Here is a 48,004-nt window from a genome sequence, read left to right as displayed (position 1 = left end):
ACTCCGCGCTCGCCTACTACTCGCCCATCGAATTCGAGAACCTCTACACCGCCGCCGAAACCGCGGCATGATCAACACAAAGAGAGCGTCCGGGAAACCCGGGACAGGTCAGAGGGCATTGGCGACGGCGAGTGTATACGCGCACCAGACCGCGGGTAGTGCGTCCGCTGCTATATCGGCGGTGGAGGCCGAGCCAGCGGCGCGAACCTCGTCGAGCGTGAGCCGCGGAGTCGGAGTTTCCTCGTTGACGACGAGGAGGTGGTCGAGGTCCTGAAGAGTCATCGGGCACTCCACCGGGCGCGGGCCGCCTTCGTCGCCTGACGAGAGGTTGCGGGACGAACCGTTGGGGTCCCGGCGTCGTCTTCGTCGAGGCGGAGATCGAGGAGGCCGAGGAGGCGCACGAGGGTCGCGCGCTGCTGGCGAGGCTCGGGCAGGAGCGGCGACGGACGCCCATTTATTGCAACGGGTCCTGACGCCGCGAGGGCGGCTTCGAGTTGCGCAATCGTATCGAGTACACGGGCGGCCTGGGCGAGCGCGACGTCCTCGGTCGGGCTCAACTCCCATGCAGCGGCGGCGCGTTTCAGGGAGTCGCCGTCGGGGACGGCAATCGGGGTAGCTGAGGTCATGTAGGTCCTTCGAGGCAATTGATCGTGGAATCACCGCACGGACGCTCACCGTCAGGTGCTCTGCCGTTTCGGTAGGGGGACGACGGGCCGGGGAGGGGTCACCCCCCACCCCCTTCTCGTACGTTGAGGAGCGTCCCGCGCGGGCGGGTGCGGTTAGGAGTCGCTGTGCGGATTGATGACGGCCGAACAGGGCTCGGAGGGGCAGTCGGTCTCGGCGGCCGTGCTCGCGCGGGAGACCAACGCACAGAGCCGAAGCGGGGCGGGGGTGGCGGCGTAGGTGCTGCCGCCCCCGCCGGTTCGCTATGCGAAGGCGCCGAGGCTGCCTGCTGTGCCGCGGAGCCTGGCAAGGAGCGACGGGCTCGCGCTCGCGACGACGCGTGCCGTCCATTCTTTGCGGCGGTGCATCGGTGAGCCGTCCCAGGTGCGCGGCTGATACGGCTCGAAGATTGCGCGGGGGCGTGCGCCCTGCTCGACCGCGGCGAGGAGCGTGCGCGCCAGGGTGAGCCGGTCGAGGTCCATGCCGAGGAGGTACTCGGCGGTCAGCGGCGCGGGCACTGCCGGGCGGTCGTCGACCCCGCCCCGGATCGAGTCCGGGTGCCGATAGGTGCTGGACATGCGCGTCACGGGCGCACACCCCCTCGACCGCGCAGAGCGGCGACGATGCGTGCTGCCTCCTCGGCATCATCCCGCGCCTTCCGGTCAGTGGCGAGAACCTCCCGCCAGACGTCGGCGGGGGAGACGCCGCGGCGAGCGGCCTCGCGCTCGACGTCCCGGCGGACAGCCGGGCTCAGGTCGTCGAGCGATTCAGGGGACGGCTTGGATTCGAGCGCGGCAGCGACGGCCGCGTGTACCGCGTCGCGGCTGGTCACGCCCACTCCTCCCGCCCGGTGTGCACATCCCCGCCCTTGAAAGTCGCATTGTTACCGTCTGGCCGCTCGACGTCCGCGGGGGTCGCCTCCTGGCCGTCGACGACGCGCTGCATTTCGCCGGTGTTGAACGCGCTGATTGCGTAGCCGATCGTGGTCTCCGCCAGGGTCAGACCGCCATCGATGTATTGCGGCTGGTGGCGCAACCAGGAATGGGACCGAGGCAGGCCCGCGCGACGCGCAGCGCTGTCGCGGTCTCTGATCGCAGCGAACAGGGCCGCAGCGTGCGCGGTTGCCTCTGAGTGCTTGTCGAGGGCGACGGCTGCCGCACGCGCGCGGAGGGCCTTGTCAGACCCGGCCGTCATGAGCCCGTCGAACCGGCGGAGTGCGGTGAGCGCGCGGCGTTCGTGGGCGGTGAGCGCGGCGTGGGCGTCGCGGCAGGCCTGCTCCGCGGCCTCGTAGTCGGCGGTCGCGACGTCGGCGCGCTTCTTGCCACTCGCGCGCATCGTAAGGAGGGCCTTGTCGGCCTCCCGTGCGGACCGCCTAAGCGGCTCGCCGTCAATCTCGTTGAGCTTCTGCCAGATGTCGTAGGCGTCCTGTGCGCCGGGCACGAGGGCGATATCGGCGGGAGAAGGCTGGTCTGAGCGGAAGAGGTAAACGGCTCGTCCGTTGCCGGAGTTGAACTTGGACACGGAGGTAGACCTTCGGGTCGAGCCCCGTCAGGGGCAGCGGCATCCCACGGTGGGTTGAACCGTCACCGGTGGCCTCGGGATGCCGAAGCTCGACCGCCGGGGCGGTGGACTGAGAGGGCGGGGACCGGGCAACTCTCCCGAAGGGAGCCGATCCCCGCCGTGCGGCTGCCGCCTGACCTACTGGGCGACTGCCGCAAGTGCGCTGTCACCGTTGACGGCGCATCGCTCGCGCACGTGCCGGGTGCGGAGGGAGAGGCACGACCAAGCGTGCTGGCGCGTGGCGAGGTTGAGGCCGGCCGTTTGTTGCCGGCAAGAGTGGGGCCTCGTTCCTCGTCGGGGGCGCACGGAACGCCGGTCGAGGGACAGCAGGCTCTTGTACTAGTAGGTGGCCAGAGCGGCCAAAGTGCTCACGCCGAGCGGCGCGGCCGGTAGGTGTAGGGGACCCGCAGCTTCACCGTGCGCCGCTCCGGTGCGCGAGCACGGAGCCTCGACGTCGGCCGTGACGAGCGCCGGGCGGTGGCAGAGAGCGATTTGTCGTGCAGGAAGTGCAGGAAGTGCACGTCTTCCAGTTCTCTCTCTAAGGGAGGAGTCGTCTTAGAGAGAGAACTGGAGAGGGTGCACTTCCTGCACTTCCTGCACAACAAACCCGCCCACGGCGCCCCAGAACGCGTGCGGCGTGGACCGGCAATCGGAGCAGGGGGGGCTCATGGCAGCCAGATGCTCCACACACTCGCCGCGAGCCCACACAGGAGGCCGATGCCGACGAGGACGAAGTCAAGGCGGCTACCGGCGCTCAACTCGCGGATGATGCGCTCGGCAAGGTACTCACGTCCCTCGCCGATCGAGTCTCGCGTGTACGGCTCCAGCCCTGCCTCTTCGTGTGCTGACCTCCAGTGCACGCTCGCGGCCTCGCGTGCGCGTGGGGAGTTCGCTGCCGCGAGCGCATGGTGATACTCGTCACGCAAGCGATTTCGAAGGTCCCGGTCGTGTTCCATTCGCTGGACTGCGGCGGCTGCGTCGCGATGAACGAGGTAGAGCCCCAAGCTGGAGAGGATGAACGCCGCGACCGTCAGGAGCGTAATGAGTGCGTTCGCCCAAGCCTGACCGGTGTCCACGTCGAGACCGTACCAACAGAAATGACCTCGCCCTAGAGGCGGGGCGAGGTCATTCGTCTCACTCACACGGTGAGCGAGCTGAGGCTGTCGACGTAGCGACGAAGGTCGGAGCTTCGGACGCGCCGAGCCGCGCCGATCTTGACGGAGGGCAACGTACCGTCGGCCAGAAGTGCGTAGAGAGTCGAGCGACCGATCCCCAGCGCCTTGGCGGCTTCGGCGGGAGTGAGCAAGAGCGGTTCCATGAGTCTCCAGAACAGCGGGACGGCGTCGAACGCCGTCGGATTGACGTGGACGTAGGAGTAGGCGGCCAGTGACACGCCCGCTGCTCACGTTGAAGTTGCGGTGACCCCTTGACTCGTCCGATGCTTCCGCCGGTTGGAAGGAGACGCGGTGGCAAAGCGCGCGAACGGAGAAGGCTCGGTTACGCGGAGAGCAGATGGGTCGTGGGAGGCAAGGTTCACCTACACGGACCCGACGACGGGGCGGAGTCGGAGGTCCTCCTCATACGGAAAGACGCAACGAGAGGCCCGCGAGAAGATGCGCGCAAAGCGCGCGAGAGTCGAAGCTGGGCAGCCAGCGCAGGACGCGGCCGTCGTCCTGCGCGAATTCGTCGAGAGGTGGATCGCGACGACCCTCGCGGCGAGCGATCGAAAGGCGTCCACGAAGTCGACCTATGCCACACTGGCGCGCACTCATATTGCGGGTGGGCCCCTCGGAGCTTCTCGCTTGGATCGGCTGAAGCCGTCCGATGTTGACGCGCTGCTCATGCACCTTCGGGCGCAGGGACGAGCTTCATCCACCGTCCGGCAGGTCTATACCGTCCTACGCACCCTGCTGGACGACGCGGTGCGCGACGGGCTCCTTGGTCGAAATCCCGCAGCAGTTGTCAAGCGACCGAGCGTTGAGCGACAGGATGCTCGATGGCTCAACCCCGTCGAGATGAGGCGGCTCCTCGACGCTCTGGACGGCTCCCGCTATCACAGCATCGTCGAGTTCCTCAGCCGGACCGGACTCCGCCGGGGCGAAGCACTTGCTCTTCGTTGGTCTGACGTCGACTGGGCGCAGCGCCAGATCCGGGTCCGCGGAACTCTTTCCCGCGCGGGGGGTCGGCTCGTCGTCACCGAACCGAAGACGGAGCGATCGCGCCGAACGGTCCCGATCAGCGCCCCCGTCGCGCGAATCCTCGACGAGCAGCGCAGTCGGCAGGCAGCGGACCGGCTTGACGCTGAAGAGCTTTGGCAGCCTGACGGATTCGTTTTCGCGTCAGCGACAGGCGGGCCGATCGACCCGCGCAACGTGCTCCGAGCCGTGACTACTGCCGCCGAGCGCGCCGGGCTAGAGGGCGTCACAGTGCACTCCCTTCGCCACACTGCAGCTTCGACGATGCTCAATGGCGGCGTTCCTCTGACGGCGGTTTCCGAAAGCCTCGGGCACTCCTCTGTTGCAATCACCGGTGACATCTACGGTCATGTCGCGCCGGAGTTGCAGCGTGCCGCGTTCGACGTCCTCGCGACAGCCTGGTGATCTCTACGCCAACCACTACGCCAACGCGACGCAGCAACCGGGTCTGGAGGGCCCTGGATGAGCACGGACGTTGATGGAGCGAACATCCGGGCAGACCAGGGAAAACTTGCGACCAGGACGGACGCCGCCGGACGCACCCGAACACCAGAATCATGCCTGGGGGTCAAGGGGTCGCAGGTTCAAATCCTGTCAGCCCGACCGAGGGGACGTTTCAAGAACTCACCCCTTTGCACTGAACCGACGGGCGCGTGCGGGCTCGGCGTTGGCGCCAGTTGAAGCGCTGCGTGCGCAGCCTGTCCGCTTGGCTGGTGTTGCTGCCGTCCGCTCGGCCTCTGGTCTGCGCTTTCCGCGTTCGCGGCGCACTTCCAGGCCCGGTTCTCCTCGGACCTGTCCCGGGTTGCCCGACACCGGAGTTGGCGCGATGAGCGTCCCGCAGAACCGCCACTCCCGGTCAGGCGCGGGCAGCCCGGATCGCGCGCAGCCGCGTGACGAGCCAAGGACTCCGAGCGCCGAGCGCGAGGGCAACGAGTCGACGAACCGACACCCGGTCCGGGTGCTTCAGGAGACCGGTCGCCTCTGCCATGTCCGCGACGGCGTTCCACCGAAGGCGCAGCCGTTCCGCATCGATCGGCTTGGATCCGACATGGCGGATCGCCGCGATGAGGTCTTCGGGACTGGACCAGTCGACACTGCTGTCGTCGAAGCGGCGGAGAATGCGGTCGATTGCCGCGTCGCGGTGGTGGCGCACCGCTTCTGCCCACTGCCGGTGATGCGGAATCGCGTCGACGAGAAGCCATCGGGGGGCGTTCGCGTTCAGGCTGGAGAGACCGCCGAATGACGTGACAGCGCCGAATGCGACCGTGACGTCGAAGACCTGACGCGGACGTCCGACGACGAGCAGATCGGCGGTTGGGAACGACCGACGAGCCACCCGGGCTTGCTCCCGCCCCGTGATCAGAGTGATCACGATGTCATCGGGGGCGGCTTCCAGGACCGCCGTCGCGCGCGCGACGGCGGCCTCGTCGATGACGGCGGGCAACTGCAAGGCGACACGCAGCACACCGTCGTCCGGAAGGAAAGTGTCGGCGAAGACGTCGACGGCGTCCCGGACGCGGCCGAGGAAGAGTGCGACCGCGCTCGCGTAGAACGGGTACCGGCGGAGGAGGATGCGCTCGTGCTCCAAGCGGAGCGCCGGCCCGCGGTCGCCACTGAAGCTCGTCGAACCGGTGTGCAGAACGAGCGCGTGGTTCGCGAAAACGGCCTGGTATCCGGCTCTGTTGATGCGGAGGCAGAAGTCGTTCTCCTCGCCGTAGCCGGGGGAGAACACGTGGTCGAACAAGCCGAAGCGGTCGATGACCTCGCGACGGATGAGGAAGCAGAACCCCATCGCGACGGGCGCGACGGTGAACCGCGGGAGGAGCTCGCGGAGGACCCCGTGCAGCTCTGTCGTCCGCTCGGGCGTCGCTCGGGAGCGGGGATTCCGTCGCGCGTACGGCATCGTCGCGATCGTCGCGTTGTCGCTGCGAGCGCAGACGACGCCGAACGAATCGTCCGAGGCGAGCACGGTGGCCATCTCATCGAGGAATCCCGGCAGTGGAATGGTGTCGCTGTTCAACAACAGGACGTCGTTTCCGCTGCGGTCCAGTTCCAATGCGGCACGGTTGCAGTTGCCGACAAAGCCGAGGTTGCGCTCGTTGCGCACATACTCGAATCCGGGCCGGTCCCGGATCAAGTTCAGCAGGCGACCTTCGATCTCGTCGGCGTGCGGCCCAACGTCATTGCAGAGTAGTACCCGGTCGACGTTCACGTCGACGGTCTCCATCAACGCCTCGACGCAGCGGAGGAGTCCGGCCAGATCGTCGTACACCGGGACCACGATCGTCACCGGCCGGCGGGAGGGCACCTCGGCGGTCACCGTCGGACCAGCCGTCTCGCCGCTACGCCTGGGGCTGCGAGGGCGCGGCCCACCAGGCCCGAGCGGGTCCCTACCCGGGACACGAGGAGTCCGATCGCAGCTTTCGCGCTCGTGGCACCGAGAGAGGCGTAGGTCGCGGGCAGATCAAACCAGTACCGGGCAATCTCGGGCAGGCGGTAACCCTCTGTTCCAACGAGCGCGCTGAGGCGTGCTATTGCACTCGCGTTATCGTGACCGGTGCTGAGCGTGCGCGACAGCTCCTCCTGTCCTCTGCTTCCATGTCTGAGGACGTCTTCCGGGTGCATTGCGTAATGCTCCAAAGCGTCGGCGAACGCAGCTGTGTCGTCGACCGGGAACAGTCGTCCAGTCCGACCGGGCACGACCAGTTCAGCGCTTCCGCCGTTGTCCGCGGCAACGACAGCCCGACCGAGGGCCATGTACTCCGCGGTACTCCTGCCGAACGCCTCGAGCGTCGACGCGGTTACGCAGACGTCCGCTGCGTGGATGTAAGGAGCAGGGTTCCGCTGCTCGCCGGCGAAGGTGACGCGCCCCGCGATCCCGAGCGATCTCGCGCGCTCGCGCAGGAGCAAGTCGTAGCCGGGATGGGTCCAGGCGCCGACGAAGCAGACGCTTGCGGTCACCCCGCGGCGAGCGAGCTCGCCCAGAGCATCGATGACACGGAACTGTCCCTTGCTCTCTTCGACGCGACCGACCATCGTGATGCGGAGCCCGGGATCTTCCTGCGGGAAGGGAACCTGCACCGGTACCGCGGCGCGACCGGCGAGAAGCTGCTCAACCTCGACTGCGGGATACGCGACGCTGATCCGCTCCGGATCGATGAACGGTGCAAGGTGGGCTCGGAGCGATTGCGAGTTCGTGACGACCTCGAGGGCCATGAGACCGATGTCCCGCAGCGTTGCATCCCGGCCGATCTGAAATTGGAGGCCGTGGTCCAGATCGCCGTACTCCCGGATGAACCACGCCTGTGGAATGCCGAGCGCTGCGGCGGCGAAGGCCGCCCACGGAGCGACCAGGGTGTTGGTGACGACGAGATCTGGGCGCTGCTGCTCGAATTGCCGGATGATCGCCGACACTGCGGCGTAGTCGGCCGTCGCGAACGTTGCCCGCTCCGCAGCCGGTGCTGGCTGCGGACTCGGCAAGGCCCATCCCCGGAAGCGGTATGCCTGGTATTGCCACCCCCGCTGCTCCAGTGCGTCGATGAACGTCCCTCGCGGCGCTTTCGTGACGAAGGTCGGTTCGAAGTCGGAATCGATTCCCTGCCAGTCCTCCACAAGTCTGATGAGGGAACGTTCAGCTCCGCCGAGACTCTTCGGCGCGGTTGAGTGATTGGCGAAACAGACACGCACCTGAGGAGTTTACACTTTTCAGGCACGTCCCCGCTCCCGCCGCTCGCACGGATCGTCTCGCCGTCCTGACGCAGCCCTCGACACATGAAAGAATGCCACGTCCCCCACAACCAGGCGGCGGCTTCGACCCGCCGCACGACGTGAAGAGTCGAATGACCTATCTCAGTGATCTCCTGTCGTCGCGGGAGCTCCTCGCGAATCTGACGGCGCGCGAAGTCAAGGGTAAGTACCGGCGCACGGTGTTCGGACAGCTGTGGTCGCTGATCAATCCGCTCGCGACCATGCTGATCTACACGATCGTGTACTCCTTCATCTTCAAGGCGCGGGTGGAGGTCGGGGATCCCAGTGGTCTCGACGTCTACCCGCTCTGGCTCATGTGTGGGCTTCTGCCGTGGATCTTCACGCGGAACGTGATCAACAGTGGGATGACCTCGATCGTCAGCAACGGATCGCTCATCAAGAAGGTTTACTTCCCGCGCATGACGCTGCCCCTCAGCGCTGTCGGTTCATTCGGGTTCACCTGGTTGGTCGAGATGGCCGTGATACTCGTGGTGCTTGCGCTCTTCGGATCGAAGTGGTACGCATTCCTGCCGCTGATCGCCTTGAACATGGTGCTCCTGGCCATGTTCGCATGCGGCCTCGGTCTCATGCTCTCGATAGTCAACGTACATTTCCGGGACATGCAGCACCTCGTCGGCATCGCTTTGCAGATGTGGATGTACCTCTCGCCGATCGTCTACCCGCTGTCACTCGTCCAGGACTCAGCCGACGGTGCGGGCAAGCCCTGGATCGTCCACCTCTACAAACTCAACCCGATCGAACGGTTCTCCACCGTGTTCCGAGACCTGATGTACGACAATCGACTCCCGAACTGGACAGACTGGGTGGGCGTCCTCGCAGCGGGATGTTTGTCATTCCTGATCGGTTACGTCGTGTTCTCCCGGAATGAGAAGAAGCTGGCGGAACTGCTGTGAGTGATGTTGCCGTGCGCGTCGACGAGGTGTCCAAGCGCTTCCGGATGTACCACGAGCGAAATGACTCGATCAAGAGCGCAGTGATGCGCGGGCGCCGCTCGGTGCATGAGGACTTCTGGGCTCTCCGCAACGTGTCGTTCGAGGTGCCGCACGGCACGACGTTCGGTTTGATCGGCAAGAACGGATCCGGCAAGTCCACCCTCTTGAAGTGCCTCGCGAAGATCCTCTACCCGGAGCACGGATCCATCACCGCCAACGGTAAGCAGGCGTCCTTGCTCGAGGTCGGCTCCGGCTTCCACCCCGAGCTCTCGGGTCGCGAGAACGTGTTCCTGAACGGGTCCATCCTCGGCATGTCCCGGAAGGAGATCGTGCGGAAGTTCGACGAGATCGTCGCTTTCTCCGGCGTCGGTCACTTCATTGACCAGCCGGTCAAGAACTACTCCTCCGGTATGTACGTGCGGCTCGGATTCTCCGTTGCCATCTCCGTGACGCCGGACATCCTCGTCGTTGACGAGGTGCTCTCCGTCGGTGACGCGACGTTCCAGAACCGCTGCCGACGGAAATTCAAGGAGATGAAGGAGGCAGGGCAGACGATCATCCTGGTCTCACATTCCCAGGGCACCGTTCAGGACATGTGCGACCAGGTCGCGTGGCTGGACGCGGGTGAGTTGCAGCAGATCGGCGAGCCGAAGTCGGTGCTCGCGGCATACAACGAAACGGTGTGACGGGCCGACCGTTCGTCTATCGCTCAGCGTCGGAGGATGTGCACCAGACGACGCGCCAGAACGAAACTGCGGCTCGATCGAAGGGCGTTGAGTTCGTCCCGTGCTGCCGCGAGTTGGTCGCGGAGCACGGAAGCCGTTTGCCGCTGGTCCTCCACGTCGTGGTTGAGGTCCGCGTTCCGTTGCTGTTCCTGCTGGAGTTGGTCTGCGGTGCGGGCGAGATCTTCAAGCAGGGCCTGCGCTCGATCTTCCGCGGTTCTGATGGCTTGCTTCGCCTGCTTCAGCTTCTCGGCAGCCTCGACGGCTCGGGACTCGTGAGCGGAAGCGGCGTCTTCGAGCTCGAACACACGCTGCTCCAGTCGTCGATTGCGCTCCCGGAGCTTCGCGGCGGTGAGGAGTGGTGCGCGGAGCGCGTCCTCCCATCGGGAATGGTAGGCGGGCCGTCGGCGCAGCTGTTCGTCGACAGGCGGCCAACGGTGCCATTCCGACTCTCGGTTGTCGCGCCGGATCACGCGTATCGGTGAGTCAGCGTCTGCGGCTGCCATCTGCACCGAGAGTTGATCGCGGCGGGAGTACCGATCGATGTGGTGCTGCCAGACCCGACCGAAGCGACCAGTCGTGGAGGTGTTGCGTCGTGCGATCATCCCCGTCCAGAGCGGCTTGCCGTCCATGAGGTCAGGTCGTTGCTCCGCGTAGTGCAGCAGTTGCTCCCACACTCGATCGGTTGCGTCGATGCCGGCGTCAGCGACCGCTGTGAATTCGTCGATGAGCCGCTCACGGAAGGAGTGCTCCATCATCGTCAAGTCGGAGTCCTTGAGCCAGACGTCCAGGACGTCGCTGGCATCGACGGTGAGTTCGACCCGGTTGTCGATCCACAGCGTTTCATCGAAGTCCGCGAGGAGGGGGTGCCCGCCTGTCTTCAGCTCTCGGGAACTTCGGGTGGGGTCGTGGGGAAAGAGCGGAGTCACCTGCTCGACGTGCCATGTCGAACTCGTCAACTCCGGATCGTCGGTGAAACAGATGTACGGGATACCTGAACGCAAGGCGGTGGGTTGCTCCCGTAGCGCCTCGTAACCACCGAGTAGCGCGGTGTACACCGCCCGGCGTGCTGCGCTCATCGGCGCCTCGCCAGGCGCTTCGCGCTCTTGACTGCCAGGCTCCCGACGCGGTAGCTGAGGCTGTCCTGCAAGGAGGTGATCTCGGCACGCAGCCGCCGAAGCTGCGCGTCAGTCGTGGCGCCGGAGCCAGGCGCTGAGTCGACTGTTCGGTACGTTCTCCAACGATCCTCCAGCTGAGCCAGCCGGTCGGCTAACGGGGACTGCAGTAAAGACTCCAGTTGGGACGGCACCGACTCGATCGCATCACGTACCCCATGTTCGACCTCGGGCTTCAGGCGCCAAACGGAGTGTCGAGCGAGGTCCTCTCCGGCGAGCCGCGTGCCGAGGGCGCTCGTACGCGTCGCCCAGTCGGCCTCGCCCAGGTCCGCCACGCTGAGTGCCGCCCAGTACGCGTACCGACGGTTCGCCGTTGCAAGCATCCCGGTGTCAGGGCCGCCGGCCAGCAGCACGCCGACATGCAGGATTGCATCGGTGGTCACCTCGGTCGCCAGGGTGACCTGCGCTGGGTTCAGTCGAAGACCGACGAGATCTGCCGGATCGGCCAGCACCTCCACTTCGACGCCTGCTCGGAGCAGCGTCCGGACTGCGGCACGGATGTCGGTCAGCACTGCCCCGCGGCGTTCGTCGTCGGGCGCGACGCGGACCAAGCCGCGAATGTCGATGCCCATGGTCGTGACCGCGCTCCCCGGCGTCAGGGCATCCGCAAAACGCTCGGCAGCACCGATCCCGAAGCGCATGAAGGCGCGCGTCGCCCGGCCGTAGAAGGGGTACCGCTCCTCGAGGAGTCGCTGGTGAGCGTCCCGAAGGGCGTCCCGGCGTTCCCCCACGAAGCTCTTCGAGCCTTCGTGGATGACGAGGGCACGATTCGCGATGACCGAGCGGAAGCCAGCTTTGTCGATGCGTAAACAGTAGTCGTTCTCCTCGCCGTATCCCGGCGCGAAGACCGAGTCGAAGAGACCGAAACGCCGGATCAACTCTCGTTTCGTCAGAAAACAGAAACCCATGGCCACTGGCGAGACCGTCCACCGCGGCAAGGTGCCTTCCAGGGCCGCGAAGACCGCTTCCGTGCGCTGAACGGAGGGAACTGAACTCCTGCCCACCAGTCGGTACGGGAGGGATGCGATCGTCGCGTTGTTGCTTCGGGCACAAACGACCCCGTGCTTCTGGTGGGCGTAGAGCACCGCCTGCATCTCTTCGACGAATCCCGCGCGCGGCTCCGTGTCCGAATTGAGCAATAGGACGTCGTTGTCGCTCGTGTCGAGCTCCTGAACGGCACGGTTGCATGTGCCAACGAAACCGAGGTTGCGGTCATTGCGTTCGTACCGGAATCCGATAGCCCCGTCGACCGCAGCGAGGACGGCGGTTTCGATCTCGTCTGCGTCGGGGCCGCAGTCGTTCACGAGGAGCACGTCGTGTCGCTGTGGATCGGTGACGGAGCGGAGTGCCTTGATGCAGATGAGCAACGAAGGCAGATCGCCGTACACCGGTACCACGATCGTGATCCGGGGAAGCGCGGCTGCATCGAGCTGGGCCAAATCGGTCCTTCCGAGTGTCAGTGTCTGATGTTCGCTCAGTGTACTGTCGCTCTATGCGTGCCCTGATCGCCTGCCACAGCGCTGCCCTGGAGACGTTGGGCGGTGGAGAACGATCATTGCTCGCCTTGACGGACCAGTGGCGCTCGGACCGCCCGGAGGACGAATTCGTGTTCGTGCTGCCGGTCGCAGGTGGCCACCTAGCGCCCGAGTTGGAGCGCCGCGGCCACGAGGTCGTCGTGATCCACTCGTATCCGTGGGTCCTCCGGCAACGCGCCACCGATGCCGAGCGGATTCTCCGGTACCAACAGGGCAACGCTGCAGCGCTCGAACGCCTCTTGGCCCTCATCGAGGAGCGATCGATCGACATCGTCCTCACCAACACGATCGTCAATCCTTGGGCAGCGGTGGCCGCTGCGATCGCCGGTACGCCTCATGTCTGGTTCGTGCGGGAATACGGAGAGCTGGATCACGGTCTCCAGTTCCAGTACGGAGCCGAGACGACCTTCCAGGACATCTCCTCGATGTCCGACCTCGTCGTGACGAACTCGAAAGCCATCGACAGTTTCGTTCGTGGACTTGCCCCGACAGCGACCACGAGAATTCTCTACCCGCCTGTTCTGCCGGTCGATGAGGTCGCCCCCGCGCATCCGGCGAGAACCGACACCCTCCGAGTCCTCGCACTCGGGAAGGTCAGTGAGTCCAAAGGCCAGCGAACGCTCGTCGAAGCGGTCGCGCTGCTTCGCAACAGCGGAGTCCCGGTAACGGCGACGATCGTTGGCCCCGATAACCCCGCTGGTTACGCGGGAGAACTCCGCAACCTGGCTACCGAGCTCGGCGTTGACGGAGCGGTCGACATCCGCCCCCAGGTGGACGACGTGTCGAATCTGTTCGAGAACTACGACGTCGGCGTCACGACCTCGCGCATGGAAGCCTTCGGGCGAGTGACGCTGGAGTACCTGCAGCACGGCCTGCCGGTCGTCGGGGCCCGGTCGGGAGGGACGGTCGAGCTCGTCGAGCACGGAGTGACGGGATTCCTCGTCGAGCCCGGCTCTGCGGCTGATCTGGCTATCGCGCTCGGTGCCCTCGCCGAGGATCGGACGCTGCTCGAAGAAGCGAGCGCTGCTGCTGTCGGGAGTGTTCCGAGGATCATGTCCCGGTCAGCGACCACGTCAGAGGTCGTGCGTGAGATCATCGCCGTCTCCGGTGCTGCACCCCACCGAAGGACTCCGCGATTCATCACGCAGCAGATGGCACAGGCCTCGTCCGTCGCTGCCGCGCTCCGGAACGCGGCCGGAGGGCAGCAGCCGCCGCGGCCCACCGCGACCGCGACTTCGACCACGCCAGCTCCTCGTCGCAGGACCACGAGCGGGACGCCCACCCAGTCCCTCCGGGAGCGATTGGTCCTGTCCGCTGCGGCGATGGGGCTCGCACAACGAGGCTTCGTTGACAGGAACTATTACGGGCGGCTGACGGGCCGGCGATTCACGACTGACGCTGCAGCCGCGCTGCACTTCGTCTCCCAGGGAGCGATGCAGGGGTACGCGCCCTCACCGCGGTTGGAGCCAGAATGGGCGGCCCACGCTACTGGCCTCACGCTACGGCGTGTACTGGTGTCGCTCGGCGTCCACGGTGAGCGTGCATTCGCTCCGGGGGGTCTTCCTGCCGGTGCTGGCATCGGTGCCACACGGCTCTCTCCGTCTCCTGATGCGGATCCGGCAGTCCTCGCCGCCGGGTACGACGACCTCGAGCAGCGAACGGGCACGCTCGCGGAGCGCGTGGGCGAGCTCTCGACAGTGTCGTTCGCCACGCGCCCAGAGGTGAGTTCGGTCCTGTCCGGTGTGGACTGGGATGTCGCCCGCGCAAGACCCCGGCAGGAGGATCTGGTCAGTGTCGTGATCGTCACGTACCGAGACTGGCGGTTGACCCTGCCAGCGGTACGTTCCGTGCTCGACAACAGCGGCAGCACGCCCGTCGAGGTGGTGGTCGTCGACAACGGATCGAGCGCACCGGTCCGGAGGATCCTGAGGGGGGCGTTCTCCTCGGACTCGCGAGTGAAGATCGTCGCGCTACCGCACAACGTGAACTTCTCCGGTGGGAACAACGTCGGCTTCGCAGCGAGCAACGGCGCGCGTGTCGTGTTCCTGAACAACGACACGACGGTTGGAAGCGGATGGCTCGATCCTCTGCTCGCAGCACTCGAGGACGACGCCGTTCGCGGCGCGCAACCGTTGCTGACCTATCCGGACGGTTTGATACAAACTGCTGGCACCGTCTTCGGTCCTCGCGGCGTCTTGCCCTGGCACTTCCTCAGTGCGCACGGTGTGGGGGAGATCGCCTCGCTCCCCGCGGCTGCGTTCGACCGATTTCAGGCCCTCACCGCCGCCTGCCTGGCGGTTCGTGCGGCAGAGTTCGCGGCGATCTCCGGGTTCGACGAGCTGTTCGTCAATGGAATGGAGGACGTGGACTTGTGCTTCCGACTCACGGAACTCCGTGGTGGGCACTTCCGAGTTGCGCCCGAATCTGCGGTGACGCACTTCGAAGGCGCGTCGTCGGGTCGAGGTGCCCACACCACCTACAACCGCCAACGCTTCCTCGATCGCTGGCGCGACCGGGAGGTAGCGAATGACGGCTGGCGGTATCAGGAGCTCGGTCTCCACGTGGCGGGATTCGTACCCCGAGACTCCAAACGGGGCCACGACGCGTCGGCGTGGGGCCAGGACCCGATCGTTGTTCGAGAAGTTGACGACTCGCCGCGCGCCGCCATCCGATTGCCGTACGTCGACCGCGCTGGTTCGGTGTCCGAGCCCCACGCCCTTCGCGCCAGCACGCTCGCCGAGTTTCTTCGGAACCGCGGGTGGCGGGTCGTCGTCGACGGACCGCGACAGCGCTATCGCCGCACCCGACACCTCGACGACGTCGTGTTCCACTTCGCTACCGACAAGCATCCGAACTTCCAGCCGGGCGCGGTCAACGTTCGTGTGCTCGATGGCGACCTCGGCGCTGCCGGTCCGAATGACGCGATCGTCGCAGTCAGCATCGCCATGCTCGAGGACACCATGACCGGCGAGGAGCGGGAGGCGCTCGCAGCAGCGATCGACGAGATCGCCGCGCTCCGGCTGGGCCTGAGGGCAACAGAGCGAGTGGTGGTCGAGGTCTAGGTGTGGGTTCCCGGCACGTTGTGGCCGGGGTGACATAGGAGAAGACCTCCGGGACCAGGTGGCGTGCCGCACCAACACGTCGCACCGGAGGTCTTCGTGACTCAGGCTGATTCCCGTTCACACCCGCGGGCCGGCTTCGGCTCGCCCGACTGATCGTTGAAGACCGGACGGTCCATCTGTCGCGCCTCGGAGCGGTTCCGGTGGTGGTCCGCAACCGGCCCGAGGCGACGCTGACGGCTTGGTCCTCGAGGCCGTGGTCGAGTTCAACCGAGTTGCCGTCCCGGCTCGCGAGCGGTGTGACGGACGCTCCCGTTCAGTCGGCCCCCCTCGGCGGCACGGCGGACAGGTCCACCGCGAGCCTGGCGACCGCGTCCTTCAGGGCCCCGCCGAGGACCCCGTCCGCCAGAGGTTTGAACGAAGTCGGTCCGTCCGCTGCCGCGCGACGGACCGCGCCCGCAAGTGCGTGTCCGAGCGACCCCGCGTCGGTGGCCACCGCCTCGATATTCGGATGCAGGCCTCCACGGGTGCCGTGGAACTCGTTCGTCACCACGCGGGCACCCGACAATGCACCGTCGAACGGAGGGTGGCTCGGATGGGGACTGTGCTGCAAAGCCAGGACCACGTTCGTGGAAGCGATGAAGTGGAAGTACTGGTCCCAGGGCATGGTGCCGTGGGCGATCAGCCTGTGCGCGATGCGGCCGGCTGATCCCAGCTCCACGTCCGCATGCATCTCACCCGCAGAGTGGAACTCGACCCGCAGGTCGTCGACCGCGAGTTCCTGCACGGCGACCCGGAGCGCGGCGACGCCCAGCCGGAAGAGGTTCCGGTGCTTGCTCGGTCGGCCGTAGAAGAGAACCCGCACGACCCCGCCGTCCTCCGCAGGGGAGCGACGCGCCTCCGCAACTCGTTGGAGCTTCTCCATGTCGAGGTGCGGGGCGAAGGTCGCATCGTCGGGTACGACGATCCCCTCGACGTCGTGCAGATACCGCTGCAGCGGAGCCGAGTTCACGAGCATTCGGAAACCAGCGCGGTAGGTGGACGCAGCTACGGCGTAATCGGTGGACCACGGACTGAAGCCCGGCTCGTAGTCCTGTACCACGTACACGACCCGGTCGCGGTCCACGACGCCGCTCCTCACCGCGACGTCGAGCGCGTGTGCGGTCTTCCAGTGCGTCGCGATCCAGACGTCCTCGTCACCGAAGACCTGAGCGAGGATGTCCTCCCGCGGCACCACACGGACGCTCGGGCCGCCTGCCGTGTCCCGGGTCGTGGGGAAACGCTCTGCGATGAGGGCTTCCGCTGCTGCGCCGCTGTTGCCCGGCGTTGTGGAGCGGACCATGACGACCCGGACCGTGCGCGCGAGGCGCTCACCGAGTTCGATCGCCACCGAGAGCGCGGTCTGCACGCCAGCGAAGGCGGCGCCCTCGCGGACCTCGTCAACGACGAGTACGACCTGTCCCGCCCGGGTGGCGGTCTGGATCCCGGCGAGTGCGAGACTCGTCTCGACGAGCCCCTCGAACGGACGCGCGCGCTCCGGCACGCGGTCGCGCTCACGCCGGACCACCCCGACGCCGGACCCGGACCCGGTGCGCCCCAGTCGTTCACGGATGTCGTTGCGGTAACGCCCGTCGCGGAGATAGCGCTCGTTCACACGCGCCAGGTCCGCGACGAGGCGCCGTGCCTTCTCGAGGTTCATCGGAGTTCACGATACTTGGTGCCACGGGCACGCCCCCGGTCCGGCCGCTGGGCCTCAGCGAGCCGGAGACGGCAGAGCGATTCAACTTCGTCGAGGAGGAGGACCCGGCCGCTCTCGATGGGCGAGTGACACTGCTCGGCCCCGAAGCAGGACCAGCGGTCGGTCTGCCCGTCCGATCGGCTTGATGGAACGATTCGCTGCAGGCGACGGCGCACGGCGCGGTACAGACGCTTACCTCATGATGAGCGTTTCGTAAACCCTCCTGTTCGGGACGGGGCCGTCCTTACGCTTCAAGTGCTGGCTCAGTCCCCGTCAGCCGCTCCGAGCACTCGTGACCTTGGCTCGCTGTGTCTCACGAATCCGTAGGAGCTGACCTTGTATCGAGTCGATCGTGCCGCCGATTTCCATCTTTCAACGCTGACTCGGGAACGGCATCTCCGGCAGCGATCGGTTCGCCTGCACACCTACCGTGTCAGCCCGCGGCTCCGCTCCTCGGCGCTTGCAGAGAGGCTGGGTGGCTCGTGGGTGCCAGGAGCCGACAGGTGCGGTCTGCTCGACATCGAGGGGACGGCGTGGCCATGCTGAGGCGGAACGCGGTCACTGCCCGGTCCACCGGAGCGCAATGGCTCTTGTCGGTCGGCAGGACACCGCTGCTCCGCGTTGACACGCCCGCAGAAGCAGAAGTGTTCGGCCGGGAGCTTGCAACGGCGCTCGGGCTCACGTTCGACACCACCGGCACGCTGGACTGACGACCAGGCCGTTCGGTGGTGGGCAGTGAGGCTCGTGCTGAGACGGGGCCGGGAGCGCGTCAGTCCGCGTCGATACCGGTGATGGCGATGCTGACACCGGCCTCGATCAGGAGTTCGGTCTGCCGGTATGAGCCTTCGCCGTGGTTCACGCGCATCCATGTCGGGGCTTCCGCCCGGACCGCAGCGAGCAGCGTCGCCTTGACCTCGTCGAGGTCCGCGTCAGTCACGCTGTACTCGATACCGCCGTAGGTGATGTTGATCCGCTTCATGGTCAGTTGTCGCCGTTCCCGGTCGCCGGAGAGCGCGGTTCCTCGAGGACCTGAAGCCCTTGCGCTGTGTTCGAGGAGAGCTCCAGGGCGGCTATCCACTCCCGGTTGAGAGCGGGCATCCGGCTGCCGTAGAACTTGAACACCAGCGGGATCGTCGGATGGATCCAGATGGTGGTTCGGCCGTCGCCGACCCGTCGGTCGTCTTTCCAAGAGAAGTAGAACGCTTCGTTCCGTCGCAACTTCAGGCCGATCACGATCTGCAGATGCCCGAGGAGCCGGTCGTCGAACTCGACGTTGAGCGAGTGGTCGTACGTCAAGCTACCCATGATGCGCCCTCATCCAATTTGGACATCAGGGCCGCCCATTGGCGAACAAGATGCGGCCGCCCGCAACCTGCGAAGCGCCCTGGGGCTATCCTACTCGCGATATCCGAGGCCGGGCCCCGGCGGCCGTGACGTTCTCGTGTCCGCGACGTTGCAGGAGTCGTCGAGATGGCCCTGCTGCACGCCGTCCCCGCTCTCCGTCTCGGGCCGAGAACGACCGAGGGCGCTGGTCTTCTGCTCGAGGCTCCTGACGAGGTCTTCGTCGACGATGCCTTCGTGTTCGCGGGGCTCTGGCCCGTTCATGACCCGGCTTGCTCGGCCGAGGAGGATCTCCACTGGGGCGACGTCACCGCTCTCGAGGAGCACCGAGAAGGCGACGGTCTCCGGGGTGTCGCTGGTCTGCTCGGACCCGGAGACGTGGCCACCCGGGGCAGCCCGATGGAGGCCGCGACAGCTCGACCTCTCGGAGCGCACGGATCGGTGTCCACCAGGAGCCGTGCAGCGGCGTGCGAGTGCAGATGCTCCGGCGCGTACGGTCGACTCATGAAGCACGTGACGTACTCGGACAAGTCGCTCCTGTTGGGCGACACCACGGCGGATCTGCTCCTCGAGTACGCCGGTGCCCTCGGCACCGACGGCACCGCGGACGCCGTCACCGTCAAGGCGATGAGCTCCGATGGCGACGACGTCGAAGCGACGTTCCTCCTCGGCGAAGGCGCACCGCTCATGGCTGAGACCTCGACCACCACAGTGCCCGAGCCCGACAACGCGGACGCGGACACCTATCTGCGGGAAAAGATCGAAGCCCTCGTCCACCCGGCCAAGGCGACGACCCTGCCGGAGGGAGACGTCTACCCAGACGACTACGCCGAGTTCCAGTCGTGAGACCCGCCGCCACCGCTGTGGGCAGGCGCCTCTGCGCGTCGGTGCGCGATCTCGTGCCGGGAGGAAGGGCCTCCCCATCGGGATCATCCGGACGCCGGCTGCCGAGCAGCAGCACTCGGCCGTCGCCCGCGCCACGACGTGCTGCGGCTCACCCCCGGCAGGGGGAGCCTGCCGTTCTCGGCGAGCGGCCTCCCGTGGGTCGGTCAGCGCTGGCATCGCCCGGAGGGCCATGCCAGCGGCCACGCGCACGCGGGCCGGGAGCAGCAGCGCGTCACCGTCGGTAGAGCTCGCGCCGGACGCGGACCGCGTAGTCACGGAGCAGATCGAGTTCGACGGAAGCCTCGTCCCGCGGCTTCGGGTCGAACACGCACACGGCGCCCACACGCGTGCCGTCGAGCGTCTCGAGCGGGTACCCGGCGTAGAACCGCACGGCGTTCCGCGGCAGTGGCCGCTTCGCCTGCCAGGCGTCCCCGACGACGAGCGGGCCGGAGCCGAGCACCGTCGTCCTGCAGAACGAGTTCTGCAGAGGACTGCTGCCGACCGGGAACCACCGGCCGGCCTTGGTCCACTGCCGGTTCTCCGGGATGAAGGTGATCGCCGCACCCTCGGTGCGGAAGACCCGCGCCATGCTGTCGACGACGCGGTCGAACCGGGCCTCCCGAGCCGTGTCGAGGATGTCGAGCTGGTCCACCGCCTCGTACCGCTCCTGGCACGGCTGAGGCGCGTCGCGGTGCCACTGCGGGCTCCGCGCAGTGGCGCGCTGATGTGCGAGGAGCGCCCTGGACACCTCGAGCACCCGGGGCAACCCGTTCATCGTCGTGCTGTCCACGGCCAGGATGACGACCTCGTCCCGTCCCGCCTGCAGGGCTGCGGCGAGGTCCGACTGGTCCTCGCGGTGGGCGAGCACCACGATCACCTCGGTCGTCGGCAGCAGTCGCTGCCGGAACCGGTCCACCTGCTCGAGGAGGTCTGCCGCGGCCGCAGCCACGGCCCCGGCGGAGGTCCGTCCGTGGATCACGCTGTCCGTGAGGGTGACGACGACGACGTCGTAGTTGACGCACCGCAGCATGGTCGCTGCAGCAGCGAGCGGCTCACCGGACCAGGCCGACCACGACACGGCCGTGACGTCAGCCCCGCGGCCGGTCATCGCGGCGAGCGCATCCGCCGTGATGCGGGCGCCCTGGTCGAGGGCGCTGCCGGGCGGGAACAGCGCGTCCCCGAACACGAGGACGCGATCGGGGTCCAGCCCCGTCGCTGATTCCGTGACGACCTTCGCGGTCGTCGGTCGAAGTGCTGCGAGCGACGTCATCGTCATCTCTCCTGATCGAAATGCGGTGATCCGAGCCGGTGGTGTTGCCGGCCCACCCCTCACGATAACGAGCCGAACCGGGGCCTGAGAGGCCTCGCAGGAACCCAGATCGGGGGCCATGGCCGAGAGCGATGACGTATTCGGTCCGTGCGCTTCGTCCGGCGTCCGCAGCGCTCGTCATGCGCGTGCGACGGTGGGCGTCAACGGAGCGGGCGGATGTTCTCGGCCTGGGGTCCTTTGTTGCGTCCCTTCTTCCCCGGACCGAGGTCGTACTGCACGCGCTCGTGGTCGTTGAGGACGCGTTCTCCGCTGGCCGGGACGATGCTGGAGAAGTGGGCGAAGACGTCATCGGTGCCGTCGTCGGGGGTGATGAAGCCGTAGCCCTTGGTGTTGTCGAACCATTTCACGGTGCCTGTGGGCATGTCGTGCCGGCCTGATCTCGGATGGTCGAGCCGGGCACGGGATGCAAGTGGTCCGGAGGGACCTCGACCGGGATCACGCGGATGGGCCGGGCGAGGCTGGTGTGGTCAATGGATGCGGAGTTCCGCGACCATGGGGCATGCGAACGGGTCGCGGGCGGAGAGACCGACGCGGTTGAGGTAGCGGACGACGATGCCGTAGCTGCGGAGGAGCGTGGTCTCGGTGTAGGGCACATCGAGTGTGTCGCAGTGGTCGCGGACGAGCAGACGGGCCTGCTTGAGCGCCGGCCGCGGCATGCTCGGGAACAGGTGGTGCTCGACCTGGTAGTTGAGGCCGCCCATGAGGAACGACACCCACCAGCCGCCGCGGATGTTCCGGGAGGTCCGCACCTGTCGCGAGAAGAAGTCGACCTTCGCGTCGTGGGCGATGGTGGGCATCCCCTTGTGGTTGGGCGCGAACGAGGCACCCATCATGATCCCGAAGACGGCGAGCTGGACGCCGAGGAACGCGCACGCCATGCCGAAGGGCAGGAACCAGAAGACGGCCGTGAGGTAGAGACCGAACCGGACCGCGAGGAGTCCCGCCTCGAGCCAACGGTGCCGCACGTCCGCTTTGGTGTCCTTGCCGGTGGCGACCGAGCGCACCGCGAGCCAGTGGAGGTTGATGCCCTCGAAGGCGAGCAGCGGGAAGAACGCGTAGCCCTGCACCCGCATCAGCCACCGCAGGGGCCCCCGCACCTCGGCAGCGTCCTCCGGGAGGAACCGGATGGTGTCCGGCGCGATGTCCGGGTCCTTGCCGACGGTGTTCGGGTTCCCGTGGTGCCGGGTGTGCTTGTTCATCCACCAGGAGTAGCTCAGCCCCACCAGGAAGGTGCCGATGTAGCGGCCGGCGCGGTCGTTCCACCGTTGTGAGGTGAAGATCTGGCGGTGCGCGGCCTCGTGGGACAGGAACGCGAACTGCGTGAAGATCACGCCGAGTGCGGCGGCGACGATGAGCTGGAACCAGGAATCACCGAGGAACGCGAACGCGACCCATGCAAGGGTGAGCGTGCCGGCCAAACTGCCGAACAGCGACCAGTAGAAGCCGGTTCGGCGTCGGAGCAGGTGGTGGTCCTTCACCTGCGCGAGGAGCGCGGAGTACGTCGACGTGCCGGAACGGCCGCCGGAGCTGGGGCGGGTGCGGGTGTATCCCGCGACGATCGGATCGGTGGTCGTCAAAGGACCAGCCTTCCGTCAGGATCGGTCCTTCAACCGGTGCAGCAGAGTTCACGCAGTCGCGCTTGGTCGTGACGATACGCGACCGACATGCGAGTCGGCCTTCCCCGGGGTGCGAGTCCGGCCCCCGTACGATCCGACCGGGAGGCGCCCGCCGCGGCGGTGGACCAGGCGCCGGCTCCGCTGCGGCGGAAGCAGGTCGGCCGAGCCGAGTGTCAGTGGAGGCGCCAGCGAGCGACGACGAACTGGTCAGGGGACATTCCTGCTGCCACGGCCGCATCGAGCCAGGCGATCTGACTCGCTGTCGGTGCTGTGCGTCCACGAACCGTCTGGTAGAACACGACGTCGCCCTCATGGCCCGCAGCGACCGACCAGGCGCCGGCCCAGCTGCCCCGCTGCTCGGCGATGCGTTCGAGCGCTGCCCTGGACGGTGCATGGGAGACGGGGTCCTGGATCTGGTCGTGCCGGCCCAGCCTCGGGTCCCAGCACGACATCATCTGGGGACGGTCATCGTGGCTGTCGTGCCGGAGCTCGTCGAGCCACCGGGCGTCCCACCCGTACGCGGTCGCCATGGAGGCGACCGCGAGTTCCACGAACATCGGCTCGATCCGCCGGCTCACGACCGGCTTCCTCCCGTACGCGTCGGCGATGGGGGCACCAGTCCACTTCGGGAACGCCACCTCCACGCTCGGCACGACGTGGGATCCGAGGTGCTCGTGAGAAGTGGGACTGAGAGTGCGAGGGTAGGCGGACATCCCTCGAGCCTAGGCAGGTGCGCATGTGGCCCTGGCCAGGAGCGGCTCTGGTCGCCGTCGACGACATGGAGGACCTCGGGTCCGCCGCGGGGCCGCCCGGCTCCCGCTGCGCCTCGCGGACACAGCGGGAGCCGGATCGGTCACGCCGCTGCCGGGTCCTGTGGGCGACGGCGCTGCGTCTCGAGCCAGCCTCGCAGGTCGGCAGCCTCGGGGACGATCTTCCGCGTCCCGGGTCGATCGGCCAGGTATGACGGCGAGGTCGCGAACCAACTGAACATGGCGTGCATGTCCGCGTCGGAGGCGAGGACCTCCACCGGGAGCGCCTCGAACCGCGCTTCGATGCCGTAGACCTCGCCGATGGTGGCGGCGACCTGGTCCATCGTGAGTTCGTCGCCGGCGATCTCGATGGCCGAGCCGGCCAGCAGGTCCGGGTCGAGCAGCAATCGCGCCGCCGTGCGGCCGACGTCACGGACGGCGATCATCTGCATCGGCAGGTCGGCCGGCATCGGGAACCGCAGCACGAAGTCGTCGGCGTCGCTCGTCGGCAGCTGTTGGAGCAGGTTCTCCATGAAGAAGGCCGGTCGTACGAAGGTCGCCGGCACGTCCAGCTGTTCCAGGCGCTCCTCGACGCGACGCTTGCTCTCGAAGTGGGGGACGCCGGTCTTGCGCTCGGCGCCACCGACCGACGAGTACACGACCCGTGGGACGCCGGCACGGGCGGCGGCGTCGGCGACCGTGATCCCACGACGGGCCTCCCCTTCGGTGCCGTCGGGGCCTTCGAAGGTGGTGAAGAAGAAGAGTCCTGCCGTGCCGGCGAGGGCGCGCTCGAGCGCATCGCGGTCCTCCTGGTCCGCGGCGACGACCTCGACACCGCGGTCTCGGAGGGCGGAGGCGGCATCGGCGTCCGGATGGCGGACGAGGGCGCGCACCGGGGCTCCGGCGGCGAGCAGCTCGTCCACCGCTGCTGATCCCTGGTTGCCTGTCGCGCCGATGACGGCGAAGGGGGTTCGAGAACTGGTCATGATGCTCCGATCAGAGATGGCGTCGTCGGTCAACGCCGGATGGGTTGGTTGTTCCGGGACAGCGGGGACCGCCGTCGGGGGGGGGTCAGAGAGAGGAGAGGACGCGGATCCGGTCGGCGAGCGCACGGCCGGACACGTCGGCATCGGGCGCGATCGAGTCGAATTCGTGCGGAACGCCGGGGCGCAGGTGCAGCTCCACCGGAACACCGGCGCGGCTCAGGGCGGTCGCGTAGGCGGTGTCCTCGTCGCGGAAGACGTCGAGTTGACCGACTTCGATGTAGGCGGGCGGCAGCCCTGCATGGTCGTCGAGACGTGCGGGAGCAGCGGTCGCCGGGACATCCGGGCCGCCGGCACGGTCACCGAGCAGCGCGGGCCAGGCGGTGCGGCTGTCGTCGTACGACCAGATCAGGAACGGTTCGATGTGCGGATCCGGGGTGGTCGTCCGGTCGTCGAGCATCGGCATCAGCAGGATCTGCTGTGCGATGGCCGGCCCGCGCCGGTCGCGGCTGAGGATCGACACCGCAGCCGCCAATCCACCGCCGGCGCTGTCACCCATGACGCCGATCCGGTCGACGTCCACGCCGAGCTCGTCCGCGTGGGTGTGCAACCAGGTGAGCGCTGCGTAGCCGTCCTCCAGGGGGGTCGGGTAGGGGTGCTCGGGGGCGCGTCGGTACTCGACGGACAGCATCGACACCCCGCTGAGCGACGCGTACCGGGCGACGGGGCCGTCGAACTGCTCGATGTGCCCGAAGATGTAGCCCCCACCGTGGAAGAAGATCGCGGCGGGACCGGGCTCGGCACCCTCCTTCACGTACCAGCGCGCGGTGATGGTCGCGCCGTCCGCCGTCGGGATCGTCCGTTCGGTCACGGTGACGTCGGGCGAGGCCGGGACCGCGTCGCTGGCGGCTGCCAGGATCGGTTCCCACATCATCCGCCGTCCCTCGACGTCTCCGACGGCGGGCAGGGTCATCGACGCCATCGCTTGCCCCATCGGAGCCATTGCGATCGCGACTTCGGGATCCAACTCGAGTGCCATGAGCGCGCTCCTGTGCTTTGCGAATCGTTGCTTTACGAATCGTTTGCTTCGGATTCGAAGCAATGCCAGAACCGTAGCACTGCTTCGAAGCTGAAGCAAGTGGGATCACGGCATGGAGAACGCGTCCCCTCGCATCGATCCGGCGCACCTCGACGCGTACTTCGCGCTGATCGAGGTGAGCAGCCTGCTGCGACACTCGGTCGAGCAGCAGCTGCGCGACGCCGCGAAGCTCAGCTCCGTCCAGTTCCAACTGCTGGCGACGCTGGGCGACCGATCATCGGGCAGCGCTCGCGTGACGGATCTGGCAGACGGCGTGGTCTCCAGCCGCAGTGGCCTCACCTCCCAGGCGCTCGGTGCCGTGTTGGGGAAGGTGCGCGCGCACGTGCGCAAGAACCCGCCGCGATCCGCCAGCGGCCGCGGCAGCCGCCCCGGTTCCTCTGGGACCGGGACAGCCGGGTGAGCGCGATCGGCGACGCTGACAGGGCCGTCCGAACGACTGCCGGCATGCCCGGGAACTCGGAGCCCCTCAGAACTCCTCGTGCGTCCGGGGGTCCTGCCCGCTGACCCTGCCGTCGGGGCGTGCGAGCCCGGACAGCGCAGCGACCTCGTCCTCGCTCAGCTGGATCGCGAAGACGTCGAGGTTCTCCGCCTGCCATGACGGGTCGGCCGCCCGGGGGAGCGGGATCACGCCGAGCGTGACCGACCAGGCGAGGACGATCTGCGCGGGGGAGACCGCGTGCACCTCGGCGATGCGGCGTACCACCGGGTGCTCGAGCAGGTCGGTACCGCGGCCGAGCGGAGACCAACCCTCGGTGAGGATCCCGCGCCGGGCGTTCTCGGCCTGCAGGTCGAGCTGCGGGAAGTACGGATGCACCTCGATCTGGTTGACGGCCGGCGCCACCCCCGTCTCGTCGATCAGACGGTCGAGGTGGTCCGGCAGGAAGTTGGACACGCCGATCATCCGGGTGAGCCCGCGCTCCCGCGCCTCGACGAGGGCGCGCCAGGCTTCCGTGTAGAGCCCGACCCGCGGGTTCGGCCAGTGGATGAGCACGAGGTCGAGGTGGTCGAGGCCACTGCGGAACAGGCTCTCCTCGACGTACTGCAGCGCGAGGTCGGCGCTGTGGGCACGCCCCGGCAGCTTCGTCGAGAAGACGACGTCATCACGGGGCACCGGAGCGGTGCGGAGCGCACGGCCGACCGTGCCCTCGTTGTCGTAGATGAACGCAGTGTCGAGCAGGCGGTAACCCAGCCCGAGTGCGGAGGTGACGGCTGCGACGCCGTCGCTGCCCCGGGCCTCCAGGCTGCCGAGCCCGATCGCGGGGAACGCGAGACCGTCGGCGGTCCGGCGCCGCGGTGCCACCGCGGCCGGTTCCGGTCGGAACGCACGCTGCTCGTCGTCCTGCATGCCGCGCTCCTGCCCCTCACCTGCGCGACGCGGTGTCGCCGCTTCGATCATCCAACCGCGTCGCGCGCTGCTCCGCGCCTGGACACGACGGATGCGCTGGACGCGACGGATGCGCCGGACGCGGTGGCGGTGGCGGCCGTGGCCGATGCGACCATGGGTGCCGTGACAGCGCGCGCTCCCCTCGGGTTCGTCGTCGGCCTCGCCGCGATCGTCACGGGCGGGCTCGCCGTCGCGGAGGCCCTCACCTGGTTCGCATCGCGCGACCTGACCGCGGACGGTCCGGACGACGGCGCCGAACTCGTGGTGGTGCTCGGGTACCGGTCGAGTCCCCGCGGACGGACGAACGCGATGCAGCGCTGGCGGACCGGGATCGCGCTCCGCAGTGTCTCCGACCACGGACGCCTCGTGTTCACGGGCGGCCCGACGCGGGGCGTGCGGTCGGAGGCCTCCGTGATGGCGGAGGAGGCCGTGCGCCGGGGCTTCCCCGCCGATCGGGTGGTGCTCGAGGAGGAGTCGCGGACGACGTGGGAGAACGTCCGGAACACGGTGGACCTGCTGCGGACCGCGGACACGATCCGGTTCGCCTCGAACACGTTCCACGCGCGGCGAGCGCGCCGCTACCTGACCCGGCAGGCGCCCGAGCTCGCCGGTCGTCTGCGCCCGGCTCGTGACTTCGTCTGGGGGGAACGTCCGGTGCTCACGACGTTCCTGCTCGTGTACGAGCTGGTCAGGATCCGCCTGCGACCGTCGTGACGGCGCGTCCGAACCTGAACGCATCTGCGAGTTCACTCAGGTCCAGGTGCCCCCCGAACGCGTGACGTACCCCGAAACGGCGCGGTAGGCTCCCCAGGTCCCGTCACTCCGGGCTTCTCGACCTGAGGAAACGCCGTGCATCGGGGGGACGAAAAACCGTTAGCGTTCCCTCCGCTCACGACCTTTCAGGGAGGGGACGAGCCCATGGAGATCAGGAACTCGAAGCAGGACACCAGCCACGGCTTCCAGCGGCGCGCATCAGGGCGCGCCGCGGAACCCGGGAGTCGCGTCCGGACGCGCGGGATCGTGTCGGCCCTCACCACGGCCGTCATCGCATCGATCGCGCTGACCGGATGCGCGACGAACACCAGTGCGCCCACGCCGGCCAGTGGCGCCGGCCGATCGGCGACATCCCACACCGCACCCGGCGCGATCCGGACCGGAACAGCCTCCACGGGCACCGTCCGGGCCGCCATCGACGTCGCGCGTTCCACGACGGCGGGCACGCCCTCGCCGAACGTGGTCACGACGGCCGCAGTGTCGACTGCCGAGCACGGCAAGGGCGTCTCGCCCGGCGGCGTGTACGAGAACACCATCAACCGCATGTCCGCGAGCGGAGCGCTGTCGGTGTTCACCGACATGCGGTCCGTGGGCGTGCAGTGGGTGCGGCTCGACTACAACTACGCCGGGTCGGTCAGCGCCCACGGTGGCGCCAGCGACCAGACCATCCAGCAGGCTCGCAAGGCCGGACTCGACGTCACCGTGGTCCTCGGGGACGGCACGACGACCATGCCCGAGTCGGCCGGGTTCACGGCGAAGAACGGCTGGCTGACGTCGTCGGTCAAGCGTCTGGCGTCGATGGGCGTGCACCACTTCGAGGTCGGCAACGAGGTCAACCTCGGCGCCCAGTGGGGTGGGAAGGCGAACCCGACGGCGTACGTGGGGCTCCTCAAGACCGTCCACCCGATCATCCACGCGGCCGATCCGAGCGCCGTGGTGCTCATGGCGGGCATGGCGCCCTACGGCAAGCAGGCACCCGGGAGCGTCGCCCAGGGGAACAACTACAACCCCATCGACTTCATCCGGCAGCTGTACAAGCAGGGCGGACACGGGTCCTTCGACGCCGTGAACCTGCACCCGTACACGTACCCGGCGATGCCGACGGCCGCGGACGGCGGCTACAACATGCTGTCCGTCCTGCCGGACCTGCTGGCGCTCATGAAGCAGCAACAGGACGCCAGCATGCGGATCTGGTGGACCGAGAGCGGGATGCCCACCGGCCCGGACGGCGGGTACCCGACGTACACGGTCGCGCAGCAGCAGCAGACGATCACCCAGCTGTTCCAGGTCGCCGCGAAGTACCCGCAGGTCGGCCCGGTCTTCCTCTACGACTGGCAGGACGGTGGGGTGGACGGCGACTTCGGGCTGTACACGTCGTCGCACCAGAAGAAGGCGTCCTACGCGACCTTCGCCGCGGCCACCGCGAAGTAGCGGCACCAGCGCTGCGGCACCGGGCCCGCACCGCACTGCACCACACCCGGGGGAGCGCCACGATCGCGTTCCCCCGGGTGGGAGCATGAGCAGATGACCGCCACGCTCGTCGCCAGGACCTCGCCGGTGGGCACGCCGCTCGCACCCTCTTCGACTCGCTCGACCTGACCGTCGCGCCCGGGGACGTCATCGGCGTCGTCGGCGTGAACGGGGCCGGCAAGTCGACGCTGCTCCGCCTGCTCGCCGGGGTCGACGAACCCCTGGCGGGGTCGGTCGCGCTGTCGCCGAAGGACGCGTTCGTCGGCTGGCTGCCGCAGGAGCACGAGCGCGTCGAGGGCGAGACGATCGGCGGGTACCTCGCGCGACGCACCGGATGTGCGGCGGCGACCGCGGCAATGGACGACGCCGCCGCGGCGCTCGCCGAGCCCACCGCCGGTGACGCTGCTGGTGACGACTACGCGGTCGCGCTCGAACGGTGGCTCGCCTCCGGTGCGGCGGACCTCGACGAGCGCATCCCGGTCGTCCTCGCGGATCTCGGACTCGACGTCGACACCGGCCACGGCTCGCTCACGGTCGACTCGGCGATGACGTCGCTGTCCGGAGGCCAGGCGGCACGGGTGGGCCTCGCGGCGCTCCTGCTGTCGCGGTTCGACGTGGTGCTGCTCGACGAGCCGACGAACGACCTCGACCTCGACGGCCTGGCCCGGCTCGAGGAGTTCGTCCGGGGCCTGCGCGGCGGTGTGGTCCTGGTGAGCCACGACCGGGAGTTCCTGGCGCGCTCGGTCACGGCCGTGCTCGAGCTCGACCTGGCCCAGTCGTCGCATCGGCTGTTCGGGGGCGGGTACGACGCGTACCTCGAGGAGCGCGCGCTCGCCCGGCAGCACAAGCGGGACGCCTACGAGGAGTACGCGGCGACGAAGGCGGACCTCGTGGCCCGCGCGCGCACGCAGCGCGAGTGGACGAGCCAGGGCGTGCGGAACGCCATGCGGAAGAGCCCCGACAACGACAAGCTCCGCCGGAAGGCGTCGGCGGAGTCGAGCGAGAAGCAGGGGCAGAAGGTCCGCCAGATGGAGTCACGGATCGCCCGGCTCGACGAGGTCGAGGAGCCCCGCAAGGAGTGGCAGCTCGAGTTCACCATCGGCACGGCACCGCGGTCGTCGTCGGTGGTCGCGACGCTGTCCGAGGCGACGTACGTGCAGGGCGACTTCACGCTCGGTCCGGTCTCGCTCCAGGTGGCCGCGCGCGACCGCATCGGGATCACGGGTCCGAACGGCGCAGGCAAGTCCACGCTGTTGCGGGCACTCCTCGGCGGGCAGGAGCCGACCTCCGGCACGGCGTCCACCGGGTCGAACGTGGCCGTCGGTGAGATCGACCAGGCGCGCAGGCGGTTCACGGGCGCCACGGCGCTCGCCGAGGTGTTCGAGAGGCTCGTGCCCGAGATGTCCACCGCCGAGGTGCGGACCCTCCTGGCCAAGTTCGGGTTGAAGGCCGACCACGTCGGTCGCGCCGCGGGGGAGTTTTCGCCGGGTGAGCGGACGCGCGCCGGTCTGGCGCTCCTCCAGGCCCGCGGGGTGAACGTGCTCGTGCTCGACGAGCCGACGAACCACCTGGACCTCCCCGCGATCGAGCAGCTCGAGCAGGCACTCGACGCCTACGACGGCACGCTGCTCCTGGTGACGCACGACCGCCGCATGCTCGAGACCGTGCGACTCGACCGCCGTTGGCACGTCGAGGAGGGCCGGGTCACGGAAGTCTGACCAGCGGGCGTACCGACGGGGACCGGTCGGGCTACCCTCGGCGCCGAGGAGGGCTCGATGACGACCCATCACGATCGAGACCGACGGCGCGGGGTGCGCCTGCGCACGCTGGTCGTGCCCGTCGCCGTGCTGCTGCTCGCCGGGTGCACGGCCGGGAGGCCCTCCGTCGCGCCGACGACACCGCCTCCGTCCGCCGGAGCGCCTGCTGGTACCGCGCCGACGAGATCGGACGGACCGTCCGCCCCGTCCGGACCGTCGACGGGGACGGGACCGTCCCGAGCCGCCGCGTCCGACTCGTGGCCGAGCTACCACGGCACCGCGACGCTGACGGGTGCGGTCCCCGCCGGGGCGCCTCTCGACCACGCGACGCGGAGGTGGTCGGTCGACCCCGGTGGCACCGTGCAGGGGCAGCCCGTCGCTGCGGACGGACGCATCGTCGCCGCCACCGAGCGGAACCGGGTCGTCGCCCTCGACCCGACGACCGGGCACGTGCTGTGGTCTCGGACGCTCGGCACACCGCTCACGCACGTCGCCGCCGTGGCGGGCTGTGGCGACATCGACCCACTCGGCATCACGAGCACGCCCGCGATCGACCCGGCGACGCGCATCGTGTACGTGGTCGCCGAGGTGGACGCCGGCCGGGGCGTCGTGCACCACGTGCTCTCGGGGCTCGACCTGGCCACGGGGCGGACGGTGCGGACCGAGGACGTCGACCCGCCCCTCCCGGCCGGCGAATCGCCGGTGCACCTGCTCCAGCGGGTGTCCCTGGCCGTGGCGAACGGCCGCGTCTACGTCGGCTACGGCGGCAACGCGGGGGACTGTGGGCACTACCACGGCTGGGTCGTCGGGGTGCGCGAGAGCGGCGCGCCGGACCCGGTGTCGTTCGAGGTCGCCCCGGACGGCGAGGGCGGAGCGGTCTGGGAGTCGGGCGGCGGCATCGCGGTCGGTGCCGACGGGCACCTGTTCGTCACGACGGGCAACGCGAACCCCGATCCGCCGCAGGGCGGCCCCGATCCCGAGCGGTACACCGAGAGCGTCGTGGAGCTGTCCCCGGGCCTCCGGCCGCTCGCCGCGTTCAAGGACCGCGTCGCGGGCGGCGACGAGGACCTGTCGACGAGCAACCCCGTGCTGCTCCCGGGTGGGCTCGTGTTCGCCGTCGGGAAGACGGACACCGCGTTCGTGCTGCGGCAGGGAGACCTGTCGCAGGTGACCGCGATCCGCCACGTGTGCGGCAGCGACCCGGACGGCGCACCCGCGTTCGACCGCCGCACGGACCGCGTCTTCGTCCCCTGCCGAGGCGGCGGGATCCAGCGGGTCGACCTCGCGACGCGGACGCTCGGACCCCGACTGGCGGGTGCGAACAGCGGGCCGACGCTGATCGGCAGTGACCTCTGGGCCGTCGAGTACCCGACGGGGACCGTGTCGGAGTGGGACCCGCGGTCCGGGCGCCGACTGCAGACCCTCCACACGGGGACGGCATTGCCGACGTTCGCGACGCCGACGTCGGTGGACGGCCTCCTGCTCGTGCCCACGGTCCATGGTGTGACGGCGTTCGCCGGGCGGCCCTCGTAGCACGCGGCGTCCTGGAGCGCTCTACGCCGCGGCGAACGTCCCCGGCGTCGTCCCGAGCACGCGACGGAACTGCCGCGTCATGTGGGGTTGGTCCGCGAACCCGGCCTCGGCGGCGGCGTCGACCGGGCGGCGTCCCGCGAGCAGGAGTCGGCGCGCCAGGTCGACCCGCCGCGCCGACACGTACTGGTGCGGTGCGATCCGGAACGCCGCCGAGAACACGCGGGCGAGGTGTGCCGGGTGGACGTGCAGCGCGGCGGCCGCGTCGGCGATGGTGAGCTGCTCGGTCAGGTGCTCGTCGAGCATCGCGCGGAAGCGTCGGGCGAGGACCGGGTCGTCGCGGTCCGTGGCGTCCGCGCCGAACGCGTCGCGGAACCGGGCGCCGAGGCGCAGGACGCCGAACTCGACGGCCAGGGCGGCCGTCGTCGGCGCGGCCTGCGCGAGCGCGGCGTGGATGCTGGCCACGCCCGCCGCGAGCGTCCCGTCCGTGAACGCCGGGTGGTGGACCGCGCCGCCGATCGTCCCCGCCGGCAGCCACTCCGGTTCGAGGTACAGCACCCGCTTGCGGTAGCGCTCGCCGCCGGTGGCGGTGCGCCCGGTGTGCGGGACGCCCGGCGGCAGGACCGTGAGCGTCCCGGGCATCACGTGGTGCCGTCGGCCGTCGAGTTCGTAGACGACGGCACCGTCGTCGACCGTCAGGAGGGTCCAGCTGTCGTGCGTGTGCGCCGGGTACGCGTGCTCGAGGTGCTCCGCGTGCAGCACCTCGCGCACCAGGGGCACGGCGGGCCGCCACGCGCGCACGGACTCGACCATGCAAGGAACGTACAAGACGACCGGGTGTGCCCGGCGCGATCGTGGGGACATGGCACCGCTCGACGACACCACCACCGAACCCGTCCGCTTCGACACGAAGGTCGTCGTGGTGCTCCACGACCACCTGCTGCCCTGGCAGGAGCTCAACGTCACCGCGTTCCTGACGAGCGGCATCGCCACGAGTGAGCCGGACCTCGTCGGGGAGCCCTACGCGGACGCGGACGGCAACCGGTACCTCCCGATGCTCCGGCAGCCGGTGATGGTGATGTCGGCCGGCCCCGAGGTCCTCGCCGCCGCGCGGACCCGGGCGCTCACCCGCGGCGTCCCGCTCGCCCTGTACACGCGCGACCTGTTCGCGACGGGGCACGACGCCGCCAACCGCGCTGCCGTCGCCGCCGTGGCGGCCGACGACCTCGATCTGGTCGGCATCGCCGTGCGCGGGCCCCGGAACGCGGTGGACAAGATCACGAAGGGTGCGCGCATGCACGCCTGACGCGCGCCCCGCGGTGTCCACGCAGCCCCGAGGCGCGGCGAGCACCATGGAGGTCGTGCACCGGCTGGTCCTCGGCCGGGCAGACAGGAGACAGCATGGAAACCCGCACACTCGGCGACCTGCAGGTCGGTGCGATCGGCCTCGGCACGATGGGCATGAGCGCCTTCTACACGGGCGCCGGCACGGACGACGCGGAGTCGGTCCGCACGATCCACCGGGCGATCGACCTCGGCGTCTCGTTCTTCGACACGGCGGAGGCGTACGGGCCGTACACGAACGAGGAACTCCTCGCCCGCGCGCTCGGCGACCGTCGCGACGACGTCGTCATCGCGACGAAGTTCGGCCTGATCCGTCACGTCGAGGGCGAGACGACCCCGAGCACGGAGCGGCACATCACCTCGGACCCCCGGTCGGTCCGCATCGCGCTCGAGGGGTCGCTGCGCCGGCTCGGCACGGACCACGTCGACCTCTACTACCAGCACCGTGTCGACCCGGAGGTCCCGATCGAGGACGTCATCGGGCAGCTCGCCGGCTTCGTGCAGGAGGGCAAGATCCGTCACATCGGCATGTCCGAGGCGAGCGCCGCCACCATCCGCCGGGCGCACGCCGTCCACCCGATCACCGCGCTCCAGAGCGAGTACTCGCTGTGGACGCGGGACCCCGAGGGCGAGGTGCTCGACACCCTGCGGGAGCTCGGCATCGGGCTCGTGCCGTACTCGCCGCTGGGACGGGGGTTCCTGACCGGCGCGATCACGAAGCCGTCCGACCTCGAATCGAGCGACTTCCGCCTGGCGAACCCCCGGTTCCAGGAGGAGGCGTTCGCGGCGAACATGCGCATCGTCGACGAGGTGCGCACGGTCGCGGACGAGGTCGGCGGCACACCCGCGCAGGTCGCGCTCGCATGGCTGTTGGCGCAGGGCGAGGACCTCGTGCCCATCCCGGGCACGAAGCGTGTCTCGCGGCTCGAGGAGAACCTCGGCGCGGCGGACCTCACGCTGAGCGACGAGCAGGTCGCGCGGCTCTCCGCACTGCCGGCACCCACCGGCGACCGCTACCCGGACATGGCCCCCATCGGGCGCTGACCGGACCGGCGCTGACCGGACGGGCGCTGACCCGGACGGGCGCTGACCGGACCGGCGCTGACCGGACGGGCGCTGACCCGGACGGGCGCTGACCCGGACGGGCGCTGACCCGGTCGGGCGCTGACCCGATCGGGCGCTGACCGAGCGCGTCGTCGCCCCGCGGGGCGAGCCGCGACGGACGGGAGGGACGGTGCCGGACCGCCCCGTCCCTCCCCAGCGTCCCCTGTCGCCCGGTCGTCCCCACCTGCCGCCGGGGGGAGCGGCAGGGGAATAGATTTGGACCCGGCCCGCCGCGCAGCGCCGCGTGATCCGCGAGCCGTGCACCGTTCCCTGTTCAGGAGGACCCCTTGACCGAATCCGCTCCCGTCGATCCCACCTCGACCGAGGCCTGGCGCGCCCTGGCCGGCATCGCCGACGGTTTCACGCCGGACCTGCGTGGGTGGTTCGACGCCGACCCGGACCGGGCCGACCGGTACACCTTCCAGGCCGCCGACCTCACCGTCGACCTGTCGAAGGGCCTCGTGACCGAGGAGATCCTCGGCCACCTGCTGCAGCTCGCGCAGGACGTCGACGTCCCCGGCCGGTACCAGGCGATGATCCGCGGCGAGCACATCAACGTCACCGAGGACCGCGCCGTGCTCCACACCGCGCTGCGTCGCCCGGCCGCCGGTTCCGACCTGGTCCCGCCGGCGGGCTTCGAGGTCGACGGGCAGGACGTCGACGCCGACGTGCAGGCCACGCTCGACAAGGTGTACGGGTTCGCCGAGCAGGTGCGGTCGGGGGCGTGGAAGGGCGTCACCGGCAAGCGCATCGAGACCGTCGTCAACATCGGCATCGGCGGGTCGGACCTCGGCCCCGTCATGGTCTACGAGGCGCTCAAGCCATACGTGCAGCAGGGGCTCGAGGCCCGCTTCGTCTCGAACATCGACCCCGCCGACATCTACGAGAAGACCGCGGACCTCGACCCGGAGACGACGCTGTTCATCGTCGCGTCGAAGACCTTCGGCACGCTCGAGACCCTGACGAACGCCCGGCTGGCCCGCCAGTGGCTGTGGGAGCGGCTCGGTGCCGCCGGTGCGATCGAGGACACCGACGAGTCCCGCAAGGACGCCGTCGCCAAGCACTTCGTCGCCGTCTCGACCGCGCTCGACAAGGTCGCCGCGTTCGGCATCGACCCCGAGAACGCGTTCGGGTTCTGGGACTGGGTGGGCGGCCGCTACTCGGTCGACTCGGCCATCGGCACGTCGGTCGTCATCGCGATCGGGCCGGACAACTGGCGCGACTTCCTCGCCGGGTTCCACGCGGTCGATGAGCACATGCGCACCGCGCCGCTCGAGCAGAACGTCCCCGTGCTCATGGGCCTGCTCAACGTCTGGTACTCGAACTTCCTCGGTGCCCAGAGCCACGCGGTCCTGCCCTACACGCAGTACCTGCACCGTTTCGCCGCCTACCTGCAGCAGCTCACGATGGAGTCGAACGGCAAGCGGGTCCGCTGGGACGGCTCCCCGGTCACGACCGACACCGGCGAGGTCTTCTGGGGCGAGCCGGGCACGAACGGCCAGCACGCCTTCTACCAGCTCATCCACCAGGGCACCCGGCTGATCCCGGCGGACTTCATCGCCGTCGCGAACCCGGCGCACCCGCTGCAGGACGAGACCGGTGACGGTGGCGCCGTGCAGCCCGGACAGGACGTCCACGCGCTGTTCATGGCGAACTTCTTCGCGCAGACCAAGGCGCTCGCGTTCGGCAAGACGGCGGACGAGGTCCGCGCCGAGGGCACGAAGGAGTCCGTCGTGCCGGCCCGCGAGTTCCCGGGCAACCGACCGACCGCGTCGATCCTCGCACCGGCACTCACGCCGAGCGTCGTCGGTCAGCTCATCGCGCTGTACGAGCACATCGTGTTCACCGAGGGCACGATCTGGGGCATCGACTCGTTCGACCAGTGGGGTGTCGAGCTCGGCAAGCAGCTCGCGCTGCAGATCGCTCCCGCGGTCGACGGCGACACCGAGGCGCTCGCGTCGCAGGACGCCTCGACGAAGGCGCTCATCGCGAAGTACCTCGAGCTGCGCGGCTGACGCGCGTGCCGGGCGCGCAGATGCGCGCCCGGACGACGAGGGCGCGGTCCGACGACCGCGCCCTCGTCGTCTGTCCGCGCCCGTTCGGGTGGTTCCGCAACCCAGGGAACGGTCGGGAGGGACAGGACGGGCCGGTGCCGTGCCTCCCGGCCGCCGGTCGGTGCGGTCAGGCAGCCGGGACGGTCAGGGCGATCCGCTGCGCGTCCGATCCGAGCGTGAAGGGCGTCGTCGTGCCGGCGAGCCGTGCCGCGTAGTCGCCGCGGAAGCCGCTCACACGGACCTCGCCGCGTCCGTCGGTGACGAGTTCGGTCGGTCCGAGCCACCACACGTCGCGGACGAGGCGGCGCAGCGCCTCGTAGGAGGGCTTGGGGGAGCCGTCCGCCCGGACGAGTCCGATCGGCGCGCCGAGCCACGCGCCCGCGTCGGTGATGCCCCAGTACGTGATGGCCTCGACGGCCTCGTGCCCCACGAGGCTCCGGTAGTGCCGCTCGATCTCGTCGGCCTGCCGCGCCTCGCCCTCGGGCGTCGACGGCCATGACGGCACCTGGTGGTCGTTGAGGTCCTCGATCTCCGCGGGCATGAGTTCGCCGGACACGAGCGAGGACTCGGTCATGTGGATCGGGAGGCCGAACCGCGCGAACCGGTCGACCGTCGCGAGCATCGTGTCCTCGCCCCAGTAGCCCTGGTGCATGTGCGTCTGCAGACCGAGGGCGTCGAGCGTGATCCCCGCGTCGAGGACCTCCTCGACGAGGTGTTCGTAGTCGCTCGACAGGTCGAAGTCGTTGAGCAGGAGCCGGGCCTCCGGGTTCGTCGCACGGGCCTCCTCGAACGCCATCCGGATCATCGGCACGCGGCCCCGGGCGCGGGCGAGGGGTGTGATGGCGTTGTCGCCGTTGTCGAACACCGGCATGATGACGACCTCGTTGATCGCGTCCCAGGTGTCGACGAGCCCGGCGAAGTCGGCGACCTCACGCCGGATGCGCGCACGCTGCAGTCGCTCCACCTCGTCGAGCGGCAGGCCGAGCAGCCAGTCCGGCTGCACGGTGTGCCAGACGAGCGGATGACCCTTGAGCGCGATCCCACGGTCGCGGAACCACCGCGCCGCGGCCCGGAGGCGTGTGGTGTCGGGCGCGCCCCGCTCCGGTTCGAACCGTCCCCAGTAGAAGGGGAGGGTCGCCGTGTTGAACACCTCGGCGTACCGCTCCGCGAGCGCCTCGGTCCCGACGTCGTCGGGCTCGCCGTTCGCCAGGCCGATGAAGTCGAAGCCGATGTTGCCGAACACGAAGGCGTGGCGGGTCTGCTCGACGGTGATCGGGACGGCGGGCTGCGGGGTGCCGGCGGCGTCGACGACGGCGAGGACGGCCTCGCCGAGCCGTGCGGCCGGGCCGGGCGGGGGGAGGGTCTCGTGCATGTCGGGCGCCTTCCGGACATCGTCGTCAGGTTTGTTGTGGGCGAGAACATAACACGGACGGCGTGCGACGGCGTCCGGTCGCGCCGGTTCCCGCGCGCCGCTCCGTCCGGCCGCGCCGGTTCCCGCGCGCGGCGGTGGGGCCGGACGCGGCGAACCTGAGTGCCGATTCAGGGTCGCGGCGCGGCCAGCACGCGGTTCGCACCCGCTTCCGGGATGATCCTGGGACGGCACCGAACTCCGAGGGGGACGAATGGCGCGCGAACATGCGGCAGTGAGCGGCGGCATCGCACGGCACGGACGGCTCCGCCGCTCGAGCCGGGTCGCCGCCGTCCTCCGGATCCTCGCCGCCGTCGTCGCGGTCGCGGTCGTGAGTTCCGGTTCCGTCGCGGCGATCGCGACCTGGCAAGTACTGCAGGGCGCCAAGCCCGCGGTGACGCTGGCGTTGCCGGGCGTGAGGCACGAGACCGTCCCGACGCTCACCGCGCAGTCGGGCGAGGTCGACATGCTGCTCGTCGCCACCGACACCCGGACCGGGCAGGGCGCGGGGTTCACCGGCGCGGCGAACCAGGCCGCGAGTTCCGGGGTCGGGCACAACGACACGACGATCCTGGTCCACATCTCGCAGGACCACACGCACATGGCCGTCGTCAGCTTCCCCCGCGACCTCATGGTGCCCATCCCGGCGTGCACGAACGACGACGGCTCGGTCACACCGGCCTCCTCGAGGGCGATGCTCAACACGGCGCTCTCGCGCGGTGGGGAGCGCCACGGCCTCGCCTGCGTCGCGGGGACCATCAGCCAGCTGACCGGCGTTCCGATCTCCTACGCCGGCATGGTCACGTTCGACGGCGTCGTGCGGATGGCGGACGCGGTCGGCGGGGTCCAGGTCTGCCTCGCCACGCCGATCCACGACCACAACGTGTCCCCGGCGATCGACCTGCCCGCGGGTACCCGCTCACTGTCGGGCGCCCAGGCCGCCGCGTTCCTCCGGTCGCGGGACGGCGTCGGCGACGGCAGTGACCTCGCCCGCATCAGCAACCAGCAGACGTTCATGTCCGCCCTCGCGCGCCAGGTCGTCTCGGCCGGGACGCTGACGAACCCCGCGAAGGTGCTCCGCCTGGCCGACACCGCGTTCCGCAGCATGACGCTCTCGGACACCCTGACGGATCCGCGGACCCTCGCGCGCCTCGCGCTGGCCGTCACGACGGTCGGCCTGTCGAACATGGTGTTCGTGCAGTACCCCGTGGTCGACGACCCCGAGGACCCGAACCGGGTCGACGTCGCGACGGACCCGGCGGGGATCCTGAACGCCGCGCTCCGTCACGACGACCCGATCGCGCTCTCGGCCGGCAGCCTCGGTCGCTCGGCCGTGGTCGACCCGAACCCGCCGAAGGCGGCCGCCCCCACCGTTCCGCCGTGGCACGCTGCGGGAGGCCCGTCCAAGCCGGCAACGGCGCCCTCGTCGGGCGCGTCCACCCCGAGCGCGCCGGCCACGACGGCGCAGCTCCCCGGGTCCGTGTCGGGGCAGAGCGCCGCCACGGTGACCTGCGCGGCGGGGCGGGACTGACCTCCGGCCCGCCTCAGCGCGTGGGGGCCGGTCCGGTGCTCGCGCGGACCACGAGCGTCGCGGGCAGCTGCACGTGCTGCGGGACGTCCTGTCCGCGGAGCAGGTTGAGGAGCATGTGCACGGCCTCGGCGCCGAGGTCGTGCAGTGGCTGCGCGACCGTCGTGAGCGGCGGGGTGGCGTTCGCGGCGAGGGGGACGTCGTCGAAGCCGACGACCGACAGGTCCTCGGGCACGCGGAGACCGAGCTCGTGCGCGACCTCGAGCACCCCGAGCGCCGAGATGTCGTTCGCCGCGAACACCGCGGTCGGACGGTCCGAACGGGTGAGGAGCGCACGGGCGACCTCGGCGGAGAGCGCGGTCTGGTACCCGCCGACCCGCACGAGCTCCGGGTCGAACGGGATGCCGGCCGCGGCGAGGGACTCCCGGTAGCCGGTCTCCCGGAGCTCGGCGGACGCCAGGTCCTCGCGGCCGCGGATGTGCGCGATGCGCCGGTGTCCGAGGTCGATGAGGTGCTCGGTCGCTGCCCGCGCACCGCCGACGTTGTCGGAGTCGATCGCCGCGTGGCCCTCGGGACCGGTGTGCGGGTCGATCGACACGACCGGCACCGACGTCGACGACATGAGCGTCGTGGGCGTGACGACGATCGCGCCGTCGATGAGGGTCCCGGCGAGCCGCGACAGTGACCGGCGCTCCCAGCCCGGCCGGGTCTCGCCCGACACGAGTCCGGCGTACGCGAGGAGCTCGTACCCCGTGCCGGTCGCCGCGGACGAGATGCCCTTGAGCAGCTCGGTGGAGAACGGCTCGAACTCGGTGACGAGGATGCCGATCACGTCGGTGCGGCTCCGACGGAGGCTCCGGGCGACGAGGGAGCTCTCGTAGCCGAGGGACTCGATCACCTCGAGCACGCGCTTCGACGTCGCGGGTGCCACCCCGTCGCGCCCGTTGATGACCTTCGAGACCGTCGGCACGGACACCCCGGCCGCGCGCGCGACGTCGCTGATGGTGGCGCGCCCGGGCGGGGGAGCGGACTCTGCGACGGTCTCCACGTGCTCACCGTACCGCCCGGATCGTGCGACACGAGTCGTCGCCGCGCCCGCCGAAATCGTTATCGATATCGATTGACAACGCCAGCCACGCCTGCCACGCTCTCGTCTGCGGCACTCGAAGCCGCATGTCAACGACGACTACCGAGGGGTTTCCACAATGACGAGGAAGATCAAGCTCGCGACGGCCATCGCGCTGGCCGCGGGCACCGCACTGCTCGCCACGGGCTGTTCGAGCGGCGGTTCGGACAACGCGTCGGGGAACGGCAAGGTCACCATGACCTTCTGGCACAACTCGACCACCGGCCCGGGCAAGGCGTTCTGGGCGGACACCGTCAAGGACTTCGAGGCCGCCCACCCGAACGTCACCATCAAGGTCCAGGCAATCCAGAACGAGGACCTCGACGGCAAGCTCCAGACGGCACTCAACTCCGGCGACGCCCCCGACATCTTCCTGCAGCGGGGCGGCGGCAAGATGAAGGCCATGGTCGACGCCGGCCAGGTCATGGACATCTCCGGCTCGATCGACAAGGCCTCGAAGGCCGCGATCAACAAGGGCACGTTCGCCGGCTACGAGCAGGGCGGCAAGACCTACGCCATGCCGATCGACGTCCTGCCCGAGGGCATCTGGTACAGCCAGGACCTGTTCAAGGCCGCCGGGATCACGAGCACCCCGAAGACCATGACCGAACTGAACGCGGACATCGCCAAGCTCAAGAAGTCGGGCGTCGCACCGGTCGCCGTCGGTGCCAAGGACGCCTGGCCCGCCGCGCACTGGTACTACAACTTCGCGCTCCGGGAGTGCAGCCAGGCCACGCTGAACAAGACCGCGTCCAACCTGAAGTTCGACAGCAGCTGCTGGACGAAGGCCGGCCAGGACGTCAAGGCGTTCAACGACACGAAGCCGTTCAACGACGGATTCCTCACCACGGCGGCGCAGCAGGGCGCCGGCAGCTCCGCCGGTCTCGTCGCGAACCACAAGGCGGCCATGGAGCTCATGGGCTCCTGGGACCCGGGCGTGATCTCCTCGCTCACCCCGAACGCCAAGCCGCTGCCCGACCTCGGGTTCTTCCCGTTCCCGTCGATCTCCGGCGGCTCGGGCAAGGCCGGCGCGATAATGGGTGGCCTCGACGGCTACTCGTGCTCCGCCAAGGCGCCGAAGGTGCCCTGCACCCAGTTCCTCAACTACATCGTGACGAAGTCGAGGCAGGAGGCGTACTACAAGGCGTTCGACACCATCCCGGTGAACGAGAACGCGCAGTCCGTCGTCACCGAGCCGTACCTCAAGGACGTCCTCGCCGCGTACCAGAAGGCGCCGTACGTCTCGCAGTACCTCGACACCCTCTACGGCCAGAACGTCGGCAACGCGCTGAACACGAGCGTCGTCGACCTGCTCGCCGGCAAGGGCAGCCCGGCGGACATCGTCAAGACGACCAGCCAGGCCGCGGCCAAGGGCTGATCCCGTGTCCGCGAACACCTCCATCGCTGCGGGTCGGGTCACCGACCCGCAGCGCCCCCCGGGTGCACCGGAGGCGGGGCGGGGCGCACCACGTGCCTCCCGCCCCGCCGGCCGGCGCGGTACCCGGGCCCCGGCCGACTGGCGCAAGCGGGCCGAGATCGCCGTGCTCGCCGGACCGGCGGTCGTCGTCTTCGTCGGGTTCGTGATCCTCCCGGTCGTGCTCGCCGCCTACTACGGGTTCTTCCGCTGGGCGGGCTACGGCACCCCGACCGACTTCGTCGGACTGCACAACTACGTCGTCATCTTCACCGACAGCGCGTTCCAGTCCGTCCTGCTCCACAACGCGTTCATCGTGGTGCTGTCCCTGGTCCTCCAGGGTCCGCTGGCGATCTTCCTGGCGCTGCTCCTCAACCAGAAGATCCGCGGTCGGACGCTCGTCCGGGTGCTCGTGTTCGTGCCGTACGTGATCTCCGAGGTCATCGTCGGCACCGGCTGGAGCCTCATGCTCCAGTCGAACGGGGCGGTGAACGACCTCCTGCAGGCCATCGGCCTCGGCGGCCTACGCGCGGACTGGCTGTCGAACCCGTCGATCGCGATCTGGACCCTGCTCCTCATCATCTCGTGGAAGTACATCGGGTTCGCCGTGATCCTGTTCCTCGCCGGGCTGCAGAGCATCCCCGAGGAACTGTTCGAGGCCGCCGCCATCGACGGTGCCGGCTACTGGCAGATCCAGCGACGGATCACCCTGCCGCTGCTCGGACCGACCATCCGCATCTGGGCGTTCCTGTCGATCATCGGGTCGCTCCAGCTGTTCGACCTCGTCTACATCATCTGGGGTCAGTACATCGCCTCGACCGCCGGGACCTCGACGATGGCGACGTACATGGTCGGGAACGGCCGCAACTCCGGCAACTACGGCTACGGGAACGCGGTCGCCGTGGTGATCTTCCTGATCTCCCTCATCGTCGCGCTCCTCTACCAGCGCTTCGTCCTGCGCCGCGACACCGCGGGCGCACTCACCGAGAGGAACGGCTGATGGCGACCACCACCATCGACGGCCGGGAGGCCCGCTCGGGCCGGTCCCGCGGCGTCCGGTCCAGCATCCCCGGCCCCGGCAGCACGCGTCGGCGTCGGTCGGGCGCGGCGAACACCCACGTCAACCCGATCACCTACGTCGTCGCGATCGTCTTCATCGCGGCGAACCTCGCCCCGGTCCTCTACATCGTCCTGGGCGGCTTCCGGACGAACGCGCAGATCACGACGAGCCCCGCGGGCCTGCCGGACCCACTGCAGTTCGGGAACTACGCGAGCGTGCTCTCGAGCGGGGTGTTCTGGCAGGAACTCGGCAACTCCGCGATCACGGCGATCGCCACCACGGTCGGCGTCGTGGTCCTCGGACTCATGGTGAGCTTCGTGCTCGCGCGCTACCACTTCGCCGGACGCGGGGCGCTGTACGCGCTCTTCGCCGCGGGGCTGATGTTCCCGATCACGGTCGCGATCACACCGCTCTACCTGCTCGTCAAGGACCTCGGCCTGACGAACAACCTGGCCGGGGTGATCCTGCCGCAGATCGCGTTCGCGCTGCCGACGACCGTGATCATCCTCGTGCCGTTCCTCCGGGCGATCCCCGACGAACTCGAGGAAGCCGCGTCGATCGACGGTGCGAGCCGGCTCGGGTTCTTCTTCCGGATGATCGTGCCGCTGTCGCTGCCGGGTGTCGTCACCACCGGGATCCTGGCGTTCATCGCGAGCTGGAACAGCTACATCCTGCCGCTGTTCATCCTCAACAACGAGGGGCAGTACACGCTGCCGCTCGGTGTGCAGGCGTTCTCGTCCCAGTACTCCGTGGACACCGCGAAGGTGCTCGCGTTCACGACGATGTCGATGATCCCGGCGCTCGTGTTCTTCACGATCTTCCAGCGCCGCATCGTCGGCGGCCTGACCGGCGCGGTGAAGGGATGAGCGCCTCCTGGCGTGCGTCGCGCACCATCCCGACCACCGGTCGCCCCACTCCGACGAAAGCGAGGAACGCGTGACCACCGCGATCCCCACCACCACCACCACCGACGTCGACGACCACGCCGTCATCGCCGCGGCGACGCCGCCCGCCATGCCCACCGTGTCCGACCGGGTCCGCGCCCTGCACGCGCGGATGACCCTCGAGGAGAAGGCGGCGCAGATCGTCGGCTACTGGCTCGACCAGAACGGCGTCGTCGCGCCGATGCAGGGCGAGATGGCCGCGGGGCAGGACGCCTCGGCCCCGCTGGCGGAGGTCACCCGCGACGGCATCGGCCACTTCACCCGTGTCTACGGCACGCGACCGGTCGACGCCGAGGAACGCGCGGCGTGGCTCTGGGGCGAGCAGCGCCGCCTCAAGCGCGAGACCCGGCTCGGGATCCCCGCGCTCGTGCACGAGGAGTGCCTGACCGGGCTCGCCGCATGGCGCGCCGCGACGTTCCCCACGCCACTCGCCTGGGGCGCCGCGTTCGACCCGGAACTCGTCGAACAGGTCGGTCGCGCCATCGGGGACTCCATGCGCGAACTCGGCGTGCACCAGGGGCTCGCGCCCGTGCTCGACGTCGTCCGTGACCCCCGCTGGGGCCGCGTCGACGAGTGCATCGGTGAGGACCCGTACCTGGTCGGGACCGTCGGTACCGCGTACGTGCGGGGGCTGCAGGACGCCGGCGTGCACGCCACGCTCAAGCACTTCCTCGGCTACTCCGCATCGCGCGCCGGGCGGAACCACGCCCCCGTGCACGCCGGGCCGCGCGAGGTCGCAGACGTGTTCCTGCCCCCGTTCGAGATGGCGGTCCTCGACGGTGGCGTCCGATCCGTCATGAACTCCTACGCCGAGATCGACGGCGTGCCCATGGCCGCGAACGGCGACTACCTGACCGGGGTGCTCCGGGAGCGCCTCGGGTTCGACGGCGTCGTCGTGGCGGACTACTTCGCCGTCGCGTTCCTCGAGGTCATGCACGGCGTGGCGGCCGACCGGGGTGAGGCGGCCGCGCTCGCACTCGAGGCCGGCATCGACGTCGAGCTGCCGACCGGTGACGCCTACCTGCAGCCGCTGGTCGACCGCGTCCGCTCGGGCGAGTTCGACGAGGCGTACGTCGACCGTGCGGTGCTCCGCGTGCTCGCGCAGAAGGAGTCGCTCGGCCTGCTCGACGACGACGCGTACGAGGACGAGCCGCCGACGGCGATCGACCTGGACTCGCCGCGCCACCAGGCGCTCGCCCGGCGGCTCGCCGAGGAGTCGATCGTGCTCCTCCACAACGACGGCGTGCTGCCGATCGGGAGGTCCCGGGTCGACTCCGGCGCCGATCGTCCGGCACCCGCCCGGGTCGCCGTGATCGGTCCGAACGCGGATCGGGCCGAGGCCCTGCAGGGGTGCTACTCGTTCGCGAACCACGTGCTCGCCGGTCACCCCGACCTGCCACTCGGGTTCACGATCCCGACGGTGCTCGAGGCACTGCCCGGCGCGTTCGCCGCGGCGGGCCTCGAGGCCACCGAGATCGTGCACGCCGTCGGCTGCGCGGTCGAGGGCGACGACACGACTGGATTCGCGGAGGCCGTCGACGCGGCGGCCGCCGCCGAGCTCGCGGTCGTCGTCGTCGGCGACCAGGCCGGACTGTTCGGCCGGGGCACCGTGGGCGAGGGCAACGACTCCGAGTCACTCGAACTGCCCGGCGTGCAGCGGCAGCTCGTGGAGGCCGTGCTCGCCACCGGCACGCCGGTCGTCGTGGTCCTGCTCACCGGTCGGCCGTACGCGATCGGTTGGGCGCTCGACGGCACGGGCCCGAATCCGGGCGCGGTGCTGCAGGCGTTCTTCCCCGGTGAGGGCGGCGGGCTCGCGATCGCCGACGTGATCACCGGTCGGGTCGCACCGTCCGGGCGTCTGCCCGTGTCGCTGCCCCGGTCCGCGGGGGCGCAGCCGTACTCGTACCTGCACCCGGTGCTCGGCGGGCCGTCGGACGTCACCGCGACGGACTCGACGCCGCTCCGGCCCTTCGGGTTCGGGCTCGGGTACACGACGTTCGCGTACTCGGACCTCGTCGTCGACCGGACCGTCGGCGCCGGGGACAGGTTCACGGCCGCCGTGACCGTGACGAACACCGGTGCGACCGCGAGCGGCCACGTGGTGCAGCTGTACGGCCACGACGTCCAGGGCTCCGTGACCCGTCCGGTGGTGCAGCTGCTCGGCTACGCGCGGGTCGACCTCGAGGCGGGGGAGTCCGTCCGCGTCGCCTTCGACGTGCCGACGACGCGCTTCGCCTTCAGTGACCGCCGCATGGTCCGGGTCGTCGAGCCGGGCGACGTCGAGGTCTGGATCGGCGATCACGCGGCGGCGTCGGCGGCCCCCGTCGACACCGAGGAGACCACGGGCGGCGTCATCGTGAACGAGAAGCAGGCCGTGGCGCAGGACCTCCCGGGTTCCGCGACGCCGCGCGCGACGCTCACGATCGCGGGGCCGGTGCACGAGGTCACGACGGCGGACGAGCGGCTCGTCGCCTGGCGGGTCGTGTCGGGCGTCTGACGCGCGGTGCCCGCCGGGCGGTAGCCGGGCCTCCGCCCCGGTTCCGCGAGATCGCAGAAGATGCCGCTTCCAAGCCATGGGGAGCGGCATCTTCTGCGATTTCGGTGGGGGGGCCTGGGGGTCAGGCGCCGCCCATCATGAGGCCCTCGATGTCGTGCTTCTGCACGATGGGCGTGAGCTCGTCGACCACCGGGCAGACGAGGTGGTCGCGGACCCGCTGGGGGAGCGACTCGTGGAACGCATGCGTGACGGCCATGTCGTGGTGCTCGGCGTTCCCCGCACCGGGCGCGTCGATGCCGAGGACGAGCACCGGACGCGGCTGCGACGAGAAGTTCTGCGTGCCCCGGTGGATCGTGAGCGCGGACCGGGCCGCGATGTCACCCATGTTCGGGTACTTGCGGACGGCACGCTCGGCGTAGCGCGGCGCGAAGGACGCCGGCGGGAACATCTCGTGGTCGAACTCGGGCGAGAGGTCCCACTGCGTGCCGAGGGCGATCTCGAACGGGCCCATCTCGTCGACCGTGTCCACCGCCGTGAGGTTGAAGGCGAGGGACGTCAGCCGCCGGTCCTCACGCGTCGCCTCGGGCATCCGGAAGTCGCGGTGCCACGGCTGGTTCTTCGCACCCGGGAACGGGATGTCGAAGCCGAGCTCGACGATCTGGTACTCCGGCCCGAGGACCGCCTCGCTGAGCGCGCGCACCCACGGGTGGTCGACGATGTCGACCCAGCCGCGGAGCTGCTCGGGGTGGATCTCGACGTAGTAGCGGCGCGGACCGCGGCCCATCGTGCCGCCCTTCCGCGCGAGGGCCTGGTGGAACGCGACGTACACGTCCTCGGCCATGTCGGTCGCCCACTCGCGGGAGAAGGCGCCCTTCTTGCCGATCGTGCCGTCGGTGTAGAGCGCGCGCACGGCCTCCGCGATCTCGGGCGAAGCGCCCTCGGGAACGGGGATCCGGTCGGGGCCCCCGAGGCTGATGTCCTCGAGGTCGGTGCTGGTGTCGGTCATCGTCGTCCTTCCGCCGTCGCCCTCGCCGTCGAGGGCACGTCAGCAGTATCGTCCTCCCACCCTGCCGGGCTCCTCCGGTCATCCGCGAGATCGCACTTGTTGCCGCTCTGGACAGCGCCAGAACGGCAACAAGTGCGATCTCGCGGATGACCGGAGGAGCCCGGCAGGGTGGGAGGACGATACTGCTGACGTGCCCTCGACGGCGAGGGCACGTCAGCAGTATCGTCCTCCCACCCCTGTCTCTTATACACATC

At 69.4% G+C, this 48,004-nt stretch carries 43 protein-coding genes and 1 pseudogene; 19 read left to right on the top strand and 25 right to left on the bottom strand.

Translation table 11 applies throughout. From position 1 onward, the window contains the following. Nucleotides 1-108 precede the first annotated feature (108 nt). From DEI82_RS16295 to DEI82_RS14375, 6 genes are all read right to left on the bottom strand, one after another. Complete coding sequence (locus DEI82_RS16295) at nt 109-282, bottom strand: hypothetical protein (protein ID WP_181435235.1); 174 nt, start codon at nt 280-282, stop codon at nt 109-111. 644 nt (nt 283-926) lie between these two features. Beyond that, nucleotides 927-1,241 carry a hypothetical protein gene (locus DEI82_RS14395; protein WP_146242933.1) on the bottom strand — a complete coding sequence of 105 codons (315 nt, stop codon included), beginning with the start codon at nt 1,239-1,241 and terminating at the stop codon, nt 927-929. Nucleotides 1,242-1,246: 5 nt separating this feature from the next. After that, on the bottom strand, nt 1,247-1,495 hold the full coding sequence (locus DEI82_RS14390; RefSeq protein ID WP_111037383.1) for a hypothetical protein: 249 nt from the start codon (nt 1,493-1,495) through the stop codon (nt 1,247-1,249). Continuing rightward, nucleotides 1,492-2,184 carry a hypothetical protein gene (locus tag DEI82_RS14385; protein ID WP_146242932.1) on the bottom strand — a complete coding sequence of 231 codons (693 nt, stop codon included), beginning with the start codon at nt 2,182-2,184 and terminating at the stop codon, nt 1,492-1,494. Before DEI82_RS14385 ends, DEI82_RS14390 begins: the two co-directional genes overlap by 4 nt. Before the next feature lie 704 nt (nt 2,185-2,888). Beyond that, nucleotides 2,889-3,299 (bottom strand): hypothetical protein, encoded by a 411-nt coding sequence (locus tag DEI82_RS14380; RefSeq protein ID WP_111037381.1) that lies wholly within the window; start codon nt 3,297-3,299, stop codon nt 2,889-2,891. Nucleotides 3,300-3,361: 62 nt separating this feature from the next. Then, a complete protein-coding gene (locus tag DEI82_RS14375; RefSeq protein WP_220037287.1) occupies nt 3,362-3,616 on the bottom strand; it encodes a helix-turn-helix domain-containing protein in 255 nt (84 codons plus the stop codon). A 409-nt stretch (nt 3,617-4,025) separates the two neighbouring features. Here DEI82_RS14375 and DEI82_RS14370 point away from each other — a divergent pair, with 409 nt between their 5' ends. Beyond that, nucleotides 4,026-4,823 (top strand): site-specific integrase, encoded by a 798-nt coding sequence (locus tag DEI82_RS14370; RefSeq protein WP_258372080.1) that lies wholly within the window; start codon nt 4,026-4,028, stop codon nt 4,821-4,823. Nucleotides 4,824-5,274: 451 nt separating this feature from the next. Here the strand turns inward: DEI82_RS14370 and DEI82_RS14365 are convergent, their stop codons facing one another. Beyond that, nucleotides 5,275-6,738 carry a glycosyltransferase family 2 protein gene (locus tag DEI82_RS14365; protein WP_111037379.1) on the bottom strand — a complete coding sequence of 488 codons (1,464 nt, stop codon included), beginning with the start codon at nt 6,736-6,738 and terminating at the stop codon, nt 5,275-5,277. Further along, nucleotides 6,735-8,105, bottom strand: coding sequence for a glycosyltransferase family 4 protein (locus DEI82_RS14360; RefSeq protein WP_111037378.1), 1,371 nt, complete (start codon nt 8,103-8,105; stop codon nt 6,735-6,737). The genes DEI82_RS14365 and DEI82_RS14360 overlap by 4 nt, the downstream gene beginning before the upstream one ends. Nucleotides 8,106-8,257: 152 nt before the next feature. On the opposite strand from DEI82_RS14360, the gene DEI82_RS14355 reads away from it, so the two are divergent. Further along, the gene (locus DEI82_RS14355; RefSeq protein ID WP_111037377.1) at nt 8,258-9,079 is read left to right on the top strand and encodes an ABC transporter permease; all 822 of its coding nucleotides are present in this window, start codon (nt 8,258-8,260) and stop codon (nt 9,077-9,079) included. Then, nucleotides 9,076-9,804, top strand: a complete 729-nt coding sequence (locus DEI82_RS14350) for an ABC transporter ATP-binding protein (RefSeq protein WP_220037286.1) — start codon at nt 9,076-9,078, stop codon at nt 9,802-9,804. Before DEI82_RS14355 ends, DEI82_RS14350 begins: the two co-directional genes overlap by 4 nt. A 23-nt stretch (nt 9,805-9,827) precedes the next feature. On the opposite strand, the gene DEI82_RS14345 is transcribed toward DEI82_RS14350, so the two are convergent. Both DEI82_RS14345 and DEI82_RS14340 read right to left on the bottom strand, forming a co-directional pair. Continuing rightward, entirely contained in the window at nt 9,828-10,919 is a 1,092-nt protein-coding gene (locus DEI82_RS14345) for a glycosyltransferase domain-containing protein (RefSeq protein WP_111037376.1), read from the bottom strand. Next, on the bottom strand, nt 10,916-12,454 hold the full coding sequence (locus tag DEI82_RS14340; protein ID WP_181435233.1) for a glycosyltransferase family 2 protein: 1,539 nt from the start codon (nt 12,452-12,454) through the stop codon (nt 10,916-10,918). Before DEI82_RS14340 ends, DEI82_RS14345 begins: the two co-directional genes overlap by 4 nt. A 53-nt stretch (nt 12,455-12,507) precedes the next feature. On the opposite strand from DEI82_RS14340, the gene DEI82_RS14335 reads away from it, so the two are divergent. Continuing rightward, nucleotides 12,508-15,612, top strand: coding sequence for a glycosyltransferase (locus tag DEI82_RS14335; RefSeq protein ID WP_111037374.1), 3,105 nt, complete (start codon nt 12,508-12,510; stop codon nt 15,610-15,612). A 313-nt stretch (nt 15,613-15,925) separates the two neighbouring features. On the opposite strand, the gene DEI82_RS14330 is transcribed toward DEI82_RS14335, so the two are convergent. After that, nucleotides 15,926-17,308 carry a hypothetical protein gene (locus DEI82_RS14330; RefSeq protein ID WP_111037373.1) on the bottom strand — a complete coding sequence of 461 codons (1,383 nt, stop codon included), beginning with the start codon at nt 17,306-17,308 and terminating at the stop codon, nt 15,926-15,928. A gap of 572 nt (nt 17,309-17,880) precedes the next feature. Between DEI82_RS14330 and DEI82_RS16290 the strand changes: the two genes are divergently transcribed. Further along, on the top strand, nt 17,881-18,057 hold the full coding sequence (locus DEI82_RS16290) for a hypothetical protein (RefSeq protein WP_181435232.1): 177 nt from the start codon (nt 17,881-17,883) through the stop codon (nt 18,055-18,057). 59 nt (nt 18,058-18,116) lie between these two features. On the opposite strand, the gene DEI82_RS14325 is transcribed toward DEI82_RS16290, so the two are convergent. Continuing rightward, nucleotides 18,117-18,326: a hypothetical protein gene (locus DEI82_RS14325; RefSeq protein ID WP_111037372.1), complete on the bottom strand. Its 210-nt coding sequence runs from the start codon at nt 18,324-18,326 to the stop codon at nt 18,117-18,119. 2 nt (nt 18,327-18,328) lie between these two features. Then, nucleotides 18,329-18,652: an ATP-dependent DNA ligase gene (locus DEI82_RS14320; protein WP_111012803.1), complete on the bottom strand. Its 324-nt coding sequence runs from the start codon at nt 18,650-18,652 to the stop codon at nt 18,329-18,331. A 165-nt stretch (nt 18,653-18,817) separates the two neighbouring features. On the opposite strand from DEI82_RS14320, the gene DEI82_RS16285 reads away from it, so the two are divergent. Beyond that, entirely contained in the window at nt 18,818-19,534 is a 717-nt protein-coding gene (locus DEI82_RS16285) for a hypothetical protein (protein ID WP_181435231.1), read from the top strand. A gap of 271 nt (nt 19,535-19,805) precedes the next feature. Here the strand turns inward: DEI82_RS16285 and DEI82_RS14305 are convergent, their stop codons facing one another. The 6 genes from DEI82_RS14305 to DEI82_RS14280 form a co-directional block, all read right to left on the bottom strand. After that, entirely contained in the window at nt 19,806-20,843 is a 1,038-nt protein-coding gene (locus tag DEI82_RS14305; protein ID WP_146242930.1) for a hypothetical protein, read from the bottom strand. Nucleotides 20,844-21,043: 200 nt separating this feature from the next. Then, nucleotides 21,044-21,265: a cold-shock protein gene (locus DEI82_RS14300; RefSeq protein ID WP_111037368.1), complete on the bottom strand. Its 222-nt coding sequence runs from the start codon at nt 21,263-21,265 to the stop codon at nt 21,044-21,046. 105 nt (nt 21,266-21,370) lie between these two features. Continuing rightward, a complete protein-coding gene (locus DEI82_RS14295; protein ID WP_181435230.1) occupies nt 21,371-22,480 on the bottom strand; it encodes an acyl-CoA desaturase in 1,110 nt (369 codons plus the stop codon). Nucleotides 22,481-22,692: 212 nt separating this feature from the next. Continuing rightward, complete coding sequence (locus DEI82_RS14290) at nt 22,693-23,172, bottom strand: hypothetical protein (protein ID WP_111012799.1); 480 nt, start codon at nt 23,170-23,172, stop codon at nt 22,693-22,695. Nucleotides 23,173-23,372: 200 nt separating this feature from the next. Further along, nucleotides 23,373-24,254, bottom strand: a complete 882-nt coding sequence (locus DEI82_RS14285; protein ID WP_181435229.1) for an NmrA/HSCARG family protein — start codon at nt 24,252-24,254, stop codon at nt 23,373-23,375. 85 nt (nt 24,255-24,339) lie between these two features. Further along, entirely contained in the window at nt 24,340-25,290 is a 951-nt protein-coding gene (locus tag DEI82_RS14280; RefSeq protein WP_111027411.1) for an alpha/beta hydrolase, read from the bottom strand. 112 nt (nt 25,291-25,402) lie between these two features. On the opposite strand from DEI82_RS14280, the gene DEI82_RS14275 reads away from it, so the two are divergent. Beyond that, complete coding sequence (locus DEI82_RS14275) at nt 25,403-25,750, top strand: hypothetical protein (protein WP_111037366.1); 348 nt, start codon at nt 25,403-25,405, stop codon at nt 25,748-25,750. A gap of 66 nt (nt 25,751-25,816) precedes the next feature. Here DEI82_RS14275 and DEI82_RS14270 read toward each other — a convergent pair whose 3' ends face one another. Then, a complete protein-coding gene (locus DEI82_RS14270) occupies nt 25,817-26,695 on the bottom strand; it encodes an aldo/keto reductase (RefSeq protein ID WP_111037365.1) in 879 nt (292 codons plus the stop codon). Between the two features lie 162 nt (nt 26,696-26,857). Here DEI82_RS14270 and DEI82_RS14265 point away from each other — a divergent pair, with 162 nt between their 5' ends. Beyond that, the gene (locus tag DEI82_RS14265) at nt 26,858-27,448 is read left to right on the top strand and encodes a YdcF family protein (RefSeq protein WP_181435228.1); all 591 of its coding nucleotides are present in this window, start codon (nt 26,858-26,860) and stop codon (nt 27,446-27,448) included. A 185-nt stretch (nt 27,449-27,633) separates the two neighbouring features. On the opposite strand, the gene DEI82_RS16020 is transcribed toward DEI82_RS14265, so the two are convergent. After that, complete coding sequence (locus tag DEI82_RS16020) at nt 27,634-27,975, bottom strand: hypothetical protein (RefSeq protein WP_181435227.1); 342 nt, start codon at nt 27,973-27,975, stop codon at nt 27,634-27,636. Nucleotides 27,976-27,985: 10 nt separating this feature from the next. Here DEI82_RS16020 and DEI82_RS14260 point away from each other — a divergent pair, with 10 nt between their 5' ends. From DEI82_RS14260 to DEI82_RS14250, 3 genes and pseudogenes are all read left to right on the top strand, one after another. Further along, nucleotides 27,986-28,939, top strand: coding sequence for a hypothetical protein (locus DEI82_RS14260; protein WP_146242927.1), 954 nt, complete (start codon nt 27,986-27,988; stop codon nt 28,937-28,939). Nucleotides 28,940-29,032: 93 nt separating this feature from the next. Further along, nucleotides 29,033-30,696, top strand: a pseudogene (locus tag DEI82_RS14255) (ABC-F family ATP-binding cassette domain-containing protein). A 57-nt stretch (nt 30,697-30,753) separates the two neighbouring features. Then, entirely contained in the window at nt 30,754-32,268 is a 1,515-nt protein-coding gene (locus DEI82_RS14250; protein ID WP_111037363.1) for a PQQ-binding-like beta-propeller repeat protein, read from the top strand. Nucleotides 32,269-32,289: 21 nt separating this feature from the next. Here DEI82_RS14250 and DEI82_RS14245 read toward each other — a convergent pair whose 3' ends face one another. Beyond that, nucleotides 32,290-33,078 carry an AraC family transcriptional regulator gene (locus DEI82_RS14245; RefSeq protein ID WP_111012791.1) on the bottom strand — a complete coding sequence of 263 codons (789 nt, stop codon included), beginning with the start codon at nt 33,076-33,078 and terminating at the stop codon, nt 32,290-32,292. A gap of 49 nt (nt 33,079-33,127) precedes the next feature. Between DEI82_RS14245 and DEI82_RS14240 the strand changes: the two genes are divergently transcribed. From DEI82_RS14240 to pgi, 3 genes are all read left to right on the top strand, one after another. Further along, nucleotides 33,128-33,571 carry a DUF2000 family protein gene (locus DEI82_RS14240; protein WP_220037285.1) on the top strand — a complete coding sequence of 148 codons (444 nt, stop codon included), beginning with the start codon at nt 33,128-33,130 and terminating at the stop codon, nt 33,569-33,571. Nucleotides 33,572-33,666: 95 nt separating this feature from the next. After that, entirely contained in the window at nt 33,667-34,653 is a 987-nt protein-coding gene (locus tag DEI82_RS14235) for an aldo/keto reductase (RefSeq protein ID WP_111037361.1), read from the top strand. 347 nt (nt 34,654-35,000) lie between these two features. Further along, nucleotides 35,001-36,728 (top strand): glucose-6-phosphate isomerase, encoded by a 1,728-nt coding sequence (pgi, locus tag DEI82_RS14230; protein ID WP_111011335.1) that lies wholly within the window; start codon nt 35,001-35,003, stop codon nt 36,726-36,728. Between the two features lie 166 nt (nt 36,729-36,894). Here the strand turns inward: pgi and DEI82_RS14225 are convergent, their stop codons facing one another. Continuing rightward, nucleotides 36,895-38,139, bottom strand: coding sequence for an endo-1,4-beta-xylanase (locus DEI82_RS14225; RefSeq protein ID WP_111037360.1), 1,245 nt, complete (start codon nt 38,137-38,139; stop codon nt 36,895-36,897). 271 nt (nt 38,140-38,410) lie between these two features. Between DEI82_RS14225 and DEI82_RS14220 the strand changes: the two genes are divergently transcribed. Next, the gene (locus DEI82_RS14220) at nt 38,411-39,706 is read left to right on the top strand and encodes an LCP family protein (RefSeq protein ID WP_258372079.1); all 1,296 of its coding nucleotides are present in this window, start codon (nt 38,411-38,413) and stop codon (nt 39,704-39,706) included. Nucleotides 39,707-39,719: 13 nt separating this feature from the next. Here DEI82_RS14220 and DEI82_RS14215 read toward each other — a convergent pair whose 3' ends face one another. Next, entirely contained in the window at nt 39,720-40,751 is a 1,032-nt protein-coding gene (locus DEI82_RS14215; protein ID WP_111037358.1) for a LacI family DNA-binding transcriptional regulator, read from the bottom strand. A gap of 157 nt (nt 40,752-40,908) precedes the next feature. Between DEI82_RS14215 and DEI82_RS14210 the strand changes: the two genes are divergently transcribed. From DEI82_RS14210 to DEI82_RS14195, 4 genes are all read left to right on the top strand, one after another. Further along, complete coding sequence (locus DEI82_RS14210) at nt 40,909-42,207, top strand: ABC transporter substrate-binding protein (RefSeq protein ID WP_111037357.1); 1,299 nt, start codon at nt 40,909-40,911, stop codon at nt 42,205-42,207. A 22-nt stretch (nt 42,208-42,229) separates the two neighbouring features. Further along, on the top strand, nt 42,230-43,243 hold the full coding sequence (locus DEI82_RS14205; protein ID WP_111027433.1) for a carbohydrate ABC transporter permease: 1,014 nt from the start codon (nt 42,230-42,232) through the stop codon (nt 43,241-43,243). Beyond that, nucleotides 43,243-44,169: a carbohydrate ABC transporter permease gene (locus DEI82_RS14200; protein WP_258372077.1), complete on the top strand. Its 927-nt coding sequence runs from the start codon at nt 43,243-43,245 to the stop codon at nt 44,167-44,169. The genes DEI82_RS14205 and DEI82_RS14200 overlap by 1 nt, the downstream gene beginning before the upstream one ends. A 148-nt stretch (nt 44,170-44,317) precedes the next feature. Then, nucleotides 44,318-46,744: a beta-glucosidase gene (locus tag DEI82_RS14195; protein WP_111037385.1), complete on the top strand. Its 2,427-nt coding sequence runs from the start codon at nt 44,318-44,320 to the stop codon at nt 46,742-46,744. A 121-nt stretch (nt 46,745-46,865) separates the two neighbouring features. On the opposite strand, the gene DEI82_RS14190 is transcribed toward DEI82_RS14195, so the two are convergent. Next, nucleotides 46,866-47,750 (bottom strand): phytanoyl-CoA dioxygenase family protein, encoded by an 885-nt coding sequence (locus DEI82_RS14190; RefSeq protein ID WP_111012785.1) that lies wholly within the window; start codon nt 47,748-47,750, stop codon nt 46,866-46,868. Nucleotides 47,751-48,004 lie beyond the last annotated feature (254 nt).

Origin of the sequence: Curtobacterium sp. MCBD17_019 (assembly GCF_003234555.1) — a bacterium.
Classification (GTDB): Bacteria; Actinomycetota; Actinomycetes; order Actinomycetales; family Microbacteriaceae; genus Curtobacterium.
Note: the sequence above shows the minus strand (reverse complement) of the source record. Positions and strands in the feature narration are given on the sequence as shown.

Excerpts from the sequence above, each read along its gene's own strand:
- DEI82_RS14200 (WP_258372077.1), top strand. The coding sequence starts at position 43,243 with ATGGCGACCACCACCATCGACGGCCGGGAGGCCCGCTCGGGCCGGTCC.
- DEI82_RS16285 (WP_181435231.1), top strand. The coding sequence starts at position 18,818 with ATGGCCCTGCTGCACGCCGTCCCCGCTCTCCGTCTCGGGCCGAGAACG.
- DEI82_RS14250 (WP_111037363.1), top strand. The coding sequence starts at position 30,754 with ATGACGACCCATCACGATCGAGACCGACGGCGCGGGGTGCGCCTGCGC.
- DEI82_RS14395 (WP_146242933.1), bottom strand. The coding sequence starts at position 1,241 with ATGTCCAGCACCTATCGGCACCCGGACTCGATCCGGGGCGGGGTCGAC.
- DEI82_RS14225 (WP_111037360.1), bottom strand. The coding sequence starts at position 38,139 with ATGCACGAGACCCTCCCCCCGCCCGGCCCGGCCGCACGGCTCGGCGAG.
- DEI82_RS16295 (WP_181435235.1), bottom strand. The coding sequence starts at position 282 with ATGACTCTTCAGGACCTCGACCACCTCCTCGTCGTCAACGAGGAAACT.
- DEI82_RS14245 (WP_111012791.1), bottom strand. The coding sequence starts at position 33,078 with ATGGTCGAGTCCGTGCGCGCGTGGCGGCCCGCCGTGCCCCTGGTGCGC.
- DEI82_RS14280 (WP_111027411.1), bottom strand. The coding sequence starts at position 25,290 with ATGGCACTCGAGTTGGATCCCGAAGTCGCGATCGCAATGGCTCCGATG.
- DEI82_RS14270 (WP_111037365.1), bottom strand. The coding sequence starts at position 26,695 with ATGCAGGACGACGAGCAGCGTGCGTTCCGACCGGAACCGGCCGCGGTG.
- DEI82_RS14305 (WP_146242930.1), bottom strand. The coding sequence starts at position 20,843 with ATGACGTCGCTCGCAGCACTTCGACCGACGACCGCGAAGGTCGTCACG.
- DEI82_RS14195 (WP_111037385.1), top strand. The coding sequence starts at position 44,318 with ATGCCCACCGTGTCCGACCGGGTCCGCGCCCTGCACGCGCGGATGACC.
- DEI82_RS14210 (WP_111037357.1), top strand. The coding sequence starts at position 40,909 with ATGACGAGGAAGATCAAGCTCGCGACGGCCATCGCGCTGGCCGCGGGC.
- DEI82_RS14345 (WP_111037376.1), bottom strand. The coding sequence starts at position 10,919 with ATGAGCGCAGCACGCCGGGCGGTGTACACCGCGCTACTCGGTGGTTAC.
- DEI82_RS14335 (WP_111037374.1), top strand. The coding sequence starts at position 12,508 with ATGCGTGCCCTGATCGCCTGCCACAGCGCTGCCCTGGAGACGTTGGGC.
- DEI82_RS14285 (WP_181435229.1), bottom strand. The coding sequence starts at position 24,254 with ATGACCAGTTCTCGAACCCCCTTCGCCGTCATCGGCGCGACAGGCAAC.
- DEI82_RS14330 (WP_111037373.1), bottom strand. The coding sequence starts at position 17,308 with ATGAACCTCGAGAAGGCACGGCGCCTCGTCGCGGACCTGGCGCGTGTG.
- DEI82_RS14240 (WP_220037285.1), top strand. The coding sequence starts at position 33,128 with ATGGCACCGCTCGACGACACCACCACCGAACCCGTCCGCTTCGACACG.
- DEI82_RS14325 (WP_111037372.1), bottom strand. The coding sequence starts at position 18,326 with ATGAAGCGGATCAACATCACCTACGGCGGTATCGAGTACAGCGTGACT.
- DEI82_RS14235 (WP_111037361.1), top strand. The coding sequence starts at position 33,667 with ATGGAAACCCGCACACTCGGCGACCTGCAGGTCGGTGCGATCGGCCTC.
- DEI82_RS14190 (WP_111012785.1), bottom strand. The coding sequence starts at position 47,750 with ATGACCGACACCAGCACCGACCTCGAGGACATCAGCCTCGGGGGCCCC.
- DEI82_RS14320 (WP_111012803.1), bottom strand. The coding sequence starts at position 18,652 with ATGGGTAGCTTGACGTACGACCACTCGCTCAACGTCGAGTTCGACGAC.
- DEI82_RS14355 (WP_111037377.1), top strand. The coding sequence starts at position 8,258 with ATGACCTATCTCAGTGATCTCCTGTCGTCGCGGGAGCTCCTCGCGAAT.
- DEI82_RS14300 (WP_111037368.1), bottom strand. The coding sequence starts at position 21,265 with ATGCCCACAGGCACCGTGAAATGGTTCGACAACACCAAGGGCTACGGC.
- DEI82_RS14275 (WP_111037366.1), top strand. The coding sequence starts at position 25,403 with ATGGAGAACGCGTCCCCTCGCATCGATCCGGCGCACCTCGACGCGTAC.